44 protein-coding genes are annotated in these 44,976 nt (G+C 69.9%); 23 read left to right on the top strand and 21 right to left on the bottom strand.

Translation table 11 applies throughout. From position 1 onward, the window contains the following. The first annotated feature begins 130 nt into the window (after positions 1–130). The 3 genes from D7X99_RS29770 to D7X99_RS29780 all read left to right on the top strand — a co-directional run bounded on the left by D7X99_RS29770 (position 131) and on the right by D7X99_RS29780 (position 2,627). Complete coding sequence (locus D7X99_RS29770) at positions 131–934, top strand: prolipoprotein diacylglyceryl transferase (protein ID WP_120576348.1); 804 nt, start codon at positions 131–133, stop codon at positions 932–934. 43 nt (positions 935–977) lie between these two features. Beyond that, positions 978–1,550 carry a class I SAM-dependent methyltransferase gene (locus D7X99_RS29775; RefSeq protein WP_121780733.1) on the top strand — a complete coding sequence of 191 codons (573 nt, stop codon included), beginning with the start codon at positions 978–980 and terminating at the stop codon, positions 1,548–1,550. 156 nt (positions 1,551–1,706) lie between these two features. After that, the gene (locus D7X99_RS29780) at positions 1,707–2,627 is read left to right on the top strand and encodes an alpha/beta fold hydrolase (RefSeq protein ID WP_121780734.1); all 921 of its coding nucleotides are present in this window, start codon (positions 1,707–1,709) and stop codon (positions 2,625–2,627) included. A gap of 13 nt (positions 2,628–2,640) precedes the next feature. On the opposite strand, the gene D7X99_RS29785 is transcribed toward D7X99_RS29780, so the two are convergent. Further along, on the bottom strand, positions 2,641–3,531 hold the full coding sequence (locus D7X99_RS29785) for a DMT family transporter (protein WP_121780735.1): 891 nt from the start codon (positions 3,529–3,531) through the stop codon (positions 2,641–2,643). A gap of 17 nt (positions 3,532–3,548) precedes the next feature. Further along, the gene (locus tag D7X99_RS29790) at positions 3,549–3,830 is read right to left on the bottom strand and encodes a rhodanese-like domain-containing protein (protein ID WP_014400616.1); all 282 of its coding nucleotides are present in this window, start codon (positions 3,828–3,830) and stop codon (positions 3,549–3,551) included. A gap of 87 nt (positions 3,831–3,917) precedes the next feature. On the opposite strand from D7X99_RS29790, the gene D7X99_RS29795 reads away from it, so the two are divergent. Next, positions 3,918–4,433: a GreA/GreB family elongation factor gene (locus D7X99_RS29795; RefSeq protein WP_120595009.1), complete on the top strand. Its 516-nt coding sequence runs from the start codon at positions 3,918–3,920 to the stop codon at positions 4,431–4,433. Between the two features lie 17 nt (positions 4,434–4,450). On the opposite strand, the gene D7X99_RS29800 is transcribed toward D7X99_RS29795, so the two are convergent. Next, positions 4,451–5,974, bottom strand: coding sequence for a HAMP domain-containing sensor histidine kinase (locus D7X99_RS29800; protein WP_233613832.1), 1,524 nt, complete (start codon positions 5,972–5,974; stop codon positions 4,451–4,453). A 437-nt stretch (positions 5,975–6,411) separates the two neighbouring features. On the opposite strand from D7X99_RS29800, the gene D7X99_RS29805 reads away from it, so the two are divergent. From D7X99_RS29805 to D7X99_RS29815, 3 genes are all read left to right on the top strand, one after another. After that, positions 6,412–9,258 (top strand): PAS domain S-box protein, encoded by a 2,847-nt coding sequence (locus tag D7X99_RS29805; protein ID WP_121780737.1) that lies wholly within the window; start codon positions 6,412–6,414, stop codon positions 9,256–9,258. Positions 9,259–9,393: 135 nt separating this feature from the next. Next, complete coding sequence (locus D7X99_RS29810) at positions 9,394–10,905, top strand: VWA domain-containing protein (RefSeq protein WP_121780738.1); 1,512 nt, start codon at positions 9,394–9,396, stop codon at positions 10,903–10,905. A 29-nt stretch (positions 10,906–10,934) separates the two neighbouring features. Next, positions 10,935–12,038: a hypothetical protein gene (locus D7X99_RS29815; protein ID WP_121780739.1), complete on the top strand. Its 1,104-nt coding sequence runs from the start codon at positions 10,935–10,937 to the stop codon at positions 12,036–12,038. Between the two features lie 33 nt (positions 12,039–12,071). Here the strand turns inward: D7X99_RS29815 and D7X99_RS29820 are convergent, their stop codons facing one another. Continuing rightward, positions 12,072–12,410: a hypothetical protein gene (locus D7X99_RS29820; RefSeq protein WP_233613834.1), complete on the bottom strand. Its 339-nt coding sequence runs from the start codon at positions 12,408–12,410 to the stop codon at positions 12,072–12,074. A gap of 358 nt (positions 12,411–12,768) precedes the next feature. Here D7X99_RS29820 and D7X99_RS29825 point away from each other — a divergent pair, with 358 nt between their 5' ends. Further along, a complete protein-coding gene (locus tag D7X99_RS29825; RefSeq protein ID WP_120595017.1) occupies positions 12,769–13,518 on the top strand; it encodes a sterol desaturase family protein in 750 nt (249 codons plus the stop codon). A gap of 72 nt (positions 13,519–13,590) precedes the next feature. Here D7X99_RS29825 and D7X99_RS29830 read toward each other — a convergent pair whose 3' ends face one another. After that, entirely contained in the window at positions 13,591–14,529 is a 939-nt protein-coding gene (locus tag D7X99_RS29830; RefSeq protein WP_121780740.1) for a dimethylarginine dimethylaminohydrolase family protein, read from the bottom strand. A 61-nt stretch (positions 14,530–14,590) separates the two neighbouring features. On the opposite strand from D7X99_RS29830, the gene D7X99_RS29835 reads away from it, so the two are divergent. The 6 genes from D7X99_RS29835 (at position 14,591) to D7X99_RS29860 (ending at position 21,570) form a co-directional block, all read left to right on the top strand. Beyond that, entirely contained in the window at positions 14,591–15,508 is a 918-nt protein-coding gene (locus D7X99_RS29835; RefSeq protein WP_121780741.1) for an iron-containing redox enzyme family protein, read from the top strand. Between the two features lie 160 nt (positions 15,509–15,668). Then, positions 15,669–16,130: a fibril protein gene (locus D7X99_RS29840; protein ID WP_121780742.1), complete on the top strand. Its 462-nt coding sequence runs from the start codon at positions 15,669–15,671 to the stop codon at positions 16,128–16,130. A 231-nt stretch (positions 16,131–16,361) separates the two neighbouring features. Then, positions 16,362–19,076, top strand: coding sequence for an AsmA family protein (locus tag D7X99_RS29845; protein WP_121780743.1), 2,715 nt, complete (start codon positions 16,362–16,364; stop codon positions 19,074–19,076). Positions 19,077–19,175: 99 nt separating this feature from the next. Then, complete coding sequence (locus tag D7X99_RS29850; protein WP_199756379.1) at positions 19,176–20,222, top strand: AAA family ATPase; 1,047 nt, start codon at positions 19,176–19,178, stop codon at positions 20,220–20,222. 3 nt (positions 20,223–20,225) lie between these two features. Beyond that, positions 20,226–20,888, top strand: a complete 663-nt coding sequence (locus tag D7X99_RS29855) for a DUF4276 family protein (protein WP_121780745.1) — start codon at positions 20,226–20,228, stop codon at positions 20,886–20,888. Positions 20,889–20,898: 10 nt separating this feature from the next. Further along, positions 20,899–21,570, top strand: coding sequence for a hypothetical protein (locus D7X99_RS29860; protein WP_121780746.1), 672 nt, complete (start codon positions 20,899–20,901; stop codon positions 21,568–21,570). A gap of 4 nt (positions 21,571–21,574) precedes the next feature. On the opposite strand, the gene D7X99_RS29865 is transcribed toward D7X99_RS29860, so the two are convergent. Beyond that, positions 21,575–22,354 (bottom strand): hypothetical protein, encoded by a 780-nt coding sequence (locus tag D7X99_RS29865; RefSeq protein ID WP_121780747.1) that lies wholly within the window; start codon positions 22,352–22,354, stop codon positions 21,575–21,577. A gap of 177 nt (positions 22,355–22,531) precedes the next feature. On the opposite strand from D7X99_RS29865, the gene D7X99_RS29870 reads away from it, so the two are divergent. Beyond that, complete coding sequence (locus tag D7X99_RS29870) at positions 22,532–24,184, top strand: formate--tetrahydrofolate ligase (protein WP_121780748.1); 1,653 nt, start codon at positions 22,532–22,534, stop codon at positions 24,182–24,184. A gap of 123 nt (positions 24,185–24,307) precedes the next feature. After that, positions 24,308–24,685 (top strand): hypothetical protein, encoded by a 378-nt coding sequence (locus D7X99_RS43960; RefSeq protein ID WP_233613836.1) that lies wholly within the window; start codon positions 24,308–24,310, stop codon positions 24,683–24,685. Positions 24,686–24,693: 8 nt separating this feature from the next. Here the strand turns inward: D7X99_RS43960 and D7X99_RS29880 are convergent, their stop codons facing one another. After that, on the bottom strand, positions 24,694–25,044 hold the full coding sequence (locus tag D7X99_RS29880; RefSeq protein ID WP_121780750.1) for a DNA-binding protein: 351 nt from the start codon (positions 25,042–25,044) through the stop codon (positions 24,694–24,696). Positions 25,045–25,298: 254 nt separating this feature from the next. Here D7X99_RS29880 and D7X99_RS29885 point away from each other — a divergent pair, with 254 nt between their 5' ends. Continuing rightward, positions 25,299–25,682, top strand: a complete 384-nt coding sequence (locus D7X99_RS29885; protein ID WP_121780751.1) for a type II toxin-antitoxin system RelE/ParE family toxin — start codon at positions 25,299–25,301, stop codon at positions 25,680–25,682. Next, on the top strand, positions 25,679–25,984 hold the full coding sequence (locus tag D7X99_RS29890; RefSeq protein WP_233601591.1) for a helix-turn-helix domain-containing protein: 306 nt from the start codon (positions 25,679–25,681) through the stop codon (positions 25,982–25,984). The genes D7X99_RS29885 and D7X99_RS29890 overlap by 4 nt, the downstream gene beginning before the upstream one ends. Before the next feature lie 67 nt (positions 25,985–26,051). On the opposite strand, the gene D7X99_RS29895 is transcribed toward D7X99_RS29890, so the two are convergent. Both D7X99_RS29895 and D7X99_RS29900 read right to left on the bottom strand, forming a co-directional pair. Continuing rightward, positions 26,052–27,644 (bottom strand): methyl-accepting chemotaxis protein, encoded by a 1,593-nt coding sequence (locus D7X99_RS29895; protein WP_121780752.1) that lies wholly within the window; start codon positions 27,642–27,644, stop codon positions 26,052–26,054. 408 nt (positions 27,645–28,052) lie between these two features. Then, the gene (locus tag D7X99_RS29900; RefSeq protein WP_121780769.1) at positions 28,053–28,427 is read right to left on the bottom strand and encodes a hypothetical protein; all 375 of its coding nucleotides are present in this window, start codon (positions 28,425–28,427) and stop codon (positions 28,053–28,055) included. 228 nt (positions 28,428–28,655) lie between these two features. On the opposite strand from D7X99_RS29900, the gene D7X99_RS29905 reads away from it, so the two are divergent. Both D7X99_RS29905 and D7X99_RS29910 read left to right on the top strand, forming a co-directional pair. Beyond that, positions 28,656–29,993 carry a sigma-54 dependent transcriptional regulator gene (locus D7X99_RS29905; RefSeq protein ID WP_121780753.1) on the top strand — a complete coding sequence of 446 codons (1,338 nt, stop codon included), beginning with the start codon at positions 28,656–28,658 and terminating at the stop codon, positions 29,991–29,993. 118 nt (positions 29,994–30,111) lie between these two features. Then, positions 30,112–30,573 carry a hemerythrin domain-containing protein gene (locus D7X99_RS29910; protein ID WP_121780754.1) on the top strand — a complete coding sequence of 154 codons (462 nt, stop codon included), beginning with the start codon at positions 30,112–30,114 and terminating at the stop codon, positions 30,571–30,573. A gap of 9 nt (positions 30,574–30,582) precedes the next feature. Here the strand turns inward: D7X99_RS29910 and D7X99_RS29915 are convergent, their stop codons facing one another. The 7 genes from D7X99_RS29915 to D7X99_RS29945 all read right to left on the bottom strand — a co-directional run bounded on the left by D7X99_RS29915 (position 30,583) and on the right by D7X99_RS29945 (position 39,028). Then, the gene (locus D7X99_RS29915; RefSeq protein ID WP_121780755.1) at positions 30,583–32,418 is read right to left on the bottom strand and encodes an ATP-binding protein; all 1,836 of its coding nucleotides are present in this window, start codon (positions 32,416–32,418) and stop codon (positions 30,583–30,585) included. Then, positions 32,415–33,578 carry a sensor protein KdpD gene (locus D7X99_RS29920; RefSeq protein WP_121780756.1) on the bottom strand — a complete coding sequence of 388 codons (1,164 nt, stop codon included), beginning with the start codon at positions 33,576–33,578 and terminating at the stop codon, positions 32,415–32,417. The genes D7X99_RS29915 and D7X99_RS29920 overlap by 4 nt, the downstream gene beginning before the upstream one ends. Before the next feature lies 1 nt (position 33,579). Then, positions 33,580–34,203 (bottom strand): potassium-transporting ATPase subunit KdpC, encoded by a 624-nt coding sequence (gene kdpC / locus D7X99_RS29925; protein ID WP_121780757.1) that lies wholly within the window; start codon positions 34,201–34,203, stop codon positions 33,580–33,582. A gap of 23 nt (positions 34,204–34,226) precedes the next feature. Further along, positions 34,227–36,287: a potassium-transporting ATPase subunit KdpB gene (gene kdpB, locus D7X99_RS29930; protein WP_121780758.1), complete on the bottom strand. Its 2,061-nt coding sequence runs from the start codon at positions 36,285–36,287 to the stop codon at positions 34,227–34,229. 2 nt (positions 36,288–36,289) lie between these two features. Beyond that, complete coding sequence (gene kdpA / locus D7X99_RS29935; RefSeq protein ID WP_121780759.1) at positions 36,290–38,008, bottom strand: potassium-transporting ATPase subunit KdpA; 1,719 nt, start codon at positions 38,006–38,008, stop codon at positions 36,290–36,292. Between the two features lie 9 nt (positions 38,009–38,017). Then, entirely contained in the window at positions 38,018–38,107 is a 90-nt protein-coding gene (gene kdpF, locus D7X99_RS29940; protein WP_121780760.1) for a K(+)-transporting ATPase subunit F, read from the bottom strand. 117 nt (positions 38,108–38,224) lie between these two features. Beyond that, complete coding sequence (locus D7X99_RS29945) at positions 38,225–39,028, bottom strand: outer membrane beta-barrel protein (protein ID WP_121780761.1); 804 nt, start codon at positions 39,026–39,028, stop codon at positions 38,225–38,227. A 180-nt stretch (positions 39,029–39,208) separates the two neighbouring features. Here D7X99_RS29945 and D7X99_RS29950 point away from each other — a divergent pair, with 180 nt between their 5' ends. Continuing rightward, a complete protein-coding gene (locus tag D7X99_RS29950; protein WP_147476298.1) occupies positions 39,209–40,492 on the top strand; it encodes a Fic family protein in 1,284 nt (427 codons plus the stop codon). Between the two features lie 12 nt (positions 40,493–40,504). Here D7X99_RS29950 and D7X99_RS29955 read toward each other — a convergent pair whose 3' ends face one another. The 5 genes from D7X99_RS29955 to D7X99_RS43240 all read right to left on the bottom strand — a co-directional run bounded on the left by D7X99_RS29955 (position 40,505) and on the right by D7X99_RS43240 (position 43,641). After that, the gene (locus D7X99_RS29955; protein ID WP_121780763.1) at positions 40,505–40,858 is read right to left on the bottom strand and encodes a hypothetical protein; all 354 of its coding nucleotides are present in this window, start codon (positions 40,856–40,858) and stop codon (positions 40,505–40,507) included. A 139-nt stretch (positions 40,859–40,997) separates the two neighbouring features. After that, a complete protein-coding gene (locus tag D7X99_RS29960; RefSeq protein WP_121780764.1) occupies positions 40,998–41,495 on the bottom strand; it encodes a hypothetical protein in 498 nt (165 codons plus the stop codon). A 10-nt stretch (positions 41,496–41,505) separates the two neighbouring features. Further along, positions 41,506–42,429: a DUF2381 family protein gene (locus D7X99_RS29965; RefSeq protein ID WP_121780765.1), complete on the bottom strand. Its 924-nt coding sequence runs from the start codon at positions 42,427–42,429 to the stop codon at positions 41,506–41,508. A 45-nt stretch (positions 42,430–42,474) separates the two neighbouring features. Next, positions 42,475–43,185, bottom strand: coding sequence for a methyltransferase domain-containing protein (locus tag D7X99_RS29970; protein ID WP_121780766.1), 711 nt, complete (start codon positions 43,183–43,185; stop codon positions 42,475–42,477). 78 nt (positions 43,186–43,263) lie between these two features. Further along, positions 43,264–43,641: a hypothetical protein gene (locus D7X99_RS43240; protein WP_199756380.1), complete on the bottom strand. Its 378-nt coding sequence runs from the start codon at positions 43,639–43,641 to the stop codon at positions 43,264–43,266. Positions 43,642–44,205: 564 nt separating this feature from the next. Here D7X99_RS43240 and D7X99_RS29980 point away from each other — a divergent pair. Next, positions 44,206–44,733, top strand: a complete 528-nt coding sequence (locus D7X99_RS29980; protein WP_211484218.1) for an RNA polymerase sigma factor — start codon at positions 44,206–44,208, stop codon at positions 44,731–44,733. Further along, a partial coding sequence (locus D7X99_RS29985) for an anti-sigma factor (protein ID WP_199756381.1) occupies positions 44,733–44,976 on the top strand: 244 nt, incomplete at its 3' end. The genes D7X99_RS29980 and D7X99_RS29985, both read left to right, overlap by 1 nt.

A 44,976-nucleotide genomic window follows, 5' to 3' on the forward strand; every position in this document is an offset into this window, starting at 1 on the left:
GGTGGGGCTTGCGCGCCCGGCGGGCGGGGAGTGGAAAAAGAGGTGGAGGGAAGCCCGGGATGCGCCGATTGTTCGGCTTCCATCCGCCCGGAGTATGTCCGCGCGGATCCCTGGCCTTTCTGGAGCCCCCTTGATTCCCTATTGGCACGCCCCCTCGTTCAAGCTGGGGCCCCTGGAACTGAACCCCTTCAACGTCTTCGTGGCGGCGGGCATCCTCCTGGCTGCCCGGCTGCTGACGAAGCAGGCGGAGCGCGAGGGGCTGGACCCGAACCCGCTGGCGGACTTCGCGATGTGGGGGGTGGCGGCCGGCATGCTCTTCGGCCACTGGGTGCACCTGTTCTTCTACCACCCGGAGGAGATGTCCAAGAGCCCGTTCCAGATCTTCCGGTTCTGGGATGGCCTGTCGTCCTTCGGCGGCCTGTTGGGCGGCATCCTGGCGGCGGTGGTGTTCTTCCGGGTGAAGAAGCTGCGCTTCAACGACTACGCGGACAGCTTCGCGCTGGGCGTGGCGCCGGGATGGGCGGTGGCGCGGCTGGGGTGCTTCGCGGTGCACGACCACCCGGGCAAGCTGACGGACTTCTTCCTGGCGGTGCAGTTCCCCAACGGCAACCGGCACGACCTGGGCTTCTACGACGCCATCGTGCTCTTCGCGATCACCGGCCTGCTGTACGCGCTGCGCGACATGCCGAAGATGAAGGGGCGGCTCCTGCCGCTGCTGGCGCTCCTGTACGCGGCGTCCCGCTTCAGCCTGGACTTCCTGCGGGCCACGGACCTGTCGTACGTAGATGCGCGCTACTTCGGCCTGACGCCTGCGCAGTACGGCAGCCTGCTGCTGGTGGCATACGGACTGTGGGGCCTGTTGCGCAAGCAGGCGCCGAGCGCATCCTCGCAGAAGCCGCCCGCGCCGCAGGGCCGGGTGGAGACAGCGCGGTAGCGCGTCCACGTTTCGCATCGTCTCGCAGCAGGGGGGGTACCGCGTGAAGGCACTGGCGTACGACGCGTTGATGGCGCCGCTGGGCTGGGTGGGCTTGAACGCCGCCCGGCGGCAGTTGGTGGAAGGGCTGTCCGGCAAGGTGCTGGAGGTGGGCGCGGGCACGGGCCTGGCCCTGCCGGGCTACCCGGACTCCGTGACGTCGGTGACAGCGGTGGACGTGGACCTGGGAGCGCTGGTGCGCGCGCGGGCTCGACGCAGCGGCGTGGCGCTGCTCCAGGCGGACGCGCAGGCGCTGCCGTTCACGGACGGCTCGTTCGACGCGGTGGTGTCCAGCCTGGTGTTCTGCTGCGTGGACGCGCCGGGCACGGCGCTCTCGGAGGTGATGCGGGTGCTCAAGCCGGGCGGCGAGCTGCGCCTGCTGGAGCACGTGCGCGCCCCGAACCCGGCCGTGGCCACCGCGCAGGACCTGCTGACGCCCGCGTGGCGCAAGCTGACCGGCGGCTGCCGCCTCAACCGCGACACCTTCCGCCTGGTGGAGATCACGGGCTTCCACATCCTCCGGCGCGAGCAGCGCCTGGGCGGCGTGGGCGAGTTCATCTTCGCACGGCGGCCTTGAGGCCTCCCTTCAGAAAGGGGCTCGCGTGACCCGCCCTGGCAGGTCACTTCCGACCTGTCAGGATGGATTCACACAAGGGATGTCAGAGGTCACTTTAGGATGGTGGGCGTCACGGCGGACCAACCCGCCGCGTCCCATCCCGTGAGGCCCTGACGCATGTTGCGCGCCCTTCGTCCCCTCGTCGCAGTGCTGCTGTTCGCTGGCTGTGGACCCGACGTCGCTTCGGATGCCGCACCCGACCTCGTGAGTGCCCCGGCTTCGCTGGAGGACTCCAGCCGCCATTCGCGTGAGGGCTCCGTGCGGCTGTCCACCGGCGTCACGCTCCGCTACGTGGAGCAGGGCCGCCAGGACGGGCCCGTCGTCGTCCTGCTGCACGGCTATACGGACTCGCATCACACGTGGGACCTGGACCTGCCGCGCTTCTCGCGCGACTTCCACATCTACGCGCTGGACCAGCGCGGTCATGGCGACTCGTCCCGCCCGGCGTGTTGCTACACGCAGCAGGCGTTCGCGAAGGACGTGGTGGCATTCCTGGATGCGATGCGCGTCTCTCGCGCCGTGCTCGTGGGCCACTCCATGGGCAGCTTCATCGCGCAGCAGGTGGCGCTGGATTCCCCTGGCCGCGTGAAGGGCCTGGTGCTCGTGGGCTCCGCGCCCACCGTCGCGGGCAATGAAGTGGCCCTGGGCCTCAAGGAGGTCGTCGACACGCTGACCAACCCCGTGGACCCCGCCTTCATCCATGAGTTCCAGGCCAGCACCTTCTACGCGCCCATTCCGGCGTCCTACCTGGACACCCTGGTGGCGGAGAGTTCCAAGCTGCCCGCGCGCGTGTGGCAGGACGCTCTGGATGGGCTCATCGCGGAGGACCACTCCGCGCGCCTGGGCCGCATCCGCGTGCCCACGCTGATCATCGGCGGGGACCACGACGGCTTCTTCTCCGTGACGGAGCAGCGCGCCCTGGCCCGCGCCATCCGCGGCTCCAAGCACCTGCTCTACCCGGAGACCGGCCACGCGCCGCACGCCGAGCGCCCCCAGCGCTTCGTGAACGACGTGCAGCAGTTCCTCGAGTGCCTGTAGCCGCTCGCGCGACTCAGGCTCCGGCCGCCCCGGGTTCCGCCGGGCGGCTGGAGTCGCTCCGGGCCAGCACCACCACCGCCACCAGGATGAGCAGGCCGCCCAGGCCCTGCCGCAAGGACAGGCGCTCGCCCAGGAAGATGGCGCCCAACACCACCGCCATCACCGGCTCCAGCGTGGACAGGAGCGACGTGTTCACCGGGCCAATGCGCTTGAGGCCCGCGAAGAACGTGAGCATGGCCACCACCGTGGACAGCAGCGCCAGGCCCGCCACCGCGGCCCAGCCTCCCGGCGTCTGGGGAAAGGACGGGCCCTTCACCAGCATCAGCGCCCCGAAGGCGGCCCCCGCCGACAGCGGGACGACGGTGCTCGCCGCGAGCGGCCCCGCCGGCCCCGCGATCCGCGCGCTGGACAGGACGTAGAGCGCGTAGATGACCGCCGACAGCACGCCCAGCCCAATGCCCAGCGGCTTCGCGTCCGGGCCGGGGTCCACCGTGAGCGCCGTCCCGCACAGGGCCAGCCCCACCGCCAACCAGCGGCGGCGGCTCAGGTGCTCGCGGCCCAGGGCCACCTGGATGAGGGCCACCAGCGCGGGGAAGAGGTAGAGCAGCAGCGCCACCAGCCCGGCGGACGCGTGCTGGAGCGCGATGAAGTAGACGCTGCCTTCCGTGAAGTAGCCCACCGCGCCCAGCGCCACCAGGCCCCACAGGAGGCGGCCCCGGGGCCAGGTGCCGCCCTTCGCGACCATCACGGCCGCGAGCACCAGCCCCGCCAGCGTGAAGCGCAGGAAGAGCAGCGTGGGCATGTCCGTGCCCGCCGCGTAGGCCAGGCGCGCGAACAGCCCCAACGCGCCAAAGGAGGCGCCGGACAGGGCGACGAGGAGGAAGCCGACGGTGCGGGTCTGCATGGCGCCCGAGCGCGCGCCTACCAGTTCTTCACGGAGCCCAGGTCGAACACGTCCGGGAAGCCGCCCTTGCGCAGGAGCTCCGCGGCCACCGCGCTGCGGCCTCCCGCCGCGCAGTACACCACCACGGGCGTGCCCACCGGGCCGACCTCGGAGAGGCGCTGGGCCAGCACCTGCACGGGGATGTTGCGGGCGGCGTCCGGGTGTCCCTGCTGGAACTCCTCCGGGGTGCGCACATCCAGCAGCACCGCGCCTTGGGCGACGAGTTCGTGGGCCTTCTGCGAGCGTTCCTGAGGCGTCATGCACCCCATTCAACCAAAGCCCGGGGCCCCGTCGGGCTGAAAACTGGAGGCCGCCGCGCCGGGCGCTACAGTCCTGTATCGATACCCATGCGACTCGACAAGCTCACCCTGCTCCAACAACTGTCCGAGCGGCTCCAACAGAGCGACCGGCTGGCCCACCGCGCGGAGGCCGATGCCCGTGAGGCCGCCCGCAGCCTCGCCACGGAGTCCGAGAAGAAGGAGGACGGCCGCGCCGCCATCGAGTACGGCAGCCTCGCCACCGGCCAGGCCCAGCGCGCCCGCCGCCTCCAAGAAGAGCTCCAGGCCCTCACCGCCTTCGGCCAGAAGGAGCTGCCCCGCTTCTCGCGCCAGGGGCCCGTGGGCCTGGGCGCCCTGGTGGACTGCAGCACCGAGGACGAGGACGGCTTCGCCGAGCGCACCTTCTTCGTGCTCCCCGCCGGCGCGGGCACCGAGCTCACCGGACCCGGCGGCGACGGCTTCCTCTCCGTCATCACCCCCAGCTCCCCCGTGGGCCGAGCGCTCCTGGGCAAGAAGGCCGGCGACACCGTGGAGGTGACGCTCGCGGGCGAGGTGCGCGAGTGGACGGTGCTGGAAGTCGCCTGAGCTGAAGCGACGCGGGCCTACTCGCCCTGGGTGGGCCCCGGCGCCGCGTGCGCGACCAGCCACTCCTCCGGGATGTCGCCCCGGGGCAGCTCCAGGAGGAACGTGGCGCCTTCCCCCGGCGTGCTCACGGCGCGCACCGTGCCGCCGAACGCCTCGACAATCTGGCGCGTGATGTAGAGCCCCAGGCCCAGGCCGCCGTAGTGCCGGTCGCTCACCGCGCGCTCGAAGCGCTCGAAGATGCGCGCCAGGTCGTCCGGCGCGATGCCGATGCCGTGGTCCTTCACGGCGAGCCGCGCCAGCGTGCCTTGCGCCTCCACGCTCACGATGACGGGATGGCCCGCGCCGTACTTGAGCGCGTTGGACACCAGGTTCGTCACCACCTGCTCCAGGCGCAGCCGGTCCCACCGGCCCACCACCGGCACCGGCGCCTCCAGGCCCAGCTCCGTGCCGGCCTGCGCCGCCGCGGCGGAGAAGCGGTAGAGGATTTCAGCGGCCACGCTCGCCAGGTCCAGCTCCTCCAGCTCCAGCCGCAGCCGGCCCGCGGTGATGCGCGACACGTCCAGCAGGCTGTCCACCAGGCCCGACAGCCGGCGCACCTGGCGCTGCACCACGTCCAGCGCGTCCGCGACGCGGTCGGTGGGCACGTCCTTGCCCTCGCGCGCCAGCACCACCACCTGCTTCTGCAGCAACTGCACCTTGAGGCTCAGCGGCGTGAGCGGCGTCTTCAGCTCGTGGCTGGCGATGCCCAGGAACTCGTCGCGCTGGCGCACCGCTTCGCGCGCCTCGCGGTACAGCCGCGCGTTCTCCAGATGGAGCGCGGTGCGGTGGGCCAGCTCCGTGAGGAAGCGCTCCTCCTCCGCGCCAAAGGACCGCAGCACGTTGGAGCGCAGCACCATCAGCGCGCCCAGCACGTTGCCGCGCGCGCCCAGCGGAACGCTCAGGCAGCCGTGCGGCCCCACCTCGCGCAAGAGCCGCGCGTGCTCCGCGTCCCGCGCGATGGCCACCACGTGCTCCTCGGACAGGATGGGCAGACGCCCCACCGCCCCGGACGCGAACACCTGGGGCAGCCCGCCCGACACGGACGGGTCCGGTGGATAGCGCGTGAGCAGGTCGCGCAGGAGCGCGTGCCTTCCTGAGTCCGCATGCAGTGACGCCGCCACGCGCAGGCCTTCATCACCCACGGCACCCGGCGTCCGGAGGACGAGCAGGGCCCCCTCCCCCAGCGCGGGCACCAGCAGCTTGAGCAGCGGCTCCAGCTGCGCCTCCGCGTCCATCGACGTGCCCAGCAGCGCGCCAGCCTCCGCCAGCAGGCGCGACGCATCCAGCATGGACGCGGGCATCGCCTCCACGGCATGCGTGCGCAGGAGCGCCGCGGCCACCTGCCCGTCCCCGGCCCGCACCGGCACCGCGATGCAGTGCAGCACGGCGCGCGTTCCATCCGGACGGAGCACGTGCCACGGGGACGCGTCCACCAGCTCGCCCGCCAGCGCTCGCGCCAGCGGTGAGTCGCCCGGAGGCAGCGGTGTGCCGTCGTCCCGCACCCATTCACACCCAGGCAGGCGGGCGTGCTCGATGTGGAGAGGGACCGGAATGCCGAAGTGCGCCGCGGCTTGTGAGTTGAAAACAGTCACACGGCCCGTGCATTCAACGAGCACAACGCCTTCGGCGTCCATGACGCGCGTTGACAGGGGCGGGCCATCCCCATCCGTCACGCGGGCCTCCAAGGCTGGAGTGGTGATGCCGGACATGCCAAGGCTTTCCGCACGCATCATGGTGTCATCTCCGCCTCCCGGGAAGAAAGGAAGACAGGACCTGCAGCCCACTCCATCCTCAAGGACAGGGAATGCTTCCCATCCTCACGCTCTTCCCGCGGGCCCCCTTGCCTGCATGACGGCGATCCTCAATCGTTCGACTGTCTACGTGCGCGTCGCGGACGTTCCGCCCGCACGGCCAAGTTCTTCCACCGTGAGTCCTCCGCATGCAGATGCCGTTCACCCGGCCTGACGGCACCACCCCCACCGAGCGCCGCTTCCGTCAGGTCATCGACACGCTCCAGGAGGTCGTGTTCCAGACGGACACGGCGCGCACGTGGGTCTTCCTCAATCCCGCGTGGACCGAGGTGACAGGCTTTCCCGTGGAGGAGAGCCTGGGCCGCTCCGCGCTGGACTTCGTGCACCCGGATGACCGGGCGCGTGTGCTGGACGTGTGCCAGACGCTGCTCACGCGCGAGCGCGACTACGTGCAGCACGAGGTGCGCTACCTCACGCGCGACGGCGGCTTCCGCTGGGTGGACGTCTTCGCGAGGGTGACGGTCGACGAGGACGGCACGCTGCTGGGCATGGCGGGCACGCTCAACGACATCACCGAGCGCAAGCGCACGAGCGACGCGCTCGCCCGGCGCGAGCGCTACCTCACCGCCCTGGTGGACATGCAGCAGCGCCTGCTGTCGGTGCCGGAGGGCGGCGACCTGTACGGCCCGGCGCTCGCTCCGCTGGGACAGGCCTCCGGCGCCAGCCGCGTCTACGTCTTCGAGACGTACACCAACGCGCAGGGGACGCTCATGTGCAGCCAGCGCGCCGAGTGGTGCGCGCCCGGCGTCTCCGCGGAGATCGACAACCCGATGCTCCAGGACCTGCCCATGCGGCCCATCCTGGGGCGCTGGGCGACCGTGCTGGAGCGCGGCGAGGTCGTCACCGGCCGCGTGGCCACCTTCCCCTCCATCGAGCGGGACCTCCTGGAGCCGCAGGGCATCCTCACGCTGCTGGTGCTGCCCCTGCGCGTGCAGGGCCGGTTGGTGGGCTTCGTGGGCTTCGACAACTGCTTCGAGACGCGAGAGTGGGACCGCCTGGAGGTGGACCTGCTGTCCGCGGCCAGCGGCGCCATCTCCGTGTCGCTGGAGCGCCGAGCGTCCGAACGGGCGCTGCGCGAGCACGAGCACCGCTTCCGCCAGCTCGCGGAGAACGCGTCCGACGTGCTGTACCTGTACCGGCGGGAAGCGCCGCGCGGCTTCGCGTACGTCAGCCGCGTGGCGCACGCCAAGCTGGGCCTGGGGCCAGAGGCGCACTACACGGATCCGGAGCTGTGGTACCGGCAGGTGCACCCGGATGACCGGGCCGCGCTGGAGCGCCTGCTGGAGTCGCCCCAGTCCCTGGACGGCGCCACGGTGGAGCTGCGCTTCCTGCGCCCCGACGGCAGCCTCCTGTGGCTGGAGCACGTGGTGGCGCCGGTGACGGACCCCGCGGGCCGCGTGGTGGCGGTGGAGGGCCTGGCGCGCGACATCACGGAGCGGCGGGAGGTGGAGGAGGCGCTGAAGCGCTCCGAGGCCAGCCTGCGCGCGCTGATGGAGGGCTTCCCCGACCCGGCGGCCATCGAGCGCGACGGCCACATCGTCTACGCCAACGCGGTGCTCGTCACCACGCTGGGCTTCGCGCGCGCGGAGGAGCTGGTGGGCCGCCGGCTGTCGGAGTTCCTGGCGGACGTGCCGGGCACCGGCGTGGCGTCCGTGGACAGCACGCCGCTCACCAGCGAGCGGCGCCTGGTGCTGCGCGACGGGCGCACGCGCGTGGTGGAGCTGGCCTCACTGCCCCTGCGCTTCGACGGTCAGCCCGCGGTGGTGTCCATCGCGCGCGACGTGACGGAGCAGCGCCAGTTGAAGGCGCGGCTGACGCTGGCGGACCGGCTGGCGTCGGTGGGCACGCTCGCGGCGGGCATCGCGCACGAAATCAACAACCCGCTGGCCTTCGTGGTCTCCAACCTGGGCTTCCTGTCGGACGAGTTCCGCCACCACCTGTCCCCCGGCCCCGGCGTGCGCGGCGTGCGCCCGCCGGACGTGGCGGAGTGGCAGGAGGTGCTGGGCGAGGCGTGCGAGGGCGCCGAGCGCGTGCGGCAGATTGTCCGCCAGCTGAAGACGTTCTCGCGGCCGGATGAAGAGCGCATGACGCCGGTGGACGTGCACGCGGTGCTGGACTCGGTGGTGATGATGGCCGCCAATGAAATCCGGCACCGCGCGCGGCTGCGCCGGGACTACGGCACCGTGCCGGAGGTGATGGGCAACGAGGGCCGCCTCTGCCAGGTGTTCCTCAACCTGGTGGTGAACGCGGCGCAGGCGATTCCGGAGGGCTCCGCGCATGAACACGAGGTGGTGCTCGCCACGCGCGTGTCCGGCGGGCAGGTGGTGGTGGAGGTGCGCGACACGGGCATCGGCATCCCGCCGGAGGTGATGGGGCGCATCTTCGATCCGTTCTTCACCACCAAGCCCGTGGGCGTGGGCACCGGCCTGGGGCTGTCCATCTGCCACGGCATCATCACGGGGCTGGGCGGCGACATCCAGGTGGACACCACCGTGGGCAAGGGCAGCACGTTCCGCGTGGTGCTGCCCGCGCCCCGGCCCGAACCGGTCGTCCATCCGCCGGAAGCCCCGCTGCCCGCCGCGCCCGTGGTGCCTCGAGGCCGCGTGCTGGTGGTGGACGACGAGCCCGCGGTGGGCCGCGTGCTGCAGCGGCTGTTGCGCGGCCATGACGTGGAGGTGGCCACGAGCGGCCGTCAGGCACTGGAGCGCATGTCGCGGACGCCGGGCTTCGACGCGGTGCTGTGCGACGTGATGATGCCGGACCTCGCCGGCCGCGACGTGTACGAGGCCGTGCGGCGCGACCACCCGGGCCTGGAGCGCCGCTTCGTCTTCGTGTCCGGCGGCGCCTTCACCGCGGGCGCGCGAGACTTCCTGGAGCACATCCCCAACCCGCTGCTGGAGAAGCCCTTCGACGAGGCGCGCGTGCGAGGCGCCGTGGAGGAGCTGGTGCGCCACGGGCCGCCTGACGCGGCCTGACGCAGGGGACCGCCGGTCCGGGTCCCCCCATCGGTCATCGGGAGGAGGGTCCTCCCACTGACCGATGCGCCCGCGTAACGGGCCTGCGAGCGTGTGCTCGTCCGCTCGCACCCCTTGGGGGAAGGTCCGTCGCGCATGAACCGCACCAAACTGTTGCTGACCCTCGCTGGCCTGCTGTTCGTGGGCGCGCTCGCGCTCGACGCGCGCTCGTTCTTCGCGAAGACCTCCTCGCACCCGCCGGTCGTCGCCGAAGAACGGCTCCCCAACGGGCACCTGCGCCGGACTCCGGCCGTGGCCACCAGCACCGTGGACCAGACCCACACCGTCATCCAGCCGGGTGAGGCCCCCATCAACGGGGTCCTGCCCGTCGTCCTGGGACAGCCCGCGTCCGGCAAGGCCGGTCCGGTGCAGCTCACGGGCAAGCTGTCCGGCGCGTACGTGAAGACGGGCCCGGGTGAGGCCTTCGCCGTGTTCGAGCTGTCGGCGCGCATGCCGGAGAAGGTCCAGCGCGTGCCGGTGAACCTGGCGCTGGTGGTGGACCGCTCCGGCTCCATGGATGGCTCCAAGCTGACGGACGCGAAGCGCGCCGCCCAGGAGCTGGTGCGGCAGCTGCGCGACGGGGACCGGTTGGCGCTGGTGCACTTCGGCTCCGACGTGAAGGTGGTGCCCAGCGTGGAGATCACCCACTCCACGCGCCGCGAGCTCCTGAGCACCATCGACGCCATCCAGGTGAACGGCGGCACGCACATGAGCGGCGGGCTGGCGGCGGGCTCGGACGCGGTGCTTCCGTACGCGAAGCAGTACCGGGTGACGCGCGTCATCCTGCTGAGCGACGGCGAGCCCACCGAGGGCATGACGACCAACGACGGCCTCTTCTCCACGGTGGGCAGGATGCGCGAGGGGGGCATCACCGTGAGCGCGCTGGGCGTGGGCAGCGGATTCAACGACACGCTGATGCGCGGCATGGCCGAGCGCGGCGGTGGCTTCTCCGGCTTCGTCAGCGACTCCTCGGAGCTGGCCGCCATCTTCACCCGGGAGCTGGAGCAGGCCGCCAGCACCGTCGCGCGCAACGTGAGCATGACGCTGACCCTGCCGCCCGGCGTGAGCGGCGTGGAGGTGATGGGCCTGCCATCCACCCGCGACGGCAACGTCGTGCGCATCCCCCTCTACGATTTGACGGGCGGCCAGTCCGCGCGCGTGGTGGTGAAGCTGACGCTGGACGCGCCCTCGAACGCGGCGGACATGAACGTGCTGGACACCGCGGTGTCGTACGTGGACGTGGCGGCGGACCTGCCGTCGCAGGTGAACCTGGCGCTGGGCGCGAAGGTGACGAACGACGTCCAGGTGGTGCACGCGAACCTGGACCGCGACGTGCGCGTCCATGCCATCCGCGCGTTGGGTACCCAGCAGCTCCAGGCGGCCGCGGAGCAGATGAAGAGCGGCAACCGCGAGAGCGCGCTCGGCTTCCTGACCAACGCGCGTAAACTGTTCGGCGCTTCGGCGTCCGCGCTCGCGGGGGAGCTTGCGGACCTGGACAAGACCCAGGCAGCCTATGGCAATGCCCAGAGTGATTCCGAGGTCCGCGAAGAGGCCCTCAACCTCAAGAAGAAGACGATGAAGAACTTCGGGCAGAACAACAGCTACTAGTCCCCCCGCTGTACGGAACCCGGTGCGCCATGTCGCTCTCCATCCAACTCATCCGGCGAGAGGACTTCGAGTCGCGCTGCCTGTACGCGCTCGTGGGCGCCGGGGCCATGGCGCTGGTGGCCGGCGTGGCGCGGCAGGTGCTGCGCGTGCCGGTGGAGCCGGGCTACTTCGCGCTGATGGCGGCGGCCATCACCGCGGTGAAGCCGAAGGCGGCGGAGAACCTCCTGGTGCGCGCGGGGATGGTGCTGCTGCCCGCCGTGCCCTACGTGCTGGGGCTCGGGTCTCCCTGGACACACGCGGTGGCGGGAGCCATCGCCGCGGGGCTGCTGGCGTGGCGGGGCAACGGGCGCGACAGTCTGGGCACGCCGCTCCAGGTCGCGCTGTGCGCCGGGGCCGCGGCCGTCACCACCGCGCTGGGGCTGTACGTGCACCAGGTGCTCGACGCGCGCTTCCTCCCGGCGTGGGGCTACTTCCCGCTGATGGTGGACTACGCCGTGGTGGCGCTGTTCTGGAGCATCGGCACGCTGCCGGCGAACCTGGCCATGGACCTGGACGCGGTGGCCACCCGGGGCATGCGCCTGGAGGCCACGCTCTCCGGTGAGGTGCGCGGACTGGTTGCCCGGGCGCTCACGCTCTACCGTCAGTGCCAGGACGAGGCGCACAAGCTGGCCCGGGGCCCGGGGCTGGAGAAGCTCCAGGCCGTGCTCGGAAAGCTGGCCCGGGACGTCTTCACCCTGGCCGAGTCCCACACCGAATTGGCGACGCAGCTGTCCTCCGCGTCCCAGGGGAGCGTGGACTCGCAGGTGCAGGAGTTGAAGAAGCGCGCCCAGGACGCGCAGGACGGCGTGGCCCGGCGCCAGCTGGAGCGCGCCGCCGCGTCGCTGGGTGAGGAGCTCAACCACCTGGACGCGCTGTCGCGCAGACAGGAGCGCCTCTTCGCGCAGCTGCACGCACAGGTGGCCCTGCTGGAGCGGGCCCGCGTGTGCTTCATCGGTGCGCGCGCCGCGTCCCCCCTGGACGGCGGCGGCGATCGGGTCCAGGCGCTGGCGGAGAAGCTCTCCGCACTGGACCTGGAGTCCTCCGGCCCGGAGGGAGCGGCGCAGCCCGCGCGGGCTCCGGCGCTCCGCTCCTGAAGACCGGGCCTTGGGGGCCTGTGGGGCCGCGCCCTACTTCGCCGACGCGCGCGTGGAGGCGCGGGTGCGCTTGCGAGCCGGTGCGGCGGCCTTCTTCGCGGTGACGCGGGGCGCGTGCAGCTCGCTGGCGATGCGCTCCTCAATCTCCTCGCGCGTGCGGCGGCTGACCTCCAGTGCGGCGTTGATGCGCTCGCGCACGATTTCGGCCTGAGCCTCCGCGGCGGCCCGGTACTCCGCGACGTCCCTGCGCAGCTCCAGGCGGCCCTCGCTGGGGGCGACGCCCGCCGTCTTCCGGGTGGCCGTCTTCCGCCGCGCGGGACGTTCCCCCGCCTGGGTCCCACCGCCCTGTTGTCCCTGTGCCTTGCGCGCCATCTGTCTGCCCCCTCGCGCGATCGCTCGCGCCTGTGGGCGGAAAGGTGGGGTGTGGACTTCCCGCACGGAAGTCCGCCTCCGGGTCGGATGAGGGGCGGGCAGCCAGACATTGTGCGGGCGCGGCAACAGTGGAACTTCTCAACGCCTCCAGGAAGGCGCTAAGAGAGCCCTCACCGTTCCTGGGCCAAGGGGCCTCTTGACTGATAGCTCAGGAACCACCGCATCACTCCCAAGGGCCGGGATGCGAGCAAGCCTTCGCGCCACGCGCACCCGGCAGCCCGGGACCCGCGGCGGAGCGGATAGTGAGGGAATCCCCGTGGCGGTCTCTTTCCTGAACCGGAAGCACAACCTGGACCGGATGTCGCTGCGCGACCTGGTCTACTCGTTCTTCACCTACTACGCCGTCGTCGCCTACATCCTCATCGGCATCACCTGCATCGTGCTGTCGGTGAAGTGGTTCGACGCGCCGGTGCGCATGGGCGCGGCGATGCTGCTGGCCACGGTGGCGTACCCGTTCGGCTGGTACCTCATCCACCGGTACATCCTGCACGGCCGCTTCCTCTACAAGTCCGCGGCGACGGCGGTGACGTGGAAGCGCATCCACTTCGACCACCACCAGGACCCGCACGACCTGCGCGTGCTCTTCGGCGCGCTGCACACCACGCTGCCCACCATCGCGCTGGTGCTCACGCCCATCGGCTACCTCATCGGCGGCCGGTCCGGCGCGGCGGCGGCGCTGGGCTGGGGCATGGTGACCACGTGCTTCTACGAGTTCTGCCACTGCATCCAGCACCTCAACTACGCCCCGCAGCAGAAGTGGCTGAAGGACATCAAGCGCCTGCACATGTCCCACCACTTCCACAACGAGCAGGGCAACTACGGCATCACGAACTACTTCTGGGACCGCGTGTTCGGCACGCTGTACGAGAAGGCCTCCGACAAGCCCAAGAGCGCCACCGTCTTCAACCTGGGCTACACGGCGGAAGAGGCGCAGAAGTACCCCTGGGTGGACAAGCTCTCCGGCGGCACCCGCGGCGACGGTCACCCGCGCCGCTTCCAGCAGGCCGAAGGGCTGAGCGCGCCGGAAGTCACCAGCGAACAGTCCTGAGTCTTCCTCCCCGCTTCACCCGGACCTCCCCGCGCGCTTCGTCGCTCGGGGAGGTCTTCGTTTTGGCGCACGTCACGCGGAGAGCGGCTGGGCCATGTCCTGCTCCTGCTCCTCGCGAAAGCGCCGGGCGGCCAGGGGCGGCAGGGTGTGCACGCGCGCCACGAGGCACGCCGCGCTGCCGCCGGCCAGGTGGAATTGATCCAACCGCACGCTGACGGGCCGGCGCCCCAGGCCGCGCAGCACCGCCTCCACGCGAGGCACGCGCGCGCCGACGATGACGGTGTTGCCCACCTCCACCAGGTTGAGCCCGAACGCGAGCGCGTCCTCGCGTGCGATGGGGACCACCTGCTGGATGCCCTCCGTGCGCGCCAGCATGCGCAGCGACTCCGGCGTGAAGGCCTCCGGACACACCAGCGCGGTGCCGTCGGACAGGACGGTGAGCGCGGTGTCCAGGTGGTAGAGGTACGGGTCGCACAGCTCCAGCGGCGTGACGGGCGCGGAGAGGAACGCCTCCAGCACCCCCGCGGCGCGCTGCGTGGAGCGCATGCCCCAGCCCAGCAGGGCGCCCCGGCCCGCGGGCAGCATGGCCACGTCGCCGCCTTCGATGTGCACTCGCGGCGGCTCGATGACGTCGAAGCCGCGCGCGGACAGCCACCGGGCGCGCGCGAGCTGCTCATTGCGGCGCTGACCGTGGCGCATGGTGGCGAGCAGGGCGCGAAGCTCACCCTCCTGGGAGACGAGCACCGCGTTGTCCTTGGCGAACACGGAGTCGAACGCGCCGTGGACGAAGGGCAGCTCGAAGAAGCCCGCGCCTGCTTCACGCAGGGCACGCAGGAACTCACGGTGCTGCGTGCACGCACGCCGCCACGCGACGGCGCCGGGCTTCATATGCGGATTGATGTTCCATGCGACCTGATACGCGCAGTCGCGCGAGCGGACGTGGTCCTTCTCGCAACGCACCTGACTGACGGCGAAGGTGGCGGGAGCGATGTGGCCGGTGTGCAAGGTCATCCCCATACATGTGACCGGAAGGCACTCCCGCCTTCCGGTATGTGTTGAGAGGGTGCGCACCATGAGCGGGCTTGGCGAGGTGGCGGGGGAAGCGGGGACGGAGGACGCACGCCTGTCCGAACGGCTTCACCGGACCCTCTTGCGCTTCAACCACGCACGACTGGCTCCAGGGTTTCCCACCGAGGGCTGGCGGGCAGCCGTGCAGGAGGAGACCCAGTTGCGGTTGCTCGAAGGTGAGTACGTAGAGGCGGAGCGACAGCGCGTGGCGGCATGGGCCGCCGAGGCACCGGAGGACGCGGACGGGTTCATCGCGTGGTTCGAGGACCTGAAGGATTCCGGTCCCGGACAGCATGATCCGCTGTTCCCGTGGCTCGCCACGCAGGCGACGCGTGAGCAGATGGACTGGTTCCTCACGCAGGAGGTCGCGGGCGAGGCGGGCTTCGACGACCTGGTGGCGCTGACACAACTGCAGCTGCCCACGCGGGCGAAGCTGGAGCTGGCGCGCAACTACTGGGACGAGATGGGCCGCGGGCGCGAGGACGCGATGCACGGGCCGATGCTCGCGGAGATGGCCCAGAAGCTGGGGTTGAAGCCCACGGACGATGACACCGTGTGGGAAGCGCACGCGCTGGCGAACCTGCTCTGCGCGTTCGCGTTCAACCGCCGCTACACGTACCACGCGGTGGGCGCGCTGGGCATCGTGGAGGAGACGGCGCCGGGCCGCACCGCGTGCGTCAACGAGGGCCTCAAGCGGCTGGGGTTCGACATGCGCGTGCGGCGCTATTACGCGCTGCACTCCACGCTGGATGTGAAGCACTCCGAGACCTGGAACAAGGAGGTGCTGCGTCCGCTGGTGGAGGCGAACCCCGCGTGCGCGAGGCCCCTGGCGGAAGGGGCGCTCTTGCGGCTGATGGCGGGTGCGCGGTGCTTCGAGCGCTACCGCCACGAGCTGGGCCTGGACTTGAAGTCGCTCAGCTGAAGAAGCGCAGCCTGGCCGTCCTTCCCCCCCGGACCTTGCGCGTGTGCGCTGGGCTCGGGGGTGCGTTTCCCGGAGGACGGTCCGTGCAGGGGATGGGGATGCGCGTCAACCGGAGCGGACGCCAGCTTGGGGCGTTTCCCAGGCCGAGCTGGAGGTCCCGATGTCCCTGTTCCGATGCATCCCCGCCGCGGTGTTGCTCCTGACGGCGTGCGCCTCCCCGGGCACGTCCATGCAGGAGGTGATGCACCGCACCGCGCCCCTGCTGCCGAAGCGGCCGGATCCGCTGACCTACGGCACCCGGCCGGAGAACCCGGTGCGGGTGGGCTGGGGCGACAAGGGCGTGATGGCGTACTTCAAGCTCTTGCGCGGGCCGGAAGGCCAGCCGGTGGCGTGGCGCCGCATGGGCGACTGCTGCGAGTTCACCCAGGTGGATGGACAGGGCCAGGGGAAGGGCCAGCTGTCCATCTTCGAGGTCACGTACGACGGCCTGGACACGCCGGTGGTGCTCTACGTGGACGCGTTCACCGGAGGGAACGTGTACGCGCCCTGGGGCTTCCTGCTGGACGGCCAGGGCGACGCGCCGCCCGCGTCCGGGATGGAGCCGGAGGTCATCGACCTCTAGGCGCCGCCCGACCTACCCCATGATTCCTTGAAAGCTCCGGACTCTTGCGTCCTCAAAGCATGAGGCCCCTTCCTGGGTGGGGCCGTCGTGCCTAGATGCAAGGGTCGACAGGAGTATGACTTTCCCCCGGCTGTTGATCGTCACGCTGGCAACCTCCTTTCGTGCATGGGAGGTGCGGCGCTCTTGGCGCTGCGCTAAGCGTTCGACCGCTCTCCCGACGGAGGAGGAACCGTGGCGGCTGTGAAGAAGAAGCGTTGGCCGTATGTGCTGGGAGGCATCCTCGTCCTCCTGATCGCCATCGTGGCGGTGGTGCTGTGGCGCCTGGATGCCATCCTGCTGAAGGCGGCGCGCGACCAGGCCGCGACGTACTCGCAGAAGCTGGGGCGCCCCATCGAGATTGGCGACGTCTCCACGAAGCTCTTTCCCTACGTGGGCGCTCACATCCAGAACGTCAGCGTGGGCGCCGCCGAGGGCGAGGACCTGCCGCTCGCGGAGGTGAAGGACGTGACGGTGAGCGTGGCGGCGATGCCGCTGCTCACCTCCAAGGGCAAGGACATCCGCGTGCAGGACGCGGAGGTGTCCGGGCTCACCGTGAACGTCATCCGCCTGGCGGACGGCACCACCAACGTGCAGCGCCTCCAGGAGAAGCTGGCCGCGCAGCAGCCGAAGGAGGAGACGCCCGAGGAGGAGACGCAGCCCACGGACCTGTCAGGCGTGCACGTGGAGCGCGCGGCGCTCACCGACGGCACCATCCGCTTCGTGGACCGCGCGGGCGGCGCTCAGGCGCGCGAGCTGGCGGTGAAGGACCTGGACATCGAGGTGAAGGACCTGCGCGTGGGCCAGCCGCTGAAGGTGGACCTGGCGGCGGCGGTGCTGGCGGAGAAGCAGAACTTGAAGATGACGCTCGCCGCGGCCCCGCTGCCGGCGACGCTCATTCCCACGCCGGAGCAGGTGACGCTGAAGGCGGAGCACATCGACCTGTCGCCGCTGGGGCCGTTCCTGCCCCCGGACGTGGGGCTGCAGGCGGGCACGCTGGACGCGGACTGGAAGGCGGACCTGGGCGGCGCGGTGCCCGGCGGCAAGGGCCCCACGAAGCTGGTGGGCGTCATCAAGGCGCTGGGGATGAAGTTCGCGGGCTCGGAGGGCGGCAAGGCGCTGGACGTGGTGCTCGACACGGACGTGACGGGCGACATGGCCACCGGTGACCTGGCGCTGGACAAGCTGAAGCTGGACCTGGGCCCCGCGGCCATCACGGGCAAGGGCAAGGTGAAGGGGCTGCTCACGGACAAGCCCGCGGTGGAGGGCTTCGAGCTGACGGGCCGCAACCTGGACCCGGCCGTGCTCGCCGAGTACTACCCGCCGCTGCGCAAGCAGCTCAACGGGATGATCGCCGGCCCCATTGGCCTGGACGTGCGCGGCAGCGGCACGCAGGAGGCGCAGGCCATCAACATCGCGGTGGACCTGACGCCGGTGCGGCTGCGGGTGCCGGATCAGCTGTCCAAGGAAGCTGGCGGCGCGATGAAGCTGAACGCGAAGGTGACGGGCGCGGCGGCGAGCGGCGGCGCGCTGCGCTTCGACGCGAAGGCCGACCTGAACGGCGTGGACATGCGGCCGGGCCTGCTGGTGAACAAGGCGCCGGGGCAGCGGCTGGAGGTCGCGGCGGCGGGCACGTACGCGCCGGCGAAGACGGGCAGCGGGATGACGGTGAACGTCACCAGCATGAGCCTGGGCGCGCTGGAGGACACGGTGACGGGCACCGCCACGGTGGCGCTCGCGGGCACGGGCAAGAAGGCGACGACGACGTTCAAGGCGGACGTGAAGGCCGCGAAGCTGGATGCGGAGAAGTTGTTGATGAGCGAGGAGCAGGTGCTGGCGCGCACGGGCGGCAAGCCGCCGCCGGAGCCGCCTCCGGGCGAGGCCAATCGCTTCAACGGCTACCGGGGTGACATCCAGTTCGCCATCGCGTCGCTGCGCTACACGGCGATGGACCTGACCCACGTGACGGGCGTGGTGAAGATGGTGGACGACCTCATCACGGTGGAGAAGTTCTCGACGGGCATCTACGGCGGCAAGGTGGTGGCGGACGGGACCACCATCCGCCTGGGGCCCGCGCCGGCGGCCCGGCCCTTCACCGCGAAGGTGCAGGTGCAGGGCCTGGAGGTCGCGCAGGCGCTGGCGGCGCGCACGCCGAAGCAGGTGCTGACGGGCAAGTTCAACGGCAACGTGGACGTGCAGGGCGTGGGCTACACGCCGGACAAGCTGCAGCAGACGCTGCTGGGCGGCATCAACGGCAACCTGCTGGAGGGCACGTTCCTGGGCAAGGACCTGGTGTCGTCCGTCACGGGGCCGCTGGCCAAGGCGGTGCCCTTCGCGAAGGCACTCAAGAGCGGCGACGTGACGTCGCTGGGCGCGAACCTGCCCTTCAGCGTGACCATCAAGAACGGCGTGGCGCAGCTGAGCAAGCCCATCACCTGGACGCGGCCGGAGGCGGCGATGAGCTTCGACGGCGGCATCGGGCTGGACGGCACGCTGGACCTGACAGGCGGCGTGTCGCTGACGCCCGCGACCATCAAGACGCTGACGGTGGGCAAGGTGACGCCGACGGAGGCCATCCCGGTGGGGCTGAAGATCTCAGGCAAGGCGTGGAGCCCGGAGGTGACGGGCATCGACGTGAAGCCGGCGGCGACGACCATCCTGAAGCTGGCCGGAGGCGCCGCGCTGGGCGGCCTGCTGGGTGAGAAGGGCAAGGCCGTGGAGAACATCATCACGGGCGGCCAGGACAAGGCGAAGGCCGAAGCGGAGGCGAAGCGTCAGGAGCTGGAGGCGCGCGCCAACGAGGAGAAGAAGAAGCTGGAGGACCAGGCCCGCATCGAGCAGGAGAAGGCCAAGCAGCGCGCCGAGGAAGAAGCGAAGAAGCGCCTCAAGGGCATCTTCGGCGGGAAGTAGGCGCCGAGAGCACTGTGAGCATCACGCGCGCCGCGAGGTTCCTCCGGGAGCTTCGCGGCGTGGCTGTTTCAGGGGCCGCCGTCGTAAGGTGGGTGGACGATGCCTATGCTGCTGGAGCGTATTGAAATCGAAGGCTTCAAGTCCATCCGCGAGATGGCCCTCGACCTGCGCCCCATCAATGTCCTGATTGGCGCGAACGGCTCGGGGAAGAGCAACTTCATCTCCGTGTTCACGCTTCTTCAGCGTCTGACCGAAGGCAGGTTGCGGCAGTATGTCGCGACGATGGGCGGCGCTAATGCACTGCTGCATCATGGGCGGAAACGGACTTCCAGCCTTCGACTCATGCTGACCATGCCGTCGCGGGAGCGACGACCTTATCTTTTGGAGTTTGAACCTTCCGCTGACGACTCGTTGGTCGTTGCGGACGAGGCGGCACTGCCGCAAGAGCAAGGCAGCGACTCGCTCAGGGTGGACATCGAGGTAGCCTTCGACCGACTGATCGCATTCGGCGGGTTGCGCGTCTACCACTTCCACGACACCAGTGTTTCGGCCAGTGTGAAGCAAACACAGGACATTGGTGACAACGCAGCATTGCGCTCGGACGCGGCAAACCTAGCTGCATTCCTTTTCCTGCTGCGAGAGAAGCACCCCGAAAGCTACCGCCGCATCGTGGCCACGGTCCGACTTGCCGCGCCCTATTTCGACGACTTCCGCCTGCGTCCCAGTCCCTTCAACGACCAGAAGATCCTGCTGGAGTGGTCCGAGCGCGACTCCGACGACTACTTCAACGCGCACGCGCTTTCAGATGGAACGCTGCGCTTCATCTGCCTTGCGACGCTCCTGCTCCAGCCTAAGCTCCCGCCGATGATCATCATCGACGAGCCAGAGCTGGGCCTGCATCCCTACGCCATCCAGCTCCTCGCGGGCATGGTGCGCAGTGCTTCACAGAAGTCGCAGATCATCCTCTCCACCCAGTCCGTGACGCTGGTGAACCAGTTCACCCCAGAAGATCTCGTCATCGTGGACCGCCAGGACCGCGCGTCGACCTTCCACCGTCCCACCTCGGAGGAAACCGCTTCCTGGCTGGAGAGCTACAGCCTGGGAGAGCTCTGGGAGAAGAACGTCCTGGGCGGTCGTCCGGGCTGAGCCATGAAGCGCATCCTCATCCTCGTTGAGGGGCAGACCGAGGAGACCTTCGTCCGCGAAGTGCTCGCGCCCCATCTGCTTCGCCTGGGCCTGGCGCTCATTCCGCGTCTGGTGGTCACCAAGTACGTCAAGGAAGGTGGCAGCTTCAAAGGCGGTGTTCCCCAGTACGCGCTCGTGCAGGGGGACCTGCGGCGCCTGCTTGGCGATACGGGGGCAACGTGCGTGACGTCGATGCTCGACTACTACGGCCTGCCCAAGGACTTCCCCGGACTCGCGACCCGTCCCCAGGGTAACTGCTACGCGCGCGTCGAGCATGTGGAGCGCGCCTTCGCCGAGGACATCGGCCATCGCCGCTTCCTTCCCCACCTGCTGCTGCACGAATTCGAGGCGTTGCTGTTCACCGACCCTGGCCAGTGCTCCATCTCTTTTTCCGCCGAGGAGATCACGAAGCTCCAGGCCATCCGGACCAGCGTGCAGTCTCCCGAGGAGATCAACGAGCATCCGGACACGGCTCCCTCCAAGCGCGTCCTGGCTGTTTCTCCCGGCTATCAGAAGACCCTGCACGGCCCACTGGCGGTGATGAGCATCGGGCTTCCCGCCATCCGCGCAGCGTGCCCCCACTTCGCCCAGTGGCTGTCGAAGCTCGAAGCCCTCGCGGAGGGATAGGCTCGAGGCCATGTCCAACCGGCTCACGCGCATTCAGGCCGAGGGCCTGCGCTCGCTTCGCGACGTCGTGCCGCGCCCCCGGCGGCTGACCGTGATTGTGGATCCGGAGGGCTCGGCCACGCGCGACCTGGTGGCCTTCTTCACGCTGCTGCGCGAACTGGCCTGCGGCCGGCTTCAACAGACGCAGGTGCTGGACGCGGTGGACGGCCCCGTGACGCTGGTGCTGGGCATGGATGACGACGACTACACCGTGACGCTGCGGCGCTTCCCGGATGGCCGGTGGCGCGTCGTCCAGGAAGAACTGTCCCTGCTCGCGGGGATATCGCTCCCCTTCGTGGAGCCCGGCTCACACCGCGACGAGGCCGTGCTCTCCACGTTTCCTCCCGGGCCCACACCTTCCCTGGGTGAAGGGGAAGCGGCGTGGCTGGGAGAGATTGCCGACCGTGCGTCGCGGGCGATGAACGGCTTCCTGCGCGACTTCCGTGTCCAGCCCGCGGAGTCCTTTGACGCGGACGTCCCGTTCCTCTTCCTGGAGGAACGGGACGTGGACCTGCCCGCGAATGCCGTCTGGGACCGGGTCCAGGCCGCTCGCGCGGCTTCCTCTCGGGTCCCCGTGCTGCTGTGCACCCCGTCGGTGGCCCTGGCGGACGCCTTCGACATCGAGGACGTCCTGCGCGGCTGAGCGGCTACCTCCCGCCGGCGCCGTTCCCCTCCCAGCCACCGCCGATGGGACCGCCCCGGGGGCCGCCAGCGCCGCGCGGGTTCATGTCGTCGCGGCGCATCTGCTGGTACTGCGTCATCTGCTCCGCGCTGAGCACCTTCTGCATCTCCGTATCGGTCTGCGTGCGCAGGTCGCGCATCTGCTGACGCATGTCACGGCCCGGCCGGCCTCCCGACATCGCCGACGCCAGCTCCTGGCGCTTCGTGTCCTCGGCCTGCATCGCCTTCGTCAGCGCCTGCTCCTGGCTGTAGTTGAGCCGCGCGTTGCTGATGAAGGTCTTCATGCGGTCGGAGCGCTCGGTCTCCGCCTGCACGCGCATCTGGTCCACCTGCTGCTGCCACTGCTGGCGCTGCTCGGTGCGCTGCTCGTCCTGCACCGTGCGCATCAGCTCCTTCAGCGACTGCTTCGCGCTGTCGTTGGTCAGCGCCTCGCCCACCATCACGCCGCGCATCTGCTCGCGCAGCTTCGCGACCTCCGCCTCCAGGCCCGCGGGCGGAGGACCGCCCGTGCCGGCCGAGGCCGTACCGCCGCCCTGCTCGAAGGCCATCATCCGACGGGACAGCAGTTGCACCGTCTCCTCCAGCGCCTTCACGCGGTTCTGGAGCGCCCGGACGTCCGCCGTCGAGTCCTGCACGCGGGGCGCCTCCTGGACGACAGGGGCCTCCGACTTCCCGGGCCCCCACAGGGCCACTCCGAGTGCCAGCGAAGCCATCCCCACCGATGCGATGCCGAGAATGCGGTTCATGATGCTCTCCCTGACGGAACTCCCGGCCGCGTATTCCATCGCGCCCCCGGGCTCCGCCCTGCGCCTGCATCCTCCCACCCGCCCGCCTCCCGGGGAACCGTCCTGCGAAGCGTGCCTGCCTGCCCCTCGTGTCGCGAGCGTTGACCTCCTCCGGCGGGGCGCGGAGAGTCCCCCGCCATGACGCTCCGTCCCATCACTGAAGTCGGCGCCGAGCTGGGTCTCGCGCCGGAAGACGTCCTCCCCTGGGGCCGCGACCGCGCCAAGGTGTCGCTGGACGCCCTGGGCCGCGGTTCGCGCCAGGGCCGCATGGTGCTGGTGTCGGCCATCAACCCCACGCCCCCGGGCGAGGGCAAGACGACCATGTCGGTGGCGCTGGCCATGGGTCTGCGCAAGCGGGGCCGCAAGGCGGTGGCGGCGCTGCGCGAGCCGTCCCTGGGGCCTGTCTTCGGCGTGAAGGGCGGCGGCACCGGCGGTGGGCAGGCGAGCCTGGAGCCGGCGGCGGACATCAACCTGCACTTCACGGGCGACCTGCACGCCATCACCAGCGCGCACAACCTGCTGTCCGCGCTGGTGGACAACGCCGTGTACTACGGCCACCCGGTGGTGCTGGAAGGCACGCGGGTGCGCTGGCGCCGCGCGATGGACATGAACGACCGGTTCCTGCGCAACGTCATCGTGGGGCTGGGCGGCAAGGCGCACGGCGTGCCGCGCGAGACGTCCTTCGACATCACGGCCGCCAGCGAGGTGATGGCCATCCTGGCGCTGGCGGAGAACCTGAAGGACCTGGAGGCGCGGCTGGGGCGCATCGTGGTGGGGCAGGCGCCGGACGGCTCGCCGGTGCGCGCGAACGACGTGAACGCGGCGGCGTCCATGGTGGCGCTGCTCAAGGACGCGCTGATGCCCAATCTTGCCCAGACGCGCGAGGGCGGGCCGGCCATCGTGCACGCGGGGCCGTTTGGCAACATCGCGCACGGGTGTTCGTCGGTGGTGGGCACGCGGCTGGCGCTCGCGTACGCGGACGAGGTGGTGACGGAGGCGGGCTTCGGCTTCGACCTGGGCGCGGAGAAGTTCCTGGACATCAAGTGCCGGAGCGCGGGCGTGTGGCCTCGGGGCGTGATGCTGGTGGTGACGCTGCGAGCGCTGAAGCACCACGGCGGCGCGGCGGCGGCGCAGGTGGCGGAGCCGGACCGCGAGGCGCTCTTGAAGGGCTTCGGACACCTGGAGAAGCACCTGGAGTCGGTGACGGCGTTCGGTCTGCCGGCGGTGTTGTGTGTGAACCGGTTCCCACAGGACACGGAAGCCGAGTTGGACGAAGTGCGCGCGTTCGCGAAGGCGCGGGGCGTGGGCATCGCCGTATGCGACGGGTTCGGCAAGGGCGGCGAGGGTTCGCTGGAGCTGGCGGACACGGTGCTGGCGATGCTGGACGCGACGGACGCGGCGCCGCCGAAGCCGCGCTTCCTCTACGAGCTGGAGCAGACGCCGGAGGAGAAGATCCGCGCCATCGCGCGCACGGTGTACGGCGCGGATGACGTGGCCTTCACGCCAGGGGCGCGCAAGGACCTGGAGACTGCGCGGGCGCTGGGAGGCGCGGGGCTGCCGGTGTGCATGGCGAAGACGCACCTGTCCCTGTCGGACGACCCGGCGAAGACAGGCCGGCCCCGGGGCTTCACGTTGACGGTGCGCGAGGTGCGCCTGTCCGCGGGAGCAGGCTTCCTGGTGGCGCTGACCGGAGAGCTGCTCCCGATGCCGGGCTTGCCAAGAGAGCCCGCCGCCCGCCGTGTCACGGTCCATCCGGACGGCAGCATCACGGGCCTGATGCAGGGCGAGTGACGTCAGAGGTAGGGCCTAGCGTCTCCCGTCTTCTCTCGACGGGAGCACGCGACCCTGCCCCATCCGAAGCACGTCCAGCCCTGGCGCATCCACTTCTTCCAGCGCCATACGGAGGACGACCCGGTGCGCACCGTTCCGGCCCGCGACTTCCTCGACGCGTGTCCGGATGCGGTCAGCGCGAAGCTGCTCGCCGTCGTGAAGGCCGTGGCGGACGCGCCACCTCCTGCCTTCAGTGGCGGGGGCAAGTGGGAGGCCATGCATGGCGCCATGGCGGGGCTCCATGAAGTCCGCGCGGATGACAGGGGGCGCCGTCACTACCGGCTCTTCTGCGTCCTGGAGCGGGACGGAGCAGCGCTGGGACTGGGCGGCCCGAGCCTCGTCCTCCTGACCGGGAGGACGAAGGCGTTCCGCACCGTGCTCTCGGAGAATGACTACGCGAAGGTCCGGGCGCTCCGGGACGAGTACCAGCGCCGCCGACCCCGGAGCGTGTGGGCTGGCTGAGGCGCGTCCTACTTGCGGCGGACGCGGGGGGCAGGTGCTCGTGACCGCACTGCCTTCCGGCGGGCGGGGGCCGGCACCAGTTGCAGGCGGCAGCCCAGCGCGGCGGCCAGCTTCGTGACCGTCGACAGCGTGGGGTTCGCGGAAGGCGCCGTGAACAGCCGGCGCACGACCTCTGGCGGGGTCTCCGCCTTCCGGGCCAGGTCCGCCTTGCTCAGGCCTGCCTCCTCGCGCCGCGCATCCAGGGCGCGAATCAGCCTGTCCGCCGAATCCACTTCGGCGCGCGCCTTCGCATACGCCTCCGCGAAGGCCGGGCGCTTGAGCTTCTTCTCGAAGTAACGGTCGAATCCCGTGGGGGGCATGGCAGGGCTCCAGGCTTCAATCCGGGGCGTAGCATACAAGTTACGCCTGACGTGGCGCCCTGGCAGCCCTCCTCATCTACCCGAGCGACCGCAGCAAGGGCCTGATGCAGGGCGAGTGACGTCAGAGGTAGGGCCTAGGGTCTCCCGTCTTCTCTCGACGGGAGCGCTCGACCCTGCCCCATTCCAAGCGCACAAAGACGTCCCCCCATCATCTTGACGGAATATCATCCAGGAATGATATTCCGTCTCATGGGATTGAAGTCTTCGGAACCGATGAGTTCCGGGACTGGTTCCTTGCTCTCGACGAGGACACTGCGCGGTCCGTGGACCACGGGGTGGAGCTTCTGGCCGCGAAGGGGGTTGCACTGGGGTTCCCATACAGCAGCCAGCTCAAGGGCGCTTCCCAGCCGCTCCGGGAGCTTCGCATCCAGTCGGGCGGACATCCCATCCGGGTCTTCTACGCCTTCGACCCTGAGCGCAACGCGGTCCTGCTCCTGGGCGGTGACAAGACCGGGGACAAGCGCTTCTACGAGCGGATGATCCCCCAGGCGGAGAAGATCTGGCTGCGCTACCTCTGGGAGAGGGCCGCCGGACTTCATGACGATTCGAAGAACGAGCGCGAGGAGACGGAGTCATGAAGCTCCACAGCTGGAAGGGGATGCGCCGGGAGAAGTTCACGCCAGCGCAACTCAAGGAACAGGATGAGCGCGTCCAGAAGGAACTCCTGGAGATGAGTCTGCGGGAGGTGCGCGAGTTCGCGGGGATGACGCAGACACAGCTCGCCGAACGGATGGGCATCTCCCAGGGGCAGCTCTCCCAGACCGAAGCCCGGGATGACCACCGGCTCTCCACGCTCCGGCGCGCCGTGGAGGCCATGGGCGGAGAAATCGAAGTCTCCGCCGTCTTCGGCGACAAGCGGATCATCCTCAAGGGCGTCTGACGCACAACAGGCCGCCCCGGTGTTTCCGGAGCGGCCCGTGGGCCCTGCTTGACGCTGTCTGGGACGGCTAGACGCGGAAGGTGGTGGACAGCTCCTGGAGCTTGCCCAGGGAGGTGTTGATCTGCCCCACCGCCTGCTCGGCGTTGCTCGTGGCCATCACCACGTCGCTCATCATCTCCGACAGCTGCGTCACCACTTCCGTCATCTGCGTGATGCCCGCGTTCTGCTGCGTCACCGAGGCGACAATTTGCCGCGCCGCCTGGCTGCTCTCCTGCACCACCTGCGTGATGTCCTTCAGCGTCGTGGCGGACGAGAGCACCTGCTCGATGCCCTCCTCCATCTTCTGGCTGTCCTCCTCCGCGATGCCCACCGTCTCGCGGATGGCCTGGTTGATCTCCAGGAGGATCTTCCCGATGCGCTGCGTGCTCTGCAGCGACTGGCTGCTCAACGCCCGCATCTCCTTGGCCACCACCGCGAAGCCACGGCCTTCCTCGCCGGCCCGCGCCGCCTCGATGGCCGCGTTCAACGCGAGCACGTTCGACTGGTCCGCCAGGTCCTTCACGCTGCCGATGATTTCACCCGCGTGCACCGCCTGCTCGGACAGCACGCCAATGCTCCCCACCAGCGCTCCCACCCGCGCGCGGATCTGCTGCAACCCTTCCGCGCTGCGCTCGATGGACACCTGCCCGGAGGCGCTGTACGCGTCCGCCTGCGCCGCCACCTTCAACACCATCTCCGCGCGGCTGGCCGCCATGCCGGACGTCTGGGCGATCTCCGCGATGGTGGAGCTGGCCTCCGTGAGGCTGCGCGACTGGCTGGTCAGGAAGTTGAGCTGCTCGTGGCTCGCCGCGTTCAGCCGCGACGCCGCCGCTGTCAGCTCCGTCACCACCGCGCGCAGCGTGTTGGGCACCGAAACCAGCCGCGTCATCAGCGTCTGGATGCTGCGCGCCAGCTCACCCACTTCATCCTGCGCGCTCGTGTCGATGGCCAGCGACAGGTCGCCTTCCCGCACGATGCGCGTCGCCGTCGCCGTCAGCCGCGCCAGGGGCGTCGTCACCTCGCGCAGCAGCCACACCGTGGCCGCCGCGAGCGCCACGATGCACGTCACCGCCAGCAGCAGCACCCACGTCAGCGTCATGCCGTGCAGCGATGACACCTCCATGAAGGTCTCTCGCTGCGACGCCTCCTGCTGCGCCGTCACGGACTCCAGGCCGGCGTGCATCGTCCGGTACGCGGGATCCAGCTTCCCGAGCGCGGCTTGCGCGGCCGCGTCATTGCGCGCCGCCAGCGCCACCACCTGCGACGCCTCCTGCCAGTAGCGCGTGAAGGCCCCCTGCAGCGCCTCCACCTGCGGGCCATCCACGTCCGGAAACGCGCGCAGCGCCGCGAGCCCCTTCTGGAGCTCCGCCACCTGCGCATCCAGCGTCTGCTGCTGCACCGCGCGCAGTTCCACCGCGTCGCTCACGTCCTGGTGCAGCGCGGCGAACCCCGCGCGGGACGTCTGCGCCTGGCTCACCGACGGCGCCAGACTGGAACCGATGCGCTCCGAGGCATTCCGCGTGCGCGCGCCCAGCACCACCGTCACCGCCACGATGGCCACCAGGAACACCGCCGCCACCGTCGGCAGCACCATCATCTTCTGCTTGAGCCTCATCGCCATCACGCACCCCCTCGCGGGCCCATGTCATCCATCCCGATGAAGCGCGGCCGTACTCCCGCGCCGGGCCTGCTGCGCCAGCTCATTGTCGCTCATCCTTCCGCGGCCCCAACGGGCTCCCCCGAGGACCGGGGCTCCGTCAGGACTCGTAGGATAGACAACACCTCTCCCCCCGACTCAAGCCCGCGTCCCTTGAAATATCCTGCAAACGGGTCTGCATTGCCCCGCAGGGTCATGCAGGACACTTCATCCTGTCAGGTGGGACCTTCGGTGGAGGACGCCTCACGTCTACCGAGGGGACCCTGAAGGTACCCTGGCGCGATCATTCCAGCCGTCCGGCATGAGCTTCACTGCCGGTGGCGGTGGCCCGGGTGCATCCACACAGGCCCTGGCCCGGCCGCTCGGCGGCGCTCAGCGGGTGGGATGTGGGAGGAAGGGCTCCACCTCGCGGCGGCAGGTGTCGTCGCACTCGGAGAAGCGGACGAGGAACGCCGCGTGATTCGCGCACTTCTTGGGCCAGCGCGAGGCGCCGCCATCCACCAGGCAGAGCAGGCGGAACTCGTCGCGGGTGTCCGAGAAGAGGGCCTCGCGCTGCGAGGGGGACATGGCGGACAGCGCGCGGTCCTCCCCGCCCTGGAGCCAGATGAAGACGCCCACCATCGACACGAAGACGAGGGCCAGCCAGGTGCCCTTGCGCAGCCAGATGCTGGGCGGTGGGACCAGCTCCTTCGCGAAGATGTTCTTCTCCTCGCCCCCTTCGTCCGGAGGCGTCCCTTCGTTGCTCATGGGCTCCCTTCCATCCATGGCGCGTGCCAGCCGCACGGCCATGCCGCAGCAGACACCAGCCCGTTCCGCGTTGCACCTTGCAACCGCCATCCAGGGCACATCGTGCCGGATGCAGTGCGCCCCCTGAGCTTGCGCCGCCCGGCATCCGACAGACGGGCCCGGCACACGGCATGCTCTTAGACTGGGACCATGGAAGTGCGTGCCAGTACCGAGGCGACGGAGCGCCCCATGCGGGTGCTCGTGGTGGACGACGAGCGAAACATCCGCCACACCCTGCGGGTGTGCCTGGAAGGCCTGGGCTGCGAGGTGCGCGAGGCCGCCACGCCAGAGGCCGCGCTCGCGGCGCTCGCCCAGGGCCCGGCGGACCTGGCGTTCGTGGACCTGCGGCTGGGCAACGCGTCCGGACTGGAGCTGCTGCCCCGCCTGCTCGCCGAATCCCCCGCGCTGGACGTCATCCTCATCACCGCCTACGCGACGTTCGACACGGCCGTGGAGGCGGTGAAGCGCGGCGCGCGCGACTACCTGCCCAAGCCGTTCACCCCCGCGCAGATCCGCCACGTCCTGGAGCGAGCGAAGGCGCAGCGTGAGCTGACCTCGCACCTGGGGGATTTGGAGGGACAGCTCGCGCAGGCGGTGCCGGAGGCCACGCTGGAGACGGCGTCGCCGGCCATGCACGCGGCCATCGGGTTCATCACCCGCGCGGCCACGTCCGATGCCTCGGTGCTGCTGCGCGGGGAGAGCGGCACGGGCAAGGGGGTGCTCGCGCGGGCGCTGCATTCGATGAGCGCCCGGCGCAAGCGGCCCTTCGTCACCATCAACTGCCCCACCCTGTCCGAACAACTGCTGGCGAGCGAGCTGTTCGGCCACGCACGCGGCGCCTTCACGGGCGCGGTGAAGGACCAGCCGGGGCGCGTGGAGCAGGCGGAAGGGGGCACGCTCTTCCTGGATGAAGTGGCGGAGATGAGCCCCGCGCTCCAGGCGCAGCTGTTGCGCTTCCTTCAGGAGAAGCAGTTCGAGCGGCTGGGCGACGGGCGCACGCGCAAGGCGGACGTGCGCGTGGTGGCGGCCACGCACCGCGACCTGGAGAAGGACGTGGCGGAGGGACGCTTCCGCGAGGACCTGATGTACCGGTTGAACGTCCTGGAGGTGAAGCTCCCTTCGCTGCGTGAACGGCCGGAGGACCTGCTCCCGCTGGCCCGCCGCTTCATCGCCTTCTTCGCGAAGGCCGCGCAGCGTCCGGCCCCGGAGCTGTCGCCCGCGACGGAGGCGATGCTGCGGGCCTACCCCTGGCCGGGCAACGTGCGTGAGCTGCGCAACGCGCTGGAGCGGGCGCTCATCGTGGGCGCGTCAGGCGTCGTGGAGCCGCAGGCGTTCCCGGAGCGCATCGCGAACACGGTGGGACCGGGGGTGACGCTGGGCGGGCCGCACACGCTGGAAGCGGTGGAGCGCGAACACATCCTGCGGGTGATGGCCTCCGTGCCGACGCTGGATGAAGCAGCCCGGCTGCTCGGCATCGACTCGTCGACGCTGTGGCGCAAGCGCAAGAAGTACGAATCGGAGACGTGACGCAGGCGGCCTGTGCGCCAGTGCATGCAGGCCTGGTCCCGAGGTCAGGGGCATGCAGGGCCCCTCGTCCTTCCGAGTGGATTGCGCCGTTGCGCGCTCATGAGAACCCTGGCCTGTCATGAACCTCATCGATGTGCTCATCCAGCAGCACCGGGACGCGGAGGCCCTCTTCGAGGCCTGGCGCCACGCCCCGGACGAAGAGAAGCCGGAGCTGTGTCTGCGCCTGGCCGAAGCGCTCACGATGCACAGCACCATCGAGGAGCGCTGGGTGTATCCCGTCGCGCGAACGGTCGTGGACGGGCCGCGCATCGACTTCGCGGTGGAGGAGCACGGGGAGATGGCCCAGCTGCTCTCCGAGCTCTTACGCGTGCGCCACGACGCGCGCCGCCGCGAGGCCACGGTGCGGCAGTTGGAGGCGGTGGTGGCGCAACACATGACGGAGGAGGAGCGGGAGATCCTGCCCCGGCTGCGCAAGATGGACTCGGGCGCGTTCGGCCTGTCCAGCGCTGAAATCGTCCGCGCCGCGTCCGACGCGCGGAAGGAAGCGATGCGCCAGCTGGAGACGTCCGCGCCGATGTGACCGCGGCCTTCAGCCCTGCTCGGGCTGCGGCAGCGTGAACCAGAAGGTGCTGCCCTGCCCCGGAGTGCTCACCACGCCCAGCTCGCCGCCGTGGGCCTGGACGATGTCGCGTGCGATGGACAGCCCCAGCCCCGCGCCTCCAGCCGGTGCGCCCGGGGCGCGGTAGAACTTCTCGAAGATGCGGGCCTGCTCCTGGGCGGGGATGCCCTCGCCGGTGTCCTTCACCTCGAAGCGCACGAGGGTGCCTTCGCGCGACACGTGCACGGATACCTCGCCGTCGTGCGGCGTGTGCTTCACGCCGTTGCCCACCAGGTTTCCCAGCACCAGGTGCAACCGGTCTGGATCCACCCGCACCGTCTCCACGTCCGGTGACAGGGATTGCGACAGGCGCACGCCCCGGTCCTCCGCCAGCACGCGCTGCGCGGACATCGCCTGTTCCACCAACTCCTCCGTGCACACCTCTCGCACGTCCAACTGGAGCTGCCCGGACTGGATGCGCGACAGGTCCAGCAGGTCGTCCACGATGCCCTGCAACCGCTCGCAGTCCTCGCGCGCCGCGAAGAGCAGGTCCGCCTGCTTCTCCGTCACCTGCCCCACGACACCTTCGGCCACCAGGTGGATGGCCATGCGCAGCGACGTGAGCGGCGTGCGGAATTCGTGCGCCACCGTGGCCACCAGGTCGTTCTTCAATTCGTCGAAGCGCCGCAGCCGCGTCACGTCCTGGAGGATGAGCGTGGCGCCCACCACTTCCCCGGTCTCGCCGTGCACCGGGCTGCCTCGCGGAAGGAGCCATCGGACGCCCTCCGGAGACGACTCCACTCGCACCGCCTCTTCGTAGCCCCGGGGCTGGTAGGCGCCCCTTCCGCCTACGACGTGCGCTCGCACCCGCTCCAGCACGGCGCGCACCTCCGGTTCCACGCGGCCCAGCGCGTCCCCGCCCTCGTCCAGCCGCAGGCGCAGCACGTCCTCCGCCGCGGCGTTCACGTTGAGCAGCCCGCCTTCCGCGCCCAGCACCAGCACGGGGTCGGGCAGGCTGTCGATGGCCGCCTGGGACACCGCTTGCGCCTGGAGCAGCTCGCCCAGGCTGCTCTTGCGGTACTGCCCCAGCCGCTCCGCCATGGTGTTGAAGTCCCGCGCGAGCTGGGCGATTTCGTCCTGCCCCTCCACCACCGCGCGCGCCTCCACGTCACCCTGCCCCAGGCGGCGCACGGCTTGTGACAGCACGGACACCGGCCGGAGCGCGCGCTGCACCAGCGACGTGGTGAAGAACAGGCCGAAGCCCAGCGCCGCCACCACCGCCAGCACCATCAGCGTGTTCACCTGCTCGCTCTGCTGGCGCAGCCGGTCGTTCTTGCGCACCATCGCGTCCTGGTTCAACGCGAGGACGGACGACGCCGCGGCCTTCGCCTCCTGGAAGGCCGGTGAGAGCGATTCGAAGTAGCTCGTGCGTGCTGCCTCCGTGTCACGTGCCTGGAGGAAGACGTCGAACTCCTCGCGGTACTTCGTCCACGCGGTGCGCAGCCGCTGCGTGGCCTCCGCCTCGCCCGGCTCCGTGATGTTGCCCTGCTGGACGCCCAGCTCCATCTCCAGCGGTGGGCGCTGCGAGGCCTGCTGGGTCACGCCCCGCTCGCGCTCGCCCGCGATGATGAACAGCGCCGCGCTGTCCATGCGCTCCAGTTGCTCCGTGATGCGCTGGGTGGCGAGCACGCTGCGGTAGTTGTCCTCCAGCACCTGCTGACCGGAGCGGCCCACTCGCGCCAGGGTGATGACGGCCGTGGCTCCCAGGAAGAGCAACGCCAGCACCAATGGCATCTGGGCCAGCAGCAGACGCGAGCGCAGCGTCATGGGCGCTTCTCCTCGTGGGATTCGAAGGACACGACGTGGATGTCGAAGCCCTCCCCTTCCCGCAAGAGGCGCGCGTCCGCGGTCATCCCCAACCGCTGACGCCACTTCGCCTGGTTCGAACGGCCGATGATGATGTGTCCCACTCCGTGCGAGCGGGCGAAGTCCAGCAGTGCCGCCACGGGGTCACTGGAGCGCAGGCGCACCACCTCCGCGCCCAACTCCTTCGCCTTCTCGATGTTCGTCAGCAGGTGCCGCTGTGCCTCCGCGTCGATGAGGTTCGGCGCCTCGCGCGGCGTCTCCACGTACACCACGAACCAGTCCGTGTTGAGCCGGCCCGCCATGCGTGACCCCCGGCGCAGCAACGTCGCCGCGCGCGGCGGATGGCTGGAGAGGGCCACCAGCACCCGGCCCCACGCTCCGCCCTTCTGGGACGGGTCCTCGCCTGCCAGGGCCTGACGGCCCGCGGTGGCGCGGTCCAGGCTCTCCGCCACCTCGCGCAGGGCCAGCTCGCGCAGCGTGGAGAGGTTGTCACCGGTGAAGAAGCGCTCCAGCGCGCGCGGCACCTTGTCCGGCGCGTAGATCTTCCCCGCCTTGAGCCGCTCGTGCAGGTCCTCCACCGCGAGGTCCAGGTTCACCACCTGGTCCGCCGTCTTGAGGAAGCTGTCCGGCAGCGTCTCCCGCACGGTGACGCCGGTGTTGCGCTCCACCAGGTCGTTGAGGCTCTCCAGGTGCTGCACGTTGAAGGCGCCAATGACGTTGATGCCCGCGGCCAGCAACTCCTGCACGTCCTGGTAGCGCTTGCGGTGGCGGCACATGGGCAGGTTGGTGTGGGCCAGCTCGTCCACGATGGCCACCTGCGGCTTGCGCGCGAGCACGGCGTCCAGGTCCAGCTCCTCCACGGTGACGTCGCGGTAGGTGACGCGCTGGCGGGGCACGACCTCCAGCCCCGCCACCAGCGCCTCCGTCTCCGGACGGCCGTGGGTCTCGACGAAGCCCAGCACCACGTCCACGCCGCGGGCCTTCAGCGCGTGCGCCTCCTCCAGCATGCGGAACGTCTTGCCCACGCCCGCGGCGAAGCCGATGTAGAGCTTCAGCCGGCCGCGCCGGCCACGCTCCACCAGCTCCAGGAAGTCCTCCGCTCGAGGGCGCCGCGTCGTCATGTCAGGGCCTCGGGCCGGACTCCACGGCCTCCGCGGTCGTGGAGACGGGGACCCCGAACTGGCGGTCCATCGCCAGGTTCAACATCAGCACATTGACCCGGGGCTCGCCCAGCACGCCGAACGTGCGGCCCTCCACCCGCGACTGCACCAGCGCCTCCAGCCGCGCCGGATCCACGCCGCGCGCCCTGGCCACGCGGGGCACCTGCCACAACGCCGCCTCCGGCGACACGTGCGGATCCAGGCCGGAGCCCGTCGTGGAGACCAGCTCGCCGGGCACGGGCCCGGGGGCGTCCGGGTTCTCCTGGCGCAGCCGGGCCGCCTCCGCCACGGCGCGGTCGCGGAGCTTCTGGGAGGTGGGGCCCAGGTTGCTTCCGCCCGAGGCCGCCGCATCCCAGCCCGCGCCCGCCGCGGACGGACGGGGCTGGAAGTAGCCGGGCCGCGTGAAGCCCTGGCCGATGAGCTCGCTGCCCACCTCGCGGCCCCGGCCATCCTTCGCCAGCGACCCGTTGGCTTCCTGGGGGAACAGCACCTGCGCCACGCCGGTGACGGCCAGGGGATACAGCACGCCCGTGAGGACCAGCGTGACGACGCTGGCGCGCAGGGCGACGAGCAGGGTGGAGACCATGGAGGGATTCCTTTCTTGCGCGCTCACGCCAGGCCCACCGTGGTGAGCACCACGTCGATGACCTTGATGCCCACGAACGGGACGATGACGCCGCCCACGCCGTAGAGCAGCAGGCTGCGCCGCAGGAGCGCCGCCGCGCCCAGCGGGCGGTAGCGCACGCCCTTCAGCGCCAGCGGGATGAGCGCCACGATGATGAGCGCGTTGAAGATGACGGCGGACAGGATGGCGCTGAACGGCGACGTCAGCCCCATCACGTTGAGCGGGGCAATCTGCGGGAAGACGCCCATGAACAGCGCGGGGAGGATGGCGAAGTACTTCGCGACGTCGTTGGCGATGGAGAACGTCGTCAGCGTGCCGCGCGTCATCAGCAGCTGCTTGCCCACCTCCACCACCTCCAGGAGCTTGGTGGGGTTGGAGTCCAGGTCCACCATGTTGCCGGCCTCCTTGGCGGCCTGGGTGCCGGTGTTCATGGCCACGCCCACGTCCGCCTGGGCCAGCGCGGGCGCGTCGTTGGTGCCGTCGCCCGTCATGGCCACGAGCTTGCCCTTGCCCTGCTCAGCGCGGATGAGCGCGAGCTTGGCCTCCGGGGTCGCCTCCGCCAGGAAGTCATCCACGCCGGCCTCCCGCGCGATGGCCGCCGCGGTGCGCGGGTTGTCGCCGGTGATCATCACCGTGCGGATGCCCATGGCGCGGAAGCGGTCGAAGCGCTCCTTGATGCCGCCCTTCACCACGTCCTTCAGGTGGATGATGCCCAGCACCCGCGCGCCGTCCGCCACGGCGAGCGGCGTTCCGCCCGCGTCGCCAATGCGGCCCGCCGCCTCCGTCAGCGCGTCCGGCACCGTCCCGCCCTGCGCCTGCGTGTGACGGACGATGGCGTCCACCGCGCCCTTGCGGATGCTGCGCGGGTGCGGATCCACCAGGTCACAGCCGCTCATGCGTGTCTGCGCGGTGAAGGGGACGAAGGTGGCCTGGTGCGCTCGCAGCTCTCGGGGGCGCATCTTGTACATGTCCTTGACCAGCGTGACGACGGAGCGTCCCTCGGGCGTCTCGTCCGCGAGGCTCGCCAGCTGCGCGGCCTCCGCCAGCTCCTCCACGCGCACGCCCGGCATGGGCAACAGCTCCGTGGCCATGCGGTTGCCCAGGGTGATGGTGCCCGTCTTGTCCAGGAGCAGCGTGTCCACGTCGCCCGCCGCCTCCACCGCGCGGCCGCTGAGCGCGAGCACGTTCTTGCGCAGGAGCCGGTCCATGCCCGCGATGCCGATGGCGCTCAGGAGGCCACCGATGGTCGTGGGGATGAGGCACACCAGGAGCGCCACCACCGCCGTGCCGGACAGCGGCACGCCGGAGTACAGCGCCAGGGGCACCAGCGTCACGCACGCCATCAGGAACACCAGCGTCAGGCCCACCAGCAGGATGTGCAGGGCGATCTCGTTGGGCGTCTTCTTGCGCGCCGCGCCCTCCACCAGGCCAATCATCCGGTCGAGGAACGACTCGCCGGGGTCCACGCCGATGCGGATGACGATGCGGTCGGACAGCACCTTCGTGCCGCCGGTGACGGCGGAGCGGTCGCCGCCGGATTCGCGGATGACGGGGGCGGACTCGCCGGTGACGGCGGACTCGTCCACGCTGGCGATGCCCTCGATGACCTCTCCGTCGCCGGGGATGACGTCGCCGGCCTCGCACACCACGCGGTCGCCCTTGCGCAGGGCGGGGGCGCCCACGCGCTCCTCGCGGCCGTCGCCGGTGAGCCGGCGGGCCTGGGTGTCCTGGCGCATGCGGCGCAGCGCGCTCGCCTGGGCCTTGCCGCGCCCTTCCGCCACGGCCTCCGCGAAGTTGGCGAAGAGGACGGTGAACCACAGCCACAGCATCACCGACACGGTGAACCACACGGGCGCGCTGTCCGGCTGACGCGCCACCAGGTCCTTGAGGACGAACACGGTGGTGAGGAGGCTGCCGGCCCACACCACGAACATCACCGGGTTGCGGGCCACGTCGCGGGGGTGGAGCTTCTTGAAGCTCTCCCAGACGGCGGGCTTGAGCAGCGATGGATCCAGCAGGGAGGCCGGCTTGGAGGCGGGGGCCATGGTCAGTACACCTTTCCGGCCGCGCCGAGGAAGTGCTCGACGATGGGGCCCAGGGACAGGACGGGGAAGAACGTCAGCGCGCCCACGATGAGGACGACGCTCACGAGCAGGCCGGTGAAGAGGGCGCCCTGGGTGGGGAAGGTGCCCGGCCCGGGGGCCACGACCTTCTTGCCCACCAGCGAGCCGGCCAGCGCCAGCACCGGCACCATCATCAGGAAGCGGCCGGCGAGCATGGCCATGCCCAGGCCGATGTTCCAGAACGGGGTGTTGGCGTTGAGCCCCGCGAAGGCGCTGCCGTTGTTGGCCACGCCGCTGGTGAACGCGTAGAGGATTTCCGACAGGCCGTGGGGGCCCGCGTTGTTGAGGGACGACGTGCCCTGCGGAATCACGGCCGCCACGGCGGACAGGCCCAGGATGACCAGCGGGAAGATGAGCACGTACAGCATGGCGAGCTTCATCTCGCGCGCTTCTATCTTCTTGCCGAGGAACTCCGGGGTGCGGCCCACCATCAGGCCCGCGATGAACACGGCGAGCACCGCCATCACGAGGATGCCGTAGAGGCCCGCGCCGACGCCGCCGAAGATGACCTCGCCCAGCTGCATGTTGACCATGGGCACCAGCCCGCCCAGCGGCGTGAAGCTGTCGTGCATGGAGTTGACCGCGCCGCACGACGCGTCGGTGGTGACGGTGGCGAACAGCGTGGAGGCCGCGACGCCGAAGCGCGTCTCCTTGCCCTCCAGGTTCCCGGCCTGCGCGACGTTCGCGGAGGCGAGCGCGGGGTTGGACTGGGACTCGGCGGCGTAGCTGGCCGCGGCGCCGGCGAAGAAGAGGACGGACATGGCGGCGAAGAGGGCCCAGCCCTGCTTCGTGTCGCCGGTCATCTTCCCGTAGGTGTACGTGAGGCCCGCGGGCAACACGAAGATGAGCAGCAATTGGACCAGGTTGGTGAGCGGGGTCGGGTTTTCGAAGGGGTGGGCGCTGTTGGCGTTGAAGAAGCCACCGCCGTTCGTGCCCAGCATCTTGATGGCCTCCTGCGAGGCCACGGGACCGAAGGCGAGCGTCTGCTTCGCGCCCTCCACGGTGGAGATGTCGTGGTACGGCGCCAGGTTCTGGAGCACGCCCTGGGACACGAAGAACAGGGCCGTGACGAAGCTCAGGGGCACGAGCACGTAGAGGGTGCCGCGCACCAGGTCCACCCAGAAGTTGCCCAGCGTCTTGCGGCCTTCCGGGCCGGCGCGGCGGGTGAGGCCACGCGCGAGGGCGAGCGCGACGCCGAGGCCCGCGGCGGCGGACATGAAGTTCTGCCACGTCAGGCCCAGCATCTGGGTGGCGTAGCTCAGGGTGGACTCACCGGCGTACGACTGCCAGTTGGTGTTGGCTGTGAAGCTGGCGGCGGTGTTGAAGGCGAGCTCCGGGCCCACCGCGGGCAGCCCCTGGGGGTTGAAGGGGAGCACGTGCTGGAGGCGCTGGAGCGCGTAGACGCCCAGCACGCTGAACAGGCTGAAGGCGAGCAGGGAGGCGGCGTACTGGCCCCACGTCTGCTCCTGTTCGCGGTTCACGCCGCACAGGCGCAGGAGGCCGCGCTCCACGGGGCCGAGCACGCGCGGCAGGGGCGGCGTCCCTGATTCGAAGACGCGGAAGAGGTACGCGCCCACGGGCTTCGTCAACGCGAGCACCAGGGCGAAGAACAGCAGGATTTGCAACCAGCCGACGAGGGTCATGGCGGAGTCCTAGAAGCGCTCGGGCTGGAGCAGGGCGTAGACGAGGTAGATGGACAGCAGCACCGCGAGCGCGATGCCAGCGACGTATTCGAAGGTCATGACGGGGGACTCCTCACAGGCGCTCGCAGCCGTGGGTGTAGGCCGCGCAGAGCGCGAAGAAACCGATGGTCACCAGGATGAGGACGAGGTCCATGGGTGAAAGCTCCGCTTCAAGGTTCAGAAGGTGGCGACCGCGCCGACCACGAACAACGTCTGGTGTTGGCGCGGGAGGGGTGGCTGCTCCCCGCGCGCCGGACCGTCGAAGACGTTCTGGGTCGAGTGGTCGTGGCGGGCCTCGGCCTTGAGGACGAGGTGTTCGGCGGGCCTCACTTCCAGGGTGAGCGTGCCCTCGGACAGGGTCTGCGGGGTGCCACTGAGCAGGCCCTCCCGGTCGCGGTACACCTCCGCGCGCGCGGTCACGGCCACGGGCTCCGCGACCTGGACGCGCACGTTGGCGCCCGCCGCGTACCAGAGGGCGGCGGAGGTCCCCGGGCGGGCCTGCCTGCCCACGTCCGCGGTGGCGGCGATGCTCACGGCGTCGGTGGCCTTCAATTGGAAGGACTCGAAGCCGATGTGGCTGGGGTAGAGGCCCGCCTCCAGGGTGAGCGGGCCTCGCGCGAAGGACAGCGAGGCCTGCTGCACGTAACGCCAGACCTCCGGGCCGGTGGCGTCCTCCTCGGGCTCCGCGCGGTGCAGCACGTCGATGCCGGTGCCGAAGCCGAGCAGGACGTGGAAGCCCACGGGCTCCGGCGCCAGGTTCACGCCCAGCGACGCCAGGTTGACGGTGATTTCGTCATGCCGCCGGGCGGTGGTGCCGGTGCCTGGCAGGAAGTTCACGTCGCTGTCGGGGCGATTGAGGTTGTAGGCGGAGTAGGCGTCCACGCCGCCCTCGACCTGGAGCCGGCAGAGCAGCGAGGGCGCTTCGGGAGGGGACTGCGTCAGCAACAGGTGAAGCAGGTGGGGAGTCAAGTCGGGAGCCATACCGGGCTCCCTCCATGAGCATCCGCCGTACCGGGGCGGGCCTCCGTCAGGCCCAGGCGTTCCAAGGGGTTGCGGGTGCGGCACTCACGCCCGGGTTGCAATGTGCACGAACCGGCTCCGTGCGCCCCTGCGAGGTGAAAGGGGGCGGCGGCGTTACAGTGGGGAGCGGAGGTGGTTGGCGTGCATCGGTACCGGTGGAGCGAGAGCATCGAATCCAGGCTTCAGCAGGCGACCGAGCGCATGCGCCGGTTGCGTGCCACCACGATGCCGCCTGCCGCGGTGCAGAGCCTGCGGCACTGGTTCCGGATCCATCACACGTACAACTCGAATGCGATTGAGGGGAACCGGCTGACCCTGCCGGAGACGCGCGCCGTGGTGGAGGATGGCATCACCATCGCGGGCAAGTCGCTGAAGGATCACTTCGAGGCGGTGAACCTCGCGCACGCGCTCGACTTCGTGGAAGCGCTGGCCAGCAAGGAGACAGTGCTGGGTGAGCGGGACGTGCGTGAGATGCACGGCATCGTCCTGCGGGGTATCGACCCGGAGAATGCGGGCTCGTATCGGCGCATCAACGTGCGGATTGGCGGCACGGAGCACGTGCCCCCTGAAGCCCTTCGAGTGCCCGAGGAAATGCGGGCGTTCGGTGAGTGGCTGGCGGGGGCCAAGAACGAGCATCCGGTGGTCGTCTGCGCCATCGCGCATGCGTGGTTCGAAACGATCCATCCCTTCGTGGATGGGAACGGACGGACAGGAAGGCTGCTCGCCAACCTGTTGCTGATGCGGGAGCACTACCCGGCCATCGTGCTGCTCGTCGAGGACCGGGCGCGGTACTACACGGCGCTCGATGCGTCGCACTCAGGCGACATCACCGCGATGTTGGAGCTGACGCTCGACCGTCTGGACCAGAGCTTCGAGGAGTACGAGCGCGCGTCCCGTGAGGTGCTTGAACTCCGTGAGCCTGCGATTGATTACCTGGCGGAGCAGTTGGGCAAGCCGCCTGCTGCACCACCACCCTCGGAGGCCCATTCGTGGCATGAAGCCGTCCGCGCGCTCCATGGAGCCCTCCGGGACTTCGCGTCACAACTGGAGGCCCGTCTACCCGAAGGCCGCCGGCCGAGCCTGAGTGTCACGGACTTCAGTGAGCCAACAGAAGTCGCGTGGAAGCTCATCCAGAAGACGCCCTACGAGCTCTTTGGCCTTCATGGAGAGCACCACGGAAGCTGGCTGGCGCTCTCCATCCGGAGTTCTCCCAAGAAGGGAGGGCTCCCAGAGCTTCAGGTCAGCGAGCCAGACGTAAGCTTGCAGCTCCGGGACCGCATCACGTCCATGGAGCCAACGGGACACACCTTCCAGGTGACTCACATTGAAGGGGTTTCCATCCGGATAGAGCACGGCGTCTCCGCGCTCCGGCTTGCGACGGAGCTCTGGACCGGCGCGATCAACACCTATCTTCTGTCGCGCTGAGCCGCCGTACGCTCACGGACTGCTGGACACGGACGAATCACAGTCCGAGGTGCACTTGCCCGAGCAGGCGACCTGGCCAGGGTACGAGTCCAGGATGGCGCACTCGGTGCCGCCCGTGCAGGACACGAGCTCGGTGCAGACCTTTGAATCATCCACGCAGCGCGCCTTGGACACGCCGTCCAGCTTGAGCACGAGGCAGGACAGGCCCTGGGAACACTGGGGCAGGTCCACTCCGCACTCCTGCGCCAGGTCCAGCGACTGTCCTTCCCGCAGCTTCAGCTTCCCCTGCCCTCCCTCGCCGTCCGACCCACAGGCCGCGAGTGCCATCACCGTCAGACAACCGCCCAGCATTTGCATCCAGCGCATCGTGGCTCCTTGGAGTCGTGAAGCCTCATGCCCTGAGCAAGCCATGGACCAGGGGGGCGTCGCTGGGATTCCGCGCGCTTGGCGGGCGGAGATGGCCTCGGAAATCTGATGCCGCCTCGAATCCCTGGCGGCTTGGGACTCAGCGGAACTCGTCCACGATGTACACGCCCGCGCGCGGGGAGTTGAGGATCGCTGTTCCTGGCTTGGACTCGGGTCGCTTGCGCAATTGTCCGAAGCCGAGTCTCGCCACCGCGCAGATGGGCACGCGGTCCTTTCCCTTCAGGAACTGAGCTTCGTAGTACCGGATGACCGGCTGTTCTCCGCCTGTCCAAACTTGTCCGTAGAGGCGCATCGGCGCCTCCAGCGTCCCGATGTCCTCATCCAGCACGCTCTCGATGGGCCCGTCGTGCAGCGTGATGTGCTCCGCACGGCTCTGGTTCGCATCCAGTTGGACCCATGCGGCTTCACCCACGTAGAGCTGCAGGTACCGCATCACCTCCAGCGACTTCTCAGGGCACTTCTCCGACATGGGCGTTCCATCCGCACGAAGGCGGACGTCGCCCAGAGTCGTCGCACAACCCGGATGCAGGGCCAACAGGCCCATCCAGGCCACGAGCACGTATCGACGCGAGGTCATGCGTCCGTTCCTACTTCCCGAGCAAGCTCGGGCTCAACTCAACAACCGCCTGCCGCAGCCCATCGTGCCGGTACAACTCCAGATACAGGGAGGTCAGGGTCCCGCCGTCCACGAACGCGCTTCCATCCACCACCCGCCCGATCACCCCGGAGGTCCCCGGCGCAATCACCGAGGCGGAGGACCGGACCGCGATCGCCCGCTCCCTCGCGTCCGCCTTCCCCACGAGCCGCACGGAGCTCATGCTCCAGGGGCGCCGCGTGGTCAGGTTCTTCACCTTGAACACGACCGCGGCCTTGCCCGTGCCCCGGTAGACGGTGCCATCCAGTGCCGTGTCGCCATCCGCGCCGGAGAAATGATCCGCGACGCCAAAGGGCGTCTGCGCCACCGCTCCCGTGGTCAGCAGGGCCGCCAGCGCATGGGCCTCGGAGGACTCTTCCTTGTGGAGCCGCTCGTTCTCCGCGCGGAGGGTCTTGTTCTCCTTCTCCGAGTCCAACAGCGCCGAAGCCATGGCCTCGTAGCCATCCCGGTCCTTGTAGACGTTGAGCTGCTGGTCCGCGCTTCCATGCTCGCGCCGTCCCGGAGGACGGAGGAGGAAGGGGACCTCTCGCGCATCCGACAACGTGACGAGCAGGGAGAAGCCTTCCTCCGGTGCCAGGTCGCGCCGGGGCTCCAGCACCACCTTCCGGCCCACGACGCCCACCGGTTCGAACCGCCCCTCTCCGCCCACCAGCCGTGCCCGGAGCGGCGCGAGGTCCTGCTCGAAGCGGAGGACCGTCACGACCTGCCCCTTCACGTAGACGCGCTGGGGCGCGGCCTCGGGCTGCTCGGGGAGGACGAGCGTCCGGATGACGGCGTGCTCGTGCTCCTCCGCCACGGCCGCGCCGGCGAGCAGCGTCCCGAGCAGCGCCCACGTCCCAGGTAGCGCGATTCGCATACAACCTGGGACATAGCATCGGCCTCTCGGGGGGCCAAGCCGCGCTCAGGGCTCGAAGCGCGCCAGGAAGACCTTGTACTGGAGCGAGACGAAGAGCGGCTTCGGCGCCACCAGTCCCGCCTGCGCGAACATCGCGAACAGCGCGGCGTCGGACTCGATGGGCTGCATCTTCGCCATGGCCTGACGCCGGGCCTCCAGCTTCTCCAGCGGCACTCCGTACGTCCGCAGCCGCCGGAACTCGACGTTCGTCAGCTCGGGGTCCTGGCCGATGCGGCATCCCAGCACCAGCGGCGCTCCCGGCTTGAGCCTCCGCGTCACCTCTCGCAGCAATTCGACGCGGGCCTCTTCTCCCTCCACGTGGTGCAGCACACCCATCAACTGCGCGCCGTCGAACGGGGGACCTTGCGGCAGCGTCCGCAGCTCGCCTTCGTGCAGGTGCGTGCGCGCGAGCAGCCCTTCCTCTTCCAATCGCTTGCGTGCGACTTCGAGCATGGGGCCCGAAGGCTCCACGCCCGTGAAGCGCCAGCCCGGCACGCTGAAGCGGAGATAGGGCACCAGCTCCGCGCCCGTGCCCAGGCCGACATGAAGCAGTGACGCCGTCTCCTGTCCGTCCAACCGGGCAGCCAGGGCGCTGACGCCCAGCTCGTATGCCGCCTGGTAGCCAGCGAGGCTGACCGCCGCCTGGGCGTCGTAATGGGCCGCGCGGTCGGCTCCAAAGCCATGGACCGGCGCATGTGCGGAATGTTCGTGGGTCATGACCGCAAGATGCGTCCGCCCCGCGCGGAATGGCAGAGCGGGGATTCAGACGGAATCAGCGGATCTTTCGATGGAGGCTCACTCCTCCGGAACGAACCCGCTCCCCTCGCGCCGGAACACCGCGCCGACCGGCGCGTCCAGGATGGCGTCCAATTCCTTGTACCGGCCCAGCAACGAGCGCAGCGGGACGATGACCGCGTTGTCGCTGTCCTCCTCCGCCGCGGGCTCCGAGCGCTCCACGAAGCGGATGGGTTCCCCGTTCTCCGTGATGAGGCGCGTGACGAGCGCCTTGCGCTGACGCAGCCGGATGCCTCGCAGCAACTTCTGCCGCTCCTCCGTGCCCAGCTCCACCCGGACGCGCACCGTCCGCCCCTTCGCGTCCAGGTGCCGGCTGACCGTGAAGATGCCGTCCCCCCAGCGATTCCCACACCCCACCACGCGCGCGCCGTCCAACACCAGCGAGGCCGTGTCCTCCTCGCTCTCCCGCAGCCCGGCGTTCAGATTCTCCAGGTTGCAAGTGCGGCCGGCATGGGCATTCCAATCACTTTCAACCCACGACCCGCGGGCAGGTCCCCGGCCACCACCGCCCACAGGCCGTTGTACTTCACAACCCCCAATCCCTTTCCATGCTCCAACGCCAGCCGGGCCCGCTCCGTGTGGGGAATCCGCGCTGACAACACCTCCGCGCGCGCATCAAAGCCTTGCTCCCGGGCGAACCCCTCGAAGTGCGCCGCGGCGTCCGCCGGGGCCTTCTTCCGAGGCGACGCCGGCTCCGCGCCATGGCTCCGGACCCTACGCCACGCAGTCAAATGCACCCCAGACAAACGGAATGGCTTTCATCCCCCACGCCCATACGCGCGGTGCGATCCAGAAAAACCCCTCCGGGACACAAGCGTTGTCAGCCAACGCCCCCCATCCGTAAGGCTTTAACAAGGTTTTAAAGGAATCAAACCTATCACGTTTTCTTTTAAGTACCGGCACTGGGGGCTGCACGTGAGAGAAGAACTCGACACTTCCGACATGGAGTACGCCGATTTCGCGGTCCGTCATCAGCCCATCCTGATGGCGGTCGCCCGGAACATCTGCGGGGGGAATGGCACTGCTTGCGACGACCTGCTCCAGGACGTCCTGCTGCGGGCCTTGCTGAAGTGGGACACCTTGCGCGGCTGGGCGGAGCCGGCGCGCCGTGCGTGGCTGGTGCGGGTGCTGCACAACCGCTTCCTCGACCAGTGCCGCCGCTCGCGCACGGAAGCCACCACCGCCATCAACCTGGGCAACGTGCACAAGCTCTTCGAGGAGCCGCAGGCCCCGGACCTGGAGCTGTGGGAGTGCATCACCGAGGCGGAGCTGCAGAAGGCCGTCTCGGCGCTGCCCTTCAACCTGCGCCGCACCTTCGAGCTGCACTCGGAGGGGCTGCGCCACGCGGAGATTGGCCGCCTGCTCGGGTCGCCCGTGGGCACGGTGGGCACGTGGCTCTACCACGCGCGGCTGAAGCTGCGTGACCAGCTTCGCGACATGGCCGAGGCCCGTCGGCAGCTGGGGAGCTGATGAACGTCCACTGCCCCCACCTCCCCGCCTTCGTGGACGGGGAGCTGCCCCTCGAACACCACGAGGACTTCCGCGCGCACCTGGCCTCCTGCGAGGCGTGCGGCGTGCGGTTCCATGACCTGCTGCAGGCGGACATCCTCGGACGGCTGGCGCACGCGAAGGCGCCGCCGACTCCCGAGGCCACGGGGATTCCCCCAGCCCCGTGGCCTCGGGAGTCGGCGGCGCCTTCGCGTGCGCCAGCCG

The sequence above is a fragment of the Corallococcus sp. AB032C genome (assembly GCF_003668935.1).
GTDB lineage: Bacteria > Myxococcota > Myxococcia > Myxococcales > Myxococcaceae > Corallococcus > Corallococcus exiguus.

Bases quoted from the DNA above. Each gene is read 5' to 3' on its own strand.
- D7X99_RS29780 (WP_121780734.1), top strand. From the start codon at position 1,707: ATGTTGCGCGCCCTTCGTCCCCTCGTCGCAGTGCTGCTGTTCGCTGGC.
- D7X99_RS29785 (WP_121780735.1), bottom strand. From the start codon at position 3,531: ATGCAGACCCGCACCGTCGGCTTCCTCCTCGTCGCCCTGTCCGGCGCC.
- D7X99_RS29790 (WP_014400616.1), bottom strand. From the start codon at position 3,830: ATGACGCCTCAGGAACGCTCGCAGAAGGCCCACGAACTCGTCGCCCAA.
- D7X99_RS29795 (WP_120595009.1), top strand. From the start codon at position 3,918: ATGCGACTCGACAAGCTCACCCTGCTCCAACAACTGTCCGAGCGGCTC.
- D7X99_RS29805 (WP_121780737.1), top strand. From the start codon at position 6,412: ATGCAGATGCCGTTCACCCGGCCTGACGGCACCACCCCCACCGAGCGC.
- D7X99_RS29810 (WP_121780738.1), top strand. From the start codon at position 9,394: ATGAACCGCACCAAACTGTTGCTGACCCTCGCTGGCCTGCTGTTCGTG.
- D7X99_RS29815 (WP_121780739.1), top strand. From the start codon at position 10,935: ATGTCGCTCTCCATCCAACTCATCCGGCGAGAGGACTTCGAGTCGCGC.
- D7X99_RS29820 (WP_233613834.1), bottom strand. From the start codon at position 12,410: ATGGCGCGCAAGGCACAGGGACAACAGGGCGGTGGGACCCAGGCGGGG.
- D7X99_RS29825 (WP_120595017.1), top strand. From the start codon at position 12,769: ATGTCGCTGCGCGACCTGGTCTACTCGTTCTTCACCTACTACGCCGTC.
- D7X99_RS29830 (WP_121780740.1), bottom strand. From the start codon at position 14,529: ATGACCTTGCACACCGGCCACATCGCTCCCGCCACCTTCGCCGTCAGT.
- D7X99_RS29835 (WP_121780741.1), top strand. From the start codon at position 14,591: ATGAGCGGGCTTGGCGAGGTGGCGGGGGAAGCGGGGACGGAGGACGCA.
- D7X99_RS29840 (WP_121780742.1), top strand. From the start codon at position 15,669: ATGTCCCTGTTCCGATGCATCCCCGCCGCGGTGTTGCTCCTGACGGCG.
- D7X99_RS29850 (WP_199756379.1), top strand. From the start codon at position 19,176: ATGCCTATGCTGCTGGAGCGTATTGAAATCGAAGGCTTCAAGTCCATC.
- D7X99_RS29855 (WP_121780745.1), top strand. From the start codon at position 20,226: ATGAAGCGCATCCTCATCCTCGTTGAGGGGCAGACCGAGGAGACCTTC.
- D7X99_RS29860 (WP_121780746.1), top strand. From the start codon at position 20,899: ATGTCCAACCGGCTCACGCGCATTCAGGCCGAGGGCCTGCGCTCGCTT.
- D7X99_RS29865 (WP_121780747.1), bottom strand. From the start codon at position 22,354: ATGAACCGCATTCTCGGCATCGCATCGGTGGGGATGGCTTCGCTGGCA.
- D7X99_RS29870 (WP_121780748.1), top strand. From the start codon at position 22,532: ATGACGCTCCGTCCCATCACTGAAGTCGGCGCCGAGCTGGGTCTCGCG.
- D7X99_RS29880 (WP_121780750.1), bottom strand. From the start codon at position 25,044: ATGCCCCCCACGGGATTCGACCGTTACTTCGAGAAGAAGCTCAAGCGC.
- D7X99_RS29890 (WP_233601591.1), top strand. From the start codon at position 25,679: ATGAAGCTCCACAGCTGGAAGGGGATGCGCCGGGAGAAGTTCACGCCA.
- D7X99_RS29895 (WP_121780752.1), bottom strand. From the start codon at position 27,644: ATGGCGATGAGGCTCAAGCAGAAGATGATGGTGCTGCCGACGGTGGCG.
- D7X99_RS29900 (WP_121780769.1), bottom strand. From the start codon at position 28,427: ATGAGCAACGAAGGGACGCCTCCGGACGAAGGGGGCGAGGAGAAGAAC.
- D7X99_RS29905 (WP_121780753.1), top strand. From the start codon at position 28,656: ATGCGGGTGCTCGTGGTGGACGACGAGCGAAACATCCGCCACACCCTG.
- D7X99_RS29910 (WP_121780754.1), top strand. From the start codon at position 30,112: ATGAACCTCATCGATGTGCTCATCCAGCAGCACCGGGACGCGGAGGCC.
- D7X99_RS29915 (WP_121780755.1), bottom strand. From the start codon at position 32,418: ATGACGCTGCGCTCGCGTCTGCTGCTGGCCCAGATGCCATTGGTGCTG.
- D7X99_RS29920 (WP_121780756.1), bottom strand. From the start codon at position 33,578: ATGACGACGCGGCGCCCTCGAGCGGAGGACTTCCTGGAGCTGGTGGAG.
- kdpC (WP_121780757.1), bottom strand. From the start codon at position 34,203: ATGGTCTCCACCCTGCTCGTCGCCCTGCGCGCCAGCGTCGTCACGCTG.
- kdpB (WP_121780758.1), bottom strand. From the start codon at position 36,287: ATGGCCCCCGCCTCCAAGCCGGCCTCCCTGCTGGATCCATCGCTGCTC.
- kdpA (WP_121780759.1), bottom strand. From the start codon at position 38,008: ATGACCCTCGTCGGCTGGTTGCAAATCCTGCTGTTCTTCGCCCTGGTG.
- kdpF (WP_121780760.1), bottom strand. From the start codon at position 38,107: ATGACCTTCGAATACGTCGCTGGCATCGCGCTCGCGGTGCTGCTGTCC.
- D7X99_RS29945 (WP_121780761.1), bottom strand. From the start codon at position 39,028: ATGGCTCCCGACTTGACTCCCCACCTGCTTCACCTGTTGCTGACGCAG.
- D7X99_RS29955 (WP_121780763.1), bottom strand. From the start codon at position 40,858: ATGCGCTGGATGCAAATGCTGGGCGGTTGTCTGACGGTGATGGCACTC.
- D7X99_RS29960 (WP_121780764.1), bottom strand. From the start codon at position 41,495: ATGACCTCGCGTCGATACGTGCTCGTGGCCTGGATGGGCCTGTTGGCC.
- D7X99_RS29965 (WP_121780765.1), bottom strand. From the start codon at position 42,429: ATGCGAATCGCGCTACCTGGGACGTGGGCGCTGCTCGGGACGCTGCTC.
- D7X99_RS29970 (WP_121780766.1), bottom strand. From the start codon at position 43,185: ATGACCCACGAACATTCCGCACATGCGCCGGTCCATGGCTTTGGAGCC.
- D7X99_RS29980 (WP_211484218.1), top strand. From the start codon at position 44,206: ATGGAGTACGCCGATTTCGCGGTCCGTCATCAGCCCATCCTGATGGCG.